This window comes from Vibrio sp. La 4.2.2 (genome assembly GCF_027586995.1).
GTDB classification, from domain to species: domain Bacteria; phylum Pseudomonadota; class Gammaproteobacteria; order Enterobacterales; family Vibrionaceae; genus Vibrio; species Vibrio mediterranei.
On record NZ_JAPPTJ010000001.1, the window covers coordinates 576,714 to 634,384 of the forward strand.

The window sequence follows — 57,671 nt, forward strand, 5'->3', positions numbered from 1 at the left end:
GGCCATATAAACTGACCGTGAACTACATCACCTACCACGATGGTTTCACTATGCAAGACTTGGTGTCATACAAGCATAAGCATAATGAGGCCAATGGTGAACAAAACCGTGATGGACACGGTGATAATCGCTCGGACAATTATGGCGCAGAGGGCGACACAGATAACCCAGTCATCTTGGCAACTCGCGAGAAGCAAAAGCGTAACTTTATGGCAACGCTGCTCTTCTCGTTTGGTATTCCCCATATTTTGACCGCAGATGTCCTCTCACACACCCAAAAAGGTAATAACAACGCCTATTGCCAAGACAATGAGATCAGTTGGTTGGACTGGAGCTCAAGCGAGCCGAAAGAGCACTTCAGACAATGGCTAGCAGACATGCTTGCCGCTCGCCAAGAGTATATGGTGCCTTTCATCCGCGCATTTAGCGGTGAGAAGCGTAACGACAATCGCATTTTCTGGAGCCGTGTGGATGGAAAATTAATGAGCATGGAAGATTGGAATCGACTCAGTAGCGTCGCACTACATATTGGTATTGGGGATGACGGCGATGAGATGGTTTACTTAATTAACCAAACCAAAGCACCTGCTCGTTTTACCTTGCCAAACGATCGAAACCAGACTTGGAAGACCATTTGCGATACTCATATTGCAGAGTCTGAAGTAGGACATGCTGAAGGTGAAATACTTCAAGCTCCAATGTCGATGGCTATTTTGCACTTCTCTCCAACAGATTCATGATCTAACGTTAGTCCATTCATCAATAAGAGGTTGTTTTTCAACCTCTTATTTTTATCAATTGATCTCTACTAACTTTACGTCAAATAATTGTTTTGTATCCCTTATCTAAGACGTAGTACCATTTCCGCATGCTCAAATGGTTTAATACAATATGTCTCTGCCGAAAATCCTACTACGAGCTCTAAAACCGCTCACTTTTGCTCTTATTGCAGCGCTTGTTTTTATCTCCTATCAGCAATATCAACATTCTCTTCAACTCGCGAAATCTCAATCTCAGTCCAATGTGAAAATGGCAACGGCACTAGTTTGGTCACAAATTGAAGCGACCTTTGCAAAAGTGGATTTACTGCAAAAGAATATTGACGACGCACGTTTTGCTTCACTTGTTACGCAAACACTAGACAACACGTACCTGTATAAAAGTATTAGTGTGTTCGACCCGATCGCTCAAACCTATGTCGATAATCATGGAGAAGGTATTAGCGAGCAGACAAAGTCATCGATTCAGTGGCACTCCTTCGATGCTCTTTCGCACCAGTATGCTGTTTCGACCCTATATCAAAAGCAAGATGGGCTCTGGGTATTTGCTATCAAACAGCAACTTAGTCACCCCAGGCTAGAAGTCTGGTTTGAGGTAGACGCTCAGCATATCACCCAATATCTCGCGAATATGAAAACGCTTAAAGAAGGCTATGTATTCGTAATAGATGGCACCAATGGCCGACTTATTTTCCATCCTAATCCTCTGAGAATCGGCACAGAATCCATCAGCTACCTAAAGGGTCTAGAACAGAAGATCACCTATGGACAAACTAGAGGTAGCTACGAATACCACTACAATGGCGAACTCAAAGTCAGTATGTTTGACGCAAGAAACCCAATGAAATGGATATTCGTTTCTGGAACGAGTCGAGCAGATATTCTGTTTACGTCTTATCAGATTTCACTCACCGCTTTGGTGATATTAGCGCTGTTATCGCTGGCTCTATCTATTAACTACATCAGTTACCAGCTCAACCACTCTTTAGCAAGACTCAACCAGGCGCCTGACATTGCTCATTTTAAACACGATCTTCGCGCCATCTTTGACCGCTTTATCTTCCACAAAGGCGTACAATTTTGTCTATACGAACAAGATACTGGGAGCTTTAAAACCGTCGACTTTCATGGCAATACCAAAGTTATTCATCAATGCCAGTCATTGCCGTCCATCTTCACCTCACGTCAATTGAACTATGTATATAACAGTAACAATGATGCGTTAGCGCGAAAGCTTCAAGTGAATGGGCGTCATTACATATTGCCGCTATTTCAGAGGGATACCCTAATTGGCGTGATATACGTTAAGAGTGCGTTTTTTGCCTTTGATGGCGTAATAAGGGCTATTCGAGATTTCTCTGAAGTCGCTCTTTCAAACTTATTGCTGTTCCAATACCTCAACGATAAGGATTCACTTACTGGACTGGACAACAAGCTCACCATGCGTTCAGAGTTGACCCAGCAACTCAGAAATTCTAGCGCTTACTTTGCTTTGATCGATATAAATGGATTAAAAAGAATCAATGCTGACTATGGCGATATGATTGGCGACACGATTATTCTGTATGTAGCAGACATCATCAAACGCAGCTTCCCAAAGCCAAAGTCACATTGCATTGCTCGCTATGAAAGCGGACTATTTGCGGTACTATTCGAGGCAAACGACAACGTCGATGCGAAAAAGCAGCTTGAATGGTTAAGACAGCTGATAGAAAAGCTACCTTTGAACATTCATGATGAATGGATTACAGCAACCGTCTCTATTGGCGTTACAGCAACAGGAGATAGTACAGATGGCATTATTGGTAGAGCTACTCAAAGCCTACAGCAGGCAAAACTAAAAGGTCGTAATCAAGTCCATATTCATCAAGCATAAAAATAGCCCCTCGGTTGAGGGGCTATTTTTACTTAGAAGACACCAAGCATCTCACATAAGTACTTAGCAGCAGGACCTAACCTCGTATTGGATTTCCACAGCACATCCGCAGAGTTCATCATTTCATAGCGCTGGAATTCAGGCCTAAAATCAATCAAGGTACCCATCGCTTGCTTTTCAACAGTGAAATCTTTAGGCACAATCGCCCAACCGATACCCTGCTCCACCAGCTTGATCACATCTTCTTGATCGTCTGCTTGCCAAATATCTTGAGAAAACGCGCCCTGAGCCTGAAGCACCGTATTCTGCATCATGCTGCGACATACAATTTGTCGTTCGCCAATAAGGGTTTCATTGCTCACTTGCTGCATGTCGGCAAAAATCGAATCTGGGCTACAAATACAGACCCACTCAATATTAGCGATAGAAACAAAGTCTAGCCCTTCTGGCACCGCGTCGGCCGCTAGGTTGAAACCAAGTTCCACTTCATCTTTGATAATCGCGTTAGTGAGATGGTGTGCTGCAAGCCTCGAAACATCGACTTGTGTGAAAGGAAAGCGTTGAGACATTTTCTCAATTGCGGATTCCAACAAAGAAAATGGCAATAAAGGATCAATGGCTATCTTAAGTGTATCTTCGACACTATCAACGCTAGCTTGAGAGTAATTACGAATTCGTTCAGCTTGTCTTAATAGCACCTTAGCTTGCGATAACATTCGCTCACCCTGCGGCGTCAGCTTAGGGTACTTGGTACTGCGATCGAAGAGCGTAATCCCGAGATCGACCTCCAGATTATTGACACCAATGCTCACTGAGCTTTGGCTTTTTCCTAAATGCCTCGCAGCAGCAGAAAATGAGCCTTGTTCTGCCGCAGCGACAAAAGCAACAAGCTGTTCAATATTCAGCATACCCAACCCTTTGACTATATTATTAACAAGCGCACCATCGTAAAACAATAGCACAAAAATTGCACCCAAAGATAAACCAAAACAATAATGCCAGTACCGATTATTTGCGCTATAAATCAATAAAATGGCTTAGCTGGCATCTAGAAAGCTTCTCCAAAACGGATATAAAAGCTGGTATTTCCCATCTTTGATACCGCCGCGTCTACGCCAACAGTAAATCGCTCTTTGGCATTCAATAGGTAACGAACACCGACGCCAGCCGACGGCACAACTTCAGACTGAACCGAGTGCGTGTAGTACCGGTCCTGATTACCTATCAACGCCGCACCAGCGAAAGCCACACCGCTCCAGAGTGTGGAGAACTTATGCCTATATTCAATTTCAGCTTGGTACACTGAACTGCCTCGGTATTTATTCCAATCGGCACCACGTAAACTGGGGGTCACAAACTCATATTCTGGCGCATCACCTAACATTTCCTTACCCATAACTCGGTACGCCAGCACATCATCTCCAATTGGGAAATATTGACTAATTTCTGCATCCAGTCTGGTAAAGCGTTTGCCCGTCCGTTTGTCTCTTGAGTAGTGCAAGGTACTCAAATCGACGTTTAATCCCTGCGTCGCCCCCATCATATTATCGCGAGAGTCGTAGGTCATAAGCAGTCCGAGCGCACTATTGCTGCCACTCATTTCTTGCTCAAACGCTTTTTTAATTTCTGGATCGGTATGCTCATTAAGGCTTGCGTTACCACCACTCCACAAACCTTGCACCCCCAGATACAGATCATCAATGATTTGCTTACGTACCTCTGCGTAAACAAAGTTAGAGTAGGATGAATATTGAGCGGCTTTAGGTAACTGCATTCCGACGCGCCCTGTGTATTTCAAATTGAGACCAAAGTGTCCAGCATAGAAACCCGCACGCCACGCATCATGCGCGAAAACATGTTCATGTCCTATGATTGCCATGCCACTGCCTGTATCAGTGTATTGACCGTAAAACATACTGGTAGAGGGGTTTTTAGCGCCTTCGGCTCGGTCGTGAAGGTACATGGCATTAACGCCAAGACCCAGACCAAGTGCATCATCAGTAATTGGAACAGGAAATGCGGCGAACTTGCGGTCAGGAAGCTCATCTGATGTTTCCACCGATTCTTCGGGCTTGTCCTGACTCTCTGTTGAAGTCTTCGATTCGCTCGCATCGCAATAAGGGGCAAAAGCTAGTATTGATATAGCCATCAAAGTCGATGAAAAGTTTGGCGTGTTCAAATGAAATCTCTGTGCGTTATTGAAAATCGTACGTAGCACTTAGATTCCATTCTTTTGAGACCACTTAGGCTCATTGAGTGCAGTTTGGTGGAGGTATCACCAATCGACATCCTACTAAATATTAGTTTGAGGAAAAAGACCAAGTATCCGCATAGTTAATAGGTAATTTTCAAAACTGGCAATTCAGAACAAACAATAGTCGATCATATATATATTAATAACACACAAAATGAGCAACGCATTCATTGAAGTTATTGAAAACGTATATTTAGATCATATTCTTACGAAAATATGGCATTAGAGTCATCACTCCTCCGACCAATTCGAAAATATAATAGATCGATCTTCAAAATGTAATATTTTTTTTATAAAGTTTGCGCAATTCGATGAGATGTGAAGGAGAGCACATTGTGAATTCAAAAAATGTAATGCGAAGCCCTGCGGATAGATTGAGACATACTATTTTGTTCGAGCTATTACTGTTACTTATTGCAGCACCAATTTGTATGTTTGTTTTCGGAGCTAACGTCAAAACCGCAGCGTTAACTGCATTTTCGCTGTCGTTGATCGCTATGGTCTGGAACTACATTTACAATTATGCTTTTGATCGAGCTTTGATTTACTTACGAGGGACATCAAAAAAGACCCCCACTCAACGTGTCTACCACGCATTACTGTTCGAGTTAGGGTTACTAGTCGCGACTATTCCATTGTTGGCATGGAGCTTAAACCTATCATTAATCGATGCCGTGCTAGCTGACTTGGGCTTCGTAATTGTGGCTCTATTTTACGCCTATTTCTTTAATCTGGTTTACGATGCAGTATTTCCGATCGTCGACCACAACAATGACAAGCATGCATTGTAATTTTTTGATTAAATTCCATATTAGTATTGCGGCGAAGATTGCAATCAATCCATAACATAGGCAATCTAGTGTACGCTAAACTATTAGAATAATTCTGCTAGGATAAAATAAAATGAAAGCTTCTAAGATTCTTGCTTGTGCATTACTCGCCGGTTGCAGCACCATGGCTGTTGCTGATGTGACGATCAAAATCCCAGACTCTGTTGATCTACTATCAGTCAATGCTGGAGACCCAGTTACAAAATCCAACGGTTTCTTCTCTTCTGGAAAAACTGCTACGCTTCCAGATGGTGTAAATCAAATTGTATTTCGCTTCGAGCCTTTGTTTGATTTGAATCGAGAAGAACGTGTTACGGTTCCAAGCAAAGCAATCATCGCTCGATTTGATGCTAGCAATACAGAACTCACTCTAGAAGTGCCCACCTACCAGAATGAACGCCAGGCTAAAAAGGACATTGATAGTTTTAAATGGTCTTTGGTCGACGCTGATGGCAATGCTATTCCAGTGACTCAGGATAAACTGATTAAGGACGGTATGCAGATAGGTCGTGATTACGACCGAGAAGCCGAGGATTACAACCGTAAAGGTGGCGTAGCCGCTATCGCTGTAGCAGGCACTGTTTCCGCAGTAACGCTACCCGCAACTTTACCTGCTAATTCAGCAAACGCAGAAATCGCAGTACCAGGTGGCGCAGCAGACAATACGGCTGAAGAGATGCTAATCTTTTGGTACAACAAGGCAGATGCTGACACTAAAGCCCGCTTTAAAGAATACATCAGCAGCAACTAATCTACCTTATTCAAAAGCCGCTCTTAATGGAGCGGCTTTTTCGATCATACGAGAATAATACGTGAAAAAAATCGTCCTATTGGGTGACAGCTTGACGGCTGGATGGGGTTTAGCCACAAATCAAAACTGGTCAGATAAACTCATTGCAACCCATCCAGATATTGAGTTTATCAACTGCGGTGTACCTGGCGACACGACAACAGGAATGCTATCTAGATTCAAACAACAAGTTTTAGACCAAGCTCCTGATGCCGTAGTTCTATTTGGCGGGCTGAACGACCTCAACTGGGGCACAGATATCAGTGTGGTTGCCAGTAACCTCAACGCTATGATTGCTCAGTCTCAACATCATGGTATTCAACCCATTTTAATCGTCACTTCTGCTATCGACCCAGTTGGTTCGCTCCCAATGTTTGGCAATCGTAAAGACACCGTTGAAGCCATACGCAGTGCTATTAAGCAGTTGAGCCAAAAACATGTCGAAAAGTTGAAAGCAATGTACAGCAGCGGAGAGAATGGGCTTGAGGTCGTGGATATCTACCAAACGTTTGAACAATATGCATGCGAAAGAGGCTACGCATCGCTATACCAAGCCGATGGTATTCATTTATCACCGCTTGGCGCTCAGCTTATCTATAATGCGCTGGACGAAATAAACTGGTAAGCAAAAGGGTCATCAGTACACACTGATGACCCTTTTCTATTTACGACCTATTTGATTATTTAGTCAACTCGATGACGTTAGACTATGCCCAAAAGCTCATTGCAATTATGGTCAAAGCGCCGATACAAGCGATATTCAAGATAATACCAATACGCATCATCTCTTGCTGTTTAATATGACCAGAGGCAAAAACAATCGCATTCGGAGGTGTCGCTACCGGAAGCATAAACGCACAAGAGGCTGCCACTGCAATTAACACCGACAAAATCACTGGTGACATTCCAAACGCTTCAGCGACACTCGCAAAAACCGGAATCAGCAACGCCGCGCTCGCCGTGTTACTGGCAAACTCAGTTAAGAAGACCACGAACGCCGCAATCACCAAGATAATCACCAACATGTTGAACTGAGAGATCATGTCACTTAATTCATTGGCAAGAAAAACACTCGTTCCCGTCGCCTTAAGGACATTACTCAAACAGATACCACCACCAAACAGCAGTAAGACACCCCAGTCTGCGGTCTTCTCAATATCCTTCCAATGAACTACTCGAGCAAAGTTCACCGCAACAATAGCGCCAAGAGCAACGATGGTGTCAAATTTCGCATACCCGCCCAACATTGCATTGATCGGTTTGCTGAATATCCACAAGAATACGGTAAGACCAAAGATAAGCAGAGTAACTACTTTTCCTTTATCCCAATTCACTTGCTCATGATTGATTTCGAACTCACCATCAAGCTTAGGTTTTAATACAAAGAACAAGACAGCTAATGCAATAGGGAGCAGAATGATTGATGTTGGTAAGCCAAATGCCATCCAGTCAGTAAAAGAGAGCCCTACCTCCGCTGCGGCGATCGCGTTAGGTGGACTTCCAACCATTGTTGCAATACCACCAATACTCGCACTATAAGCAATGCCAAGTAGTACAAAAACGTACGTGTTGTGGCCGCTTTCTTCATTTACTTTACTTAATACACCAAGCACCAATGGCAACATCATTGCCGCGGTAGCAGTATTACTGATCCACATAGATAAAAGTGCGGTAACGCCAAACAGCATGAACACCGCAACGCTCATCTTACCTTTTGCCATTACTAGCACTTTATCGGCAATAACCTTGTCTAAGCCTTGCCTATGCATAGCAGCTGCTAGTGCAAAACCACCCAAGAACAAAAATATGATGGAATTGGCAAAGTTATTTAAAGCGGTCTGCGTATCAAATACACCGAACAAAACCGCAATCACCGGCACCAATATAGCAGTCACAGTCACGTGAAGCGCTTCGGTCAACCACAGCACAGCAATAAACGCTAAGATACTAATTCCCAGCACGACACTGGGTTCAAATGGTAAGGTGTTATAGAGCACAGCAAACAGCACGACGTCGGCAAGAATAATCATGCTATTACGGTTAAAGAACCACTCTCGGGTATTGGAGGGTAAGGGGACACTATCGTTTCTATTCATTATTATGGCTTCCTTTGATTAGACGGGCGAAAGCGACCTTGAAACACGCTTCAATGTCGCGGCCCTAACGCCATAAACGAGATAATGAAACCGGAAGTTAGATTCGATCAGAAGGCTGACTGTATCCGATGTAGTTATATTAAAGAGGATACGACACTGATACTCAGTTTCTACGCTTATGGGACCAAGCTATGATCCCATATAGAAAACCAAGCGCATAATGAAAAATTATCAATCTGTTAACCACATCAACAATATGGATATAATTACAACATCTTGATTTTATTAAGCACCAATCAGCTTATCAAAGCTCGATTTTGCCTCCTGACATTGCATAACGCGACCATGTCCTTGTCCATGTGTCGTGACCAACTCTACATTGACCATCTCTTGCGCTGCTTTCTTCGACACGGAATATTTAGTGAAACGATCCTTTTCATCATGAACGATAATAGTTGGCGCATTGCGAAGTGCTAATTTGTTATAGGGATCGATGGTTTGCAGAGGGTATTGATATTGGGTTTGAATATCATCGACTACCGCTTCAAACAAACGCATCGAATAGCCAGAACGCGCGACGCTACCAAACAAATTATCAAGATAGTCGAGAACCGGCGCGATAAGCAGCAAAGGTTTATCATGAAGTTTCGCGTGCTTACATTCAATCGCCGAAGCCGTGCCCATGCTGTGCCCAACTAACCCAGCAACATCGTCTTCATTGTCTAGCAGACCTTCTAAACCGCCGACAAAAGCAGGAATATGCCCAAACGCACCTTCACTTTCACCATGAGCAGGATGATCATACGCAAGCGCAGTAAACCCTCGACTTGCGATGTGCTCCATTAGCGGGAAGAATTGGCTTGCCGTACCAGACCAACCATGAGTCAAAATCCACACAGGACCTGTACCAAGACGATATGTCTTTAACATCCCTTCTGGCGTCGCGATCTCACCCTTTACCAATCCCTGAGGCTCAGAATTCTTTGGTTTAGAACGAACAGGCGTCAACAATAGCTTCTTCGCGGTGTTCTTCGCATGATTAGGCGCCAACTTATGATGAGCGCGCGTTGTAAGGTTAATCATGCGCTTTTTAAAACTGAATTTATTAGAAGTGTTGAAGTAAATTTTGTCACTCATGACTGACTCTTCCTTGCAGCACAATTCGAACGGTCGTGCTTTTTTATCTTAAAAAAATGTTTATTAGCTCGACCAAGACTCAAAAGACTTAGTCACACTATTCCAAAACCTTTGGCTACTTTCTTCTTGCCCAACGAGGGAGTAAAAAACATGCGCACTAAGATAGTGCCCATAAAGTTCAAATGCCGCTTGCTTAACATCCAGATCTTTTTTCAACTCACCAGTTTCGACGGCCTTCTCGATTTGTATCGTTAAGTAGCTGATCCAGCGATAAATCGCCTTGCGTAGAGAAACTTGCAGTTCGTCTTGACGATTATCACGCCAAGCATCGATAAACATACAGCTGCCTTGGAAAGATTGATTCCAACACATCCAGTTATCAATCAAATGCTTAAGCTTATCAATAACCAACTCATGCTGATGCTCTCTAACAGGGGCGATCACACGAGTCTGAAACGTAGCGTCGGCATACTCAACCACCGCTACCTGTAAGTTCACTTTGGAATTAAAATGCGCAAATAGACCACTCTTTGACATCTGACACTGCTTAGCCAGTTCACCGATCGTCAGGCTTTCTAAGCCTTCACGACTCGCTATGCCGAACGCTTGATTAAGAATGTGCTCTTTGGTCAGCTTACCTTTGCTCATTTAAATCTCTAATAAAACGAATACACCACCAATTTAGCACGGTCGTACTTTTTTACAATCCTTGATTTATTGGGATGAGAAGATGTGGAATAATTATTCAATGCTACTGCGCTGATAATATGGAATGTTTATGGACTCTTTGGTCGACCAACTGCTGTTTTCTATCACCATCACGGGCCCAATTTGTCTTATGATCATTTTGGGAGTAGTGTTCAAACGAATCGGTCTGATCAACGATAATTTTATCGACGTGGCGTCTAAGTTAGTCTTTAAAGTTACCCTACCTGCCATGCTATTTTTAAGCATCGTCAACTCCGAGCACAATTTCTCCGCAGCGAGCCAATTCATTACTTTTAGTATTATTGCCAATATACTTTTCTTCATTTTCACATACACCTCTGTTGGCGCCATGTTTCGTCACTCCACGGATAAAGGCGTCATTATTCAAGGAAGTTTTCGAGCTAATACCGGGATTATAGGCTTGGCTTACGTCGCCAACGCATACGGAGAAAAAGGGGTCGCTTTAGCGGCTATCTATGTTGCTGTCACTACCTTTATTTATAATGTTCAAGCGGTGATTTGCCTTACCCCAAAAGGCACAGACTCTGGTGTTTCAGCCGGAAAAATCATGCTGACTACATTGACCAAAAACCCATTAATTATCGCAATTGTGTCTGGTCTGGTATTCTACATGTTGTCGATTCCCGTGCCTGATATAGCCATTGATGCTGGTAATTATTTCGCCAGAATGACATTGCCATTAGCCCTCCTTTGTACCGGAGGGTCGCTAGACTTAAGCTCGATGAAAAAAGAACAGAAACCAGCATGGCTCGCCAGTAGTTACAAACTTATTTTGGCTCCATTTGTGGTGACAACAGCAGGCTACTGGTTCGGTTTTAGAGGTTTGGAGTTAGGCATTCTATTTTTTATGAGTGCATCGCCAGTCGCTGCTGCAAGCTACGTCATGGCTCGCTCTATGGGAGGAAACTCAGTGCTTGCAGCGAATATCATCGCACTGACAACAGTGCTTTCGACGCTTACTTGCACTGTCGGTATCATTATTCTGACCTCTTTACACGCTATCTAAAGCAAACAGAGCTAAATACCATTACAATCATTCAAAAAGTCATAACCTGAGCCTGTTTTAATTTATTGTCATTCTATCGGCTCAATCTAGGTTTGGAGATAAACATGAACAAAGACCTTATTATCAACGCGCTACAAAAAGTACGTGAGCAAAAACCACTCGTCGTCAATATCACGAATTTTGTTGTCATGAATAACACCGCCAATGCGCTATTAGCCGTAGGTGCTTCACCAATCATGTCACACTCAAAGCAAGAAATGGCGGAAATGATGTCATTCGCAGGCGCACTAGTCATCAATATTGGAACTTTAGATAGTGTGTGGCGTCCTGGTATGTTCTTCGCCGTAGAACAAGCCAATGAAAATAATAAGCCAGTTGTACTCGATCCTGTTGGATGTGGCGCAACCAAATTAAGAACCTCAACCGCTCGTCAACTTGCAGAACTCGCTGACAACTTAATCATTCGTGGTAACGCATCAGAAATCATTGCCATGGCAGGGGAGAAATCACAAAACAAAGGTGTTGATGCACTGGATTCAAGTGAGGCAGCTTTATCTGCGGCGCGCGCATTAGTAGAGGCCTACAACTGCTGTGTCGTAATCTCAGGTGAAACCGACTACGTCGTCAATAAAGAAGCCACTCACGCACTGAGTAATGGTCATGAGATGATGCCTTTTGTCACCGGTATGGGGTGCTCACTATCAGCGGTAACAGGAGCATTTGCTGCGGTTGGTGAAACCACAGGCCTCGCGGCTGCGGCAATATTTGCCATCGCAGGTGAAATCGCGGCTGAACAATCAAAAGGCCCAGGTTCACTGCAAATGAATTTGCTTGATGCTCTGTATCAGCTTTGTGATGAAGAAGTGCTACGCCGTCTCCACATTAAAGAATGTTAAGGACAAACGATGACTCGCAACCCTTATCGACTCTATCTTGTAACAGACGAAAATCAAGACCTCGATACGTTAATAGAAGTCGTGAAGCAGGCTGTTGAAGGTGGAGTGACAATGGTGCAAATACGTGAAAAGCATCATGATATTAGGACCTTCATCACCAAAGCAGCAGCTGTCAAAAAGGTGCTTGAGGGTACTAACGTTCCATTGATCATCAATGACCGAGTAGACGTCGCCCTTGCCATCGATGCAGATGGCGTGCATTTGGGACAGACCGATATGCCAGCGACCCTAGCTCGAACCCTTATCGGTGAGGATAAGATTCTTGGTCTTTCTATTGAAAGCGAAACGCAACTGCAACAAGCGAAACAGCTTCCAATCGACTATATTGGGCTAAGCGCCATATTCTCAACGACAACCAAAACCAACATAAAAACTGAATGGGGGCTTGAAGGGCTTACGAATGCACTTCAACAGATAGAGCTACCTATTGTTGCTATTGGTGGTATCAACGAATCAAACTTGTTAGATGTGGCAAAAACTGGTGTTCATGGTGTCGCGATCGTTTCAGCAATTAGTCATGCCGGCTCACCCAAACAAGCAGCTCAGCAACTGTTAACTATTATGGAAAAGGTCGAGTAAGGAATCGAATGCACGATAAACTGTCCACATCCGCACTAGCAAAAAGTCGAAACCAAGAGTCTAAAGTACTGTTTACGCTTTTGAAGCGCGCAGGTTATATCAGCTGGCACGAGTCCAGTTGGTTACTGACTGACATTGGGCATCGTTTCGGCGGTGACTATGTGGACAGTGAAAAATATGGACGCTTTATCGTGTGGCCGGCAAACCTTGTAATCGACGATACACTTATTAGTGACTCAACACTGACTGCAACACAACTTGGTGAACACTTTGCGCTTCCGGCTAAAAAGATCAATCTTCTACTTAGTGAGCTAGGTTGGATAAAGCGTGACGATAGCCAATGGAAGGCGACGGCCATTGGCCTTCGCGCTGGTGCTCGTCTTCGTAAAGATAAACAGAACAACAATGAGTTTGTGGTTTGGCACCCCTCTGTATTGCGCCACGCTCGATTAAAACAGTCCGTCATCGAATTTAAAGGTCACGATGCAGAAGCGCACTCTACTGAAAAATCCTTCTCGAGTTTTCGGCAAAAATTCGCGGCAAAGCACCGCACTCTCGATGGTCATTACGTTCAATCGAAAGGCGAGCTAATTATTGATAACTGGTTATATATGGCTGGCGTTGTTCATGCTTATCAACGGCAGTTACCAATAGAACAAGATGTCGTGAGTGATTTTTACTTACCACAAGGGAAAGTCTACCTACAATATTGGGGCTCAGATAGCGATGCAGCAGACGACAGGACCATTGAACACACACGTACGCTTTATCAAGAGCATGACCTGAGTCTTATTGAAATATTCCCAGACGATATTCAGAATTTGGATGAGCTATTACCGAAAAAATTAAAGCCGTTTGGTATCAAAGCATACTGATTAGCTCTAATCGCTGTAATCAAGCCTTCGCTAAAAGTAACAGAGGCACGAGTTGCGCCCATGCTGCCCACCAATCATAAAAGGAGTGGCCGCAACCACTGCACTATAGCTTTCTTTCAACGAGTTCGCAGATGACTCTCCTTCAGCACTGGCCACCAACTGGGTTTCACTGGTAGTAATCAAAGTGCTGGTTGTTCTGATAAACGCATCTTTATAGGCCGGTAGAGCTTTCACCTCGGCTAAATCGAGACTTGCTGCTTCGAAGTTTTCATACGGACCAATCAAGCAACGATCTCCGTCTATTTCAGGTTTTAACCATATCGATTTACTGACATTTTGCTGCAAGTTGCTAGGTACTGCACGCAAACTTCCCGATTGAACGAACCCACATTGTATCCAGAAAGACTTATCACTCTCGCTTGGCACACTGCGTCCCCATAACCCTTCTCCAATAGGACATTCACTTTCTAAGACTGGAAACGGCAGGTTTACTTTGTTGGCACTGTCACAAACGTAAGGTTGCGTTTCGGCTAGAGCTGGATTCGCAAATAGAAACATTAGTGTCGTCAACAAGAATGAAATGACTGTTTTCATGAGTTTGCTCCCTTACACCAAATTAGACAGATTCCTTCATCTAAGCCTAGGAGGTCTGAAAACATTGTCAAAAGTCTATTTTTTAACCACAAGCTCTTCATCAGATTCGAGTTAGCTCACAACGAAAATGTTGAATAACCTTTAAAATATCGTATCGCAATTGTTAGCGCCTGATTTTATTTAGCTTTTGAAGGATCAAAACATGATGAAAAAAAGTCGATGGCAGACCCTTTTTGTACTCCCTTTTATCGCCACGTCTACTTTCGCTTCGGAAACGGTATCTTCGGATACCTTTAACTTCACTCAATCCACAGTAGGTTATGCAGCATTACTTATTTTTGGTATTGCTTATACCCTTGTCATGATGGAGGAATACCTTAAATTACGTAAGTCAAAACCTGTTCTGCTCGCAGCAGGCTTAATTTGGATAATAATCGGATTAGTCTATAAAGACCTTGGTCAAATAGAAGTCGCAAAATCCGCACTAGAACATAATCTACTTGAATACGCCGAGCTCTTACTTTTCTTATTGGTAGCAATGACCTACATATCGGCGATGGAAGAGCGGCGACTATTCGATGCACTTCAATCTTGGATGGTCGGAAAAGGCTTTAACTTTCGAACCTTATTTTGGTTAACAGGTATCCTCTCTTTCTTCATCTCCCCTATTGCCGATAACCTCACCACCGCACTATTAATGTGTGCCGTGGTACTTAAAGTGGGGGGAAGCAATCTACGATTTGTAAATATTGCCTGTATTAACATCGTGGTCGCAGCTAATGCGGGCGGTGCATTCAGCCCATTTGGTGATATTACCACCTTAATGGTTTGGCAAGCGGGGCATGTGTCTTTCTCCGAATTTATGCCTCTGTTCGTCCCCTCAGTGATTAACTACATTGTGCCTGCCGTGATCATGTCGCTGTTTGTTCCTAAGACACAACCTGATGCGGTCCATGCTCACGTAGAACTAAAACGTGGAGCGTTTCGCATTGTTGGACTCTTTATTCTCACCATTGCAACGGCCGTTGCCTTCCACGCAGTGCTTCATTTCCCTCCGGTCATGGGCATGATGATGGGACTAGCTTACCTACAGTTCTTCGGGTTCTTCCTGCGTAAAACGTTGCCTCGCTCCATTGCTAAGAAGAAAGCCATCGCTATAGCAAACAACGACGAAACCGCACTGAAACGACTAGGTTCCATCGTACCGTTTGATGTATTTAGACGAGTCTCTCATGCCGAATGGGATACATTGCTATTCTTCTATGGAGTGGTGATGTGTGTCGGTGGGTTAAGTTTGCTAGGTTATCTAAGTGTGGTCTCAGAAATCATGTATACCCAATGGGATCCCGTTTGGGCCAACGTAATGGTAGGTATTCTTTCGGCCATCGTCGATAACATTCCAGTAATGTTTGCGGTATTGACTATGAACCCAGAGCTCTCTATGGGCAACTGGCTGCTCGTAACGTTAACGGCAGGTGTCGGCGGTAGCTTGCTGTCTATCGGTTCAGCAGCTGGCGTTGCATTAATGGGTGCTGCCCACGGCAAATACACTTTCTTCGGACATTTGAAGTGGATGCCGGTGATTGCCCTCGGCTACGCTGCCAGTATTCTCGCTCACCTTTCGATGAACGGAGGACTGTTCTAAACCGATTGTCGAAGGCATTATTGTTAAATACAAAGACCGCTATCCTAGTTTGACTGGGATAGCGGTCTTTTTTAAGTCAACCATCATTTCTGGCGAAACACCCAAATAGGTCCAATCAGCAAGAACTGTAAATCATCAAAAAACGATGGCTTTTTTCCTTCAATCTTGTGTCCAACAAACTGCATTATCCAAAGTACCACAAACATACCAATACAGACGGTAAGCACCGACATTCCCAGCATTGCAGCGAAGGTAATAATTGCCAAACATGCAAGAGTAAAGATCAGCATCTGAATAAATACAGACCGTGATAAACGAAAATAGAAAACCATCACAGGTAGCATCACAATCCATACCCAGTTAATAGACATGCCACCAAGTGGTAACTGAGGTAGACACCAGATCAACCCCACAATAGAAAGATAGATACCGGGAACTGCGATTTTGTGTATTTTTCGATTAGTACTGTTCTGGTGACTCTCTCCGTAAGCATCTAACCACTGCTGTAACGACTTCATTTGACTTCCTTGTTATTCGGCTGGTGTTAATACTCTAGACCAAAATCAACAACTCTTCCTATTCATCCACCTACTCCACCCTATTAGCCTCACTTACAGGTGCTAATTTAAGCTATTAACGTTAGTTGTCTATTATGGCCTCAACAAAACACAACACAACACAACACCAAACATGTGAGGTCATTATGAAAAAGTCAGTCCTAAGTCTAGCTCTTGTCGCAACACTATCAGCAGGTTACGTCGCAGATGTAACAGCATGCACATCAGCAATCTACAATAACGGTGATGCTAGTCTCTCAGTGAGAACCATGGATTGGTTTGGACACGATGATGCTGTGGTCGTCGGCACAGGTAAAGGCATCTCAAATCAATACAGCACAACTAAAGAGTCAGTTAACACGACCAGTAAATACGCGTCTATCAAAATCAAATCATTCGAACCAGAAATTGTCGCCGAAGCAATGAACCAAGAAGGTTTGGTCGCTCGTATTCTTTATCTTGGATTGGAATACACCGAAATGGCACCTAACCGCGCCGGCGTGCTTGATGTAGATGCATCACAATTCGCAAATTACGCGGTCGATAACTTCGCTTCCGTTGAAGAGGTCGTTGCTACACTGGACAAGATTGATGTTGTCCAAGACAAAGTATGTGATTTGCCAGGCCATGAAAATGAATGCCTTCCAGCGCCTGTGCATTATCACCTCACCGACGCCAATGGTGATAGCGCAGTGATTGAGTTTGTTGGTGGCGAGGTCAAAATCTATCACGGCGATATGACAGATGCACCGAGTGTCCAGTACTTATCCAATGATCCTGAATTCGGTTTCCATATCAACTTGGATAAAGAGAAAGCAGAATCGGGCGCAACGATCCGCGCTTATGATAGACGACTACGCGCCAAAGAAGTGGTTGAAGATATGTATAAGCGTGACGTTACAGACAGTGGCGAAGCCTTGAATAGCCTGAAAGCTGCTGGAGCAACGGTCTTTGCTGGCTATGACCAAATTGACCCATATCTTAATGATGTATTCCCTACACTATGGACAGTCTATACAGACCAGAATGCGAAAGCGATTTACCTAGACCGTTACGACACATGGCAAGTAGAGAGTTACAACTTTACGATGTTCGATAACAATCAAGCCGCAGAAGTCGTTCTCGGTGCTCATCCTAAAGCAGAAGCTGCTAACTAGTCACCTAGATGCGTAGTTAATATCCAAGGCTACATCATGGTTCGTTGATTACAGCGAACCACGATATGCACCAAAAACATATCAATAATTAGATTTAATGATTTCAAAATATATCTTTATCTCTCTATGATTTACCCAGACCTAAGGAAATAAACCAATTGTCGTGCTAGGGAGAGTCATACGGTCAAACGAACGGTCGGGCAGCGTCCTCAATGCTCGAACAGTACAATAGAGACACGAAAGGTTATTGAAATGAAAAAACTGACAATCATCGCTTCCCTGACAGCTACCCTGTTCACTTCTGCGTCAATCGCTCACGATCTTGGTGACCATTTACCTAAGAAAGGGCAACCGACTGAGACTCAAATCTTGAACGGCGGCTCGACAAAAGTTACCAAAGATAACTTTATCCTTGCGGAGTCCGACAAATACTTTTTCGAGCAGCAAGAGAAGTCCGGCATCAACCAGTTTACTCACGATCGTCAACTACTCACCATGGATACTCAGACCGTCGTACGCCAGAATCGAGATACGCTCTATTCAAAATCAATCTGGGATGCCGAGGGTGGCGTAACATTCGAACTACCAATACTCGATTCCTATCAGACTCTTCAGATCATCGATGAACAGCATCGCACTGTCGCTGTCCTATATGCAGAGAAAGGGAAAAATAGGATTACCATTACGCCAGAGATGCTCTCTTCTGGTAAGCATGTTTGGGTCATCGCACGCACCCAAGTTGCTTCCAACTCCCCTGCTGATATTAAGGCCGGAAATGCAAAGCAAGATATGATTAAAGGGACCGCCAACTTTGCAAACCCTTATATACCAAAAGGATTTGACCAGTTTGATAGAGAAAATGTTCGTTTATCTTTAGAAGCCGATGTACTCAAGCTCGACTTTACCAAGGCGATGGGTGGACCTGAAGGCAAGCCTCTAAAACCAGAACAGAATCTAGAACAACGTAAAGTCGAACTTTTTCATGCAAGAGGCTTAACGTCAATGGGATTCGGAGGACTGCCGAGCGAGCACGCTTACTACAAAGTTTTACTTGCTGAGGATCGCTCAGGTCAGTGTCAAACAATGAACTTCGACGCCCCACCACTGGGTAAAAACGGTTTCTTCTCAATCACGACTTACGGCGCAGATGCCTACGTTCACACTGAGAAATTTGCGTTATCAAGTCGTGAAGATGAACTCAGACAAAATAGCGATGGCAGCTATACCGTCAACTTTAATTGTGGTTCTCAAGCCATCAACAACATTGAGGTGGAACAAGGCTGGACGGGAATACTACGAATGTATAAACCTAATTCCGATACCGAAATCGTGACATATGCAAAAGGTGTGGAGCAACCTCACTCAAAATAACGTCGTTCCGTTATCGTTAGCATCAGCAGCGCTAGTTGACATCTAGCTAGCGCTGCAAATTTACAATGTAAAACCTAGGAAATATAAAGAAACAGCCTCGAATAATACCCTTCCAATGAACAAAGTGTCCCTTCATGCTTTACCTCTCTACAAAATTCAAGCACAGTAGAAACACCTTCTTTTCTCGGAGATCAGTATGCTACTTAATACCGAGCGACTTCAATATCTGGTTTGTATTGCCGAGACGGGTTCATTTTCTGCGGCGGCCAGAAAACTCAATGTCAGTGCATCCGCTGTGAATCAAGCGGTACAATCGATGGAAATTGATATTGGCATTCGTCTATTTGAACGTGTTGCCGGAAAGTCTCCCTCACTGACACCTGAAGGAAAAGCGCTGTACTTCCAAGCGCTTGAAATTGTTCCCCGCTTGCAAGCTATAGAACGAAAAGCACGTGCGCTGCAAAGTGGTGAAGAGCCCTCGCTGACGATTGCTACTCACAGTATGACCTTATACCCAAGGTTTACCGAACTAATGTCTTCATTAACCCTGCAGTTTCCAGAACTGGAGTTGATTTTAGTTGATGCAGAAAAGCACCAACTATCAACCAATGATGAGAGCTTAGGCGCTGACATCATGATTGCTCCTGGTGGGTTATGCCCCCAACGAGGCTCAAATGCACAAATCATAGATAATATCGAATGGTGCTTCATAACCTCACCTAATCATCCGTTGGCAAAGCTCAAAGGTGAGATTACACCAGAAGATCTAGAACACTATCCCCAGTTACTATCCTTAGAAGGTAAAGTTGCGACTGGCGAACTACTGGAATCGCTGCGTTTCAGCCCTCGCCTCATTCGTTACGAAGCCCCTGATCAACTGCAAGACATGCTGCTTTATGGTGCTGGTTTTGCCGCTTACCCAATCAAACTGGCTCAACCATTTATCGACCATGGTCTAGTAACCAAGTTAAATGTAGGACATTATGATAGTTCTATGGTGTGGCCAGTGGAGCTGTCGTGGCGCAGTGGACTCGGCACAGTTGGAACGTGGTTTATAGAACAAGTATTAGAACAGGAGCGTTAAATGCTAGAGCAAGACAACACCCAATTAATGATCATTGATGTACAAGGCAAGCTTGCCCAAATCATGCACGATAAAGAGCACTTGTTCGCCAACCTAAATACGTTGACCAAGGCTGCACAACTCATGGAATTACCCATTGTTTGGGTAGAGCAAATCCCAGATAAATTAGGTCATACTATCGATGAAATTCACCATGAACTTCCCCACCTATCCCCCATTGCAAAAGATGTGTTCAGCGCCTGGGGTGAGATAGCTGTTCAAGAGACGCTCCAACGTAACAATAGAAAACAAATACTATTGGTCGGTATTGAAGCACATATTTGTGTCCATCAAACTGCTTGCGATTTGATGGACCAAGGATATGAAGTTCACCTTGTTGTCGACGCTATTTCTTCGCGTGCACCAGAAAACAAAGAGCTCGCAATCCAACGCCTGTCAAAACAAGGGGCCGTGTTAACTTCCACTGAAATGGCACTCTTTGAACTACAAAAAGTCGCCCGAGGCGATCAGTTTAAGCAATTGCTAAAACTAATTAAGTAATCGCTGCTAATTTAAACGATTAACGCTGTTTTTACTAAAACTTTAGTATTTACTGATGAAGATTGTTTACAATAGAACCCAATAGATAGGATTAGTTTTTTCGGTATGATGCCGAAGGGTGTGATTGAATGGCAACATTAAAAGACATCGCTAATGAAGCAGGTGTTTCATTAGCGACAGTATCTCGCGTACTGAATGATGACCCTAGTTTGAGTGTAAAAGAACAAACTAAGCTGCGAATTTTAGAGATCGCAGAAGCCTTAGAATATAAGACCAGCAGTTCGAAGAAATCGATCCAGCCTAAGAAGCATAGCCACCATTTCATGGCCATTTATAATTATAAGCAGGAAGCGGAAGTTAACGACCCTTACTACTTATCCATTCGTCATGGTATAGAAACACAGTGTGAAAAGCTGGGCATAAAACTGGTTAATTGCTACGAAGGAGAGTTAGCTCATTCAGATGCTAAAATCACCGGAATACTGTTTGTTGGACGTTGCCCTGAGACGGTTCGCTCCGAAGCTGAAAGCATCACAGACAATATCTGCTTCATTGATTTCTCTGACCCAAACTCAAAGTACGACTCGGTTGATATCGACCTCACTAAAATTAGCAAAGAAATCATAGACTTTTTTATCAATCAAGGGTTCAATCGGATCGGCTTTATCGGTGGTCAAGATACACCTAATAGTTCTGACATCCGAGAGATGGCATTTGTAGAATATGGCAGCTTAAAAGGCGTGGTATCGCTTGATGATATTTACCGTGGAGAGTTTACGAGTCAATCAGGCTACGAATCTGCGAAAAAGATGTTTTCCAACAATAACTTCCCTCGAGCACTGTTTATCGCTTCAGATTCTATTGCTATTGGTGTATTGCGCGCAATTCATGAACACGGCCTCAAGATACCAGAAGACATATCTCTTATCAGCGTCAACGATATTCCTACAGCAAAGTTCACCTTTCCTTCACTTTCTACCGTCAGGATTCACTCTGAGATGATGGGTATTCAAGGTGTTAACCTGTTGATGGAAAAAGCAAGAGATGGACGTGCACTGCCATTGAAAGTCTATGTACCCAGTAAACTAAAACTACGAGGCACAACAAAAGAATAGGCATTTTCGTATTTTTTAGTAAAACTTATCTATCTATTCTACATTCCATCTTAGTTCGACTCATTGACATCGATTAGCCAACTTTATTTAAAGTTGGCTCACCATTCCCCCTCTTCGTAAAATCATCAAACACCACGAAAAAGCTATAATTAATTGTATTTAAACAATTAAATTCATTATTTCTACCTAAAGACCTACTACTTATATCAAGTTAAGCCCACCCCTATCATTCACTCCGTTTATTTAAACCCGATCACAACTTTAACTCTCTTGAACGCTTAAATCGTGATCAAGTTAAAGTAAAAAACAAAATTCAATATATTTTAGTAAAACTTTTACTAAAATTACCTCATATCCTAAACGGGCATTTTTAACACAGCATCGACACGGTTTACCTGTCGAGGGAGATTTAACGTGAACAACTGGGAAAACTTTCTTCATCTTCATGAGAATCGCATGGCTCCACGCGCGTATTTCTTCTCATATCCCTCAGTTAACGCCGCTCGAACATTTCAGCGAGAGCTTAGTAGTCACTTTATGCTGCTTAGCGGTCAGTGGCAGTTTCAACTTTTTCATAACCCTATTCTTGTTCCCGACGAGTTTTACTCTCAACCAATGACACAATGGGGACAGATCACCGTACCTAACATGTGGCAAATGGAAGGACACGGTGACCTTCAATACACTGACGAAGGCTTCCCGTTTCCAATTGACGTACCTTTTGTACCCACTGATAACCCAACAGGTGCATACCAACGTACTTTCACTCTCGGCGACAACTGGCAAGACAAACAAACCATCCTCAAATTCGATGGCGTAGAGACCTACTTCGAAGTTTACGTTAATGGCAACTATGTTGGTTTTAGTAAAGGCAGTCGACTCACCGCAGAATTCGACATTTCATCCGTTGCTCAAGTTGGTGACAACCTGCTAAGCGTTCGAGTCATGCAATGGGCTGATTCGACTTACATTGAAGACCAAGATATGTGGTGGACCGGTGGGATCTTCCGTGATGTCTACTTAGTAGGGAAAGAACCACTGCATGTGCAGGATGTCTCTATTCGTACTGACTTCAGCGCTGACTATTCGCAAGCGACATTGTCGTGTGAACTGATGCTAGAAAACCTTTCGTCTGCGCGTAGCGATGCTGTTTCAGTTGATTATGAGCTAAAGGATAATCAACTGAGTATTGCCGCTGGAACCATTGACCACATATCAGTACAAGGTGCTACCACAACTAACTTCATTATTAATGTCGATGAACCTACTCATTGGACAGCTGAGAACCCTTACCTTTATCAACTTTTTATCACTTTGAAGAACAACCAAGGTGAGACCATAGAAGTCATTCCACAACGAGTTGGCTTTCGAGATATCAAAGTTAAAAATGGCCTGTTCTACGTTAACAACCAATACGTCATGCTGCATGGCGTTAACCGACACGATAACGATCATTTAAAAGGCCGTGCAGTAGGCATGGATCGTGTTGAAAAAGACATCATCTTAATGAAGCAGCACAACATCAACTCCGTGCGAACTGCTCACTATCCTAATGACCCGCGATTCTACGAACTCTGCGACATCTATGGTTTGTTCGTTATGGCAGAGACTGATGTGGAAACCCATGGATTCGCCAATGTTGGCGATCTTAGCCGCATCACCAACGATCCTGCATGGGAAGCCGTCTTCGTAGACCGTGCTGAACGTCATGTTCACGCACAAAAGAACCACCCTTCCATCATCATGTGGTCTTTAGGCAATGAATCTGGCTATGGATGTAACATCAAAGCGATGTACAACGCTACTAAAGCCATTGATGACACGCGTCTTGTTCACTATGAAGAAGACCGTGACGCCGAAGTCGTTGACGTTATCTCAACCATGTACTCTCGCGCTCAATTGATGAACTACTTTGGCGAACACCCCCACGAAAAGCCGCGCATCATCTGCGAATACGCTCACGCAATGGGCAACGGCCCTGGTGGTCTGACCGAGTATCAAAATGTGTTCTACGCTCACGATCATATTCAAGGACATTTCGTTTGGGAATGGTGTGATCACGGCATTCTCGCCACCGATGAAAAGGGACAAAGTTTCTATAAGTATGGTGGGGACTTTGGTGATTACCCAAACAATTACAATTTCTGTATGGACGGATTGGTTTACTCAGACCAAACACCTGGACCGGGGTTGAAAGAATACAAACAAGTCATCGCTCCAGTGAAAATTACCGAGGTAGATGCACACCTAGGTACCTTCATCGTTAGCAATAAACTTTGGTTTACCAACCTAGACGACTACACCATCACCGCTGATATTCGTGCAGAAGGTGAAACGCTTCGCAGTGTTCAATTTAAGGTTGCGGATCTTAGCGTAAATAGCGAGCGTCAAATCGAAATTAGTCTTCCTCAACTCGATGACCGTGAAACATTTATCAACTTCACCGTGCGTAAAGATAGCCGCACTTTATATAGCCAAGCAAATCATGATATTGCCGTTTACCAATATCAAATCAAAGAAAATACCGCACAAGAAACCGAGTTTGTTTGTACAAATACCACACCTCTTTCGCTAGAGGAGAGCCGATTAGCGTACCTAATTTCTGGTCACAACTTCACAATGACTTTCTCGAAAGTCAACGGCAAGCTCTCTTCGTGGGTAGTAAACGGGAAACAGTTTATCGAATCAGAGCCTAAGCTCAATTTCTTCAAACCGATGATCGATAACCATAAACAAGAACACGAAGGTCTATGGGAGCCTGCTCACTTACCAATCATGCAAGAGCATTTCCGAACCATTGAAGTAGAGCAGATCGACGGGCGCATTGAAGTTCGCACCACCAGCATTATTGCACCGCCTGTGTTCGATTTTGGCATGCGAACCGAATATCGTTATCAGATTTCACCTCAAGGTCAGCTCAACATTGAGCTTCAAGGTAAGCGTTATGGTGACTATCCACATGTGATTCCTGTTATTGGTTTTGAACTAGGTATCAATCAACAGTTCGACCAAGTGAAATACTATGGCCGAGGCCCAGAAGAGAATTACCTCGACAGCCAACAAGCCAATATTATCGACGTGTATCAAAGCACGGTCGCGGATATGTTCGAAAACTATCCATTCCCGCAAAACAACGGCAATCGTCAGCACGTGCGCTGGGCAGCTCTGACCAACCGTAACGGCAATGGCTTGTTTATTAAGCCACAACAAGAGCTCAACCTAAGCGCTTGGTTCTACAGCAATGAAAACCTGCACCAAGCCCAGCACACCAACGAGCTTAAACCAAGCGGTCACATCACACTAAACCTTGATCACAAGCTCATGGGCTTAGGCTCTAACTCGTGGGGAAGTGAAGTTCTCGACTCTTACCGTGTCTACATGGATACCTTCCGCTACGGTTTAACGTTACTTCCAATGCAGTCCGGAGACTGTAACGCCAATACGTTGGCCAACTATGACTTCAGTAACCAGTTTTTTACCCGCACAACCACAAACGAGGCATAACCCATGATCATCTTAGAGAGCTTAGAACAATTTAAGTCGGTCTATCGTGATGGCCGGAAGTGGAATCGTTGCATAGAAGCCATTGAAAATATTGGAAATATCAAAGATGGCGTAATGCACTCTATCGGGGATTCTCTGGTTTATATGATTGAAACCAATGAGAGCAAACGGACTGGACTCTTCGAGGGCAACCGTCGTTACTTTGATGTGCACTACTACTTGGCAGGTCATGAGGTTATTGAGTTTGCAAGCAAAGCCGACCTGACACTTGAGCAGCGATATCAAGACGAAACTGACCGAGAGTTTTTCTCTGGACAAGGTGAGCGACGTGAAGTCCATCAAGGACAGGTAGTGATTTTCGACAATAGCGAAGCGCATCGATTTGTCAGTAACGAGCCTGCTCGCAAGGTCGTGCTTAAAGTCACCATCGAAGATGGCTACTTCTTAAACAAATAACACTATTCGGGCCAGACACAAGTATCTGGCCCCCTCAAATAACTGCTCTTCAAGAATGAGAGTACAATAGACGTGATTCATTGGAGGACACTATGTCTGAATCTATGCGCGGCACAATAGGCAAGTTTGCCCTGTTGTCCATGACATTTGCGGCGGTTTTCAACGTTCGCAACATTGTAAACAACAACATTGAGTTGGGCCTAAGCTCAGCTCCTATTTTCCTATTAGCGACAGTCGTTTACTTCATCCCTTTCGTATTTATCATCGCTGAGTTTGTATCTGCAAACAAAAACTCTGAATCCGGCATGTACGATTGGCTCAAAAAGCCACTAGGCACCAAATCTGCCTATTTAGGTTCTTTCCTTTACTGGTTTGTGAACCTATTTTGGTTTGTATCCCTGCTTCCTAATGTTATTGCTTACGCGTCTTACGCGATGTTGGGTTACGAGTACACTTTCTCGCCACTAGTCACCTCTATTATTTCTATCGCACTGTTTGCGGCCGCTACTCACATCTCAACAAAAGGCGCGAGCTGGCTGGGTAAAATCGCTGAAATCGTTGCTTATGGTGTGTTTGCGTTATTTGCAGTTTACGTTCTCGGTGCATTGATGGCGCTGAGTGGTGACCACACGCCTGCTGAGCCAATTACACTGCAAGCCATGACACCAACCGTAAACTGGGCAACACTGGGCATTATGTGTTGGATTTTCCAAGCAGCAGGCGGGGCAGAAACCGCAGCGGCGTACCTTAACGATGTCAAAGGTGGTCACAAATCCTTTATCAAGGTCATCATCGCCGCAGGTGTTGTGATTGGTGGCATGTACGCTGTAGGCTCATTGTTAGTTAACGTTTTTGTCGCCCGCGAAAACCTGACCTACGCTGGCGGGATGGTAGAAATCTTTAGAGGAATGGCACAGTACTTCAACATCTCAGAAACTTTGGTCGGTCGTTTCGTTGGTATTGTTCTCTTTATCGCTATGTTCGGCTCAATGATGATGTGGACCGCGGCACCAGTAAAAATCCACTTCTCGGAAATTCCAAAAGGAGTCTACGGCGAGAAAACCACAGAACTCAACGAACACGGCGTTCCTGTGCGTGCAGCTTGGTGGCAATTTGCCTTTGTCTTCGTGATGTTGGTTATCAACGGTTTTGGTTCAGAATCAGTACAAGACATGATGAACACCGCGATCAACCTCACCGCAGGTACCGCGATGCTGCCACCAATCTTTATCATGGTCGCTTACTTCGTATTCCGCCTCAAACATGACGACACGCCACGCGACTTCCGCATGGGCTCTCGAAAATTCGGAATGGGCGTGGTTTCAGTACTGATTGCTATCTTCGTGATTAGTATGACAGCGTCGGCCTTCCCAACTGGAGTGGATTTAGTCAGAGCGTTCTTTATCAACGTCTTTATGACTGCTGTTTTCTCTGGTCTTGCTTGGTGGTGGATTTCCCGCTTTGAAAAGAAGCAAGCTGATAAATCTCGCCTCGAGGAGCAGCTGGAAAGTAAGCCGATTACTCAGTCTTAATTTGGCTACCGCACAATAATGAAAAGGCACGAGTTGGTTACTTGTGCCTTTTGAGTATCCGTGAACTATAGATTTATTCCGCGGAGTCGACAGCATTGTCGTTCTTTAGCTCAAAATAAAGCACTGACAATTTTTCAATACTCTCTGGTATCGACTCTAACGGCGCATTTCCATAACCTAACACAACCGAACCGCAGAGACGCTTGTGGTTGATAGGTTCATAATAATTCATCGGTCGCACCACGATATTATGAGATAGGGCGAGATCGGAAAATTGATGCTCATCGACGTCACTTTGCCACTGAACAGTAATGTGCAGCCCAGCTCCTTGGGAGACAACTTGCCACTCACTTCCAAAACGCTCAGTAATGCATTGCTTCATCAGGTGGTATTTTTGCTCATATCGACGGCGCATTTTGCGTATATGGCGAACCAACATACCTTCATCAATGAACTCAGCTAACGCGGCTTGTGTGTGCGATGGTGTGTCACCGGAAAGCGCGTCTTTTATTTCTAGACAGACTTTAACTAAACCTTCCGGAACCACCATATAGCCTATTCGTAATGCATTAAACATTACCTTACTCATTGAGCCGATATACACCATATGGTTAGCATTACCACTCTCTGCAGCCAACCCTTGCATACTTCGTAGCGGACGACTATCAAATTGGAACTCACTGTCATAGTCATCCTCAATAATCCAACTTTGGTTTTCTTGAGCCCAGCTGATTAACTGCAAACGTTGCTCCGTCTGAATAGAGCTACCCATTGGATATTGATTGCTTGGCGTTAAGTAAACACCTAGTGCTTTTTGGTTGATGATATGTTCGGTATTCAATCCATGCTCAGCTGTCACGTCGACAAATCCATATTCCATATTGAAGGTATCGAGCACCTTGACGACCTGACGATAACCGGGGAATTCAACCAACAACTTGTCGTTGTTTCCCAAGCTATTGATTGCCAGCAAAGCGATAGCTATAGATTGCTGAGCTCCAGAGGTAATAATGATTTGGTTTGGATTACACACAACAGAGCGACTGCTGATTAAATAACGATGCAACGCTTCACGAAGTGGTAGATACCCTTGTAGATCTTGGTTTCCCAATAGAGAGGTTCGGGTGCTATGACGTTGTAATAAGCGGTTCCATTGGGCTGTAGGAAACAGCGCTAATTCAGCGACACCAGGTGAAAATAAACCACTTTTAGGCGTGTTATCAACGCCCAACGCAATTTCAGTCTTGCCTTCGGGCGCGTTGAGATATTGGTCGGGCAGGCTTAAAGAAACAAAAAAGCCACTGTGCGGCTTCGATACTAGATAACCTTCCGCTACTAACTGCTCATAGGTTTGAATAATGGTATTGCGACTGACCTTAAGTTGGTTCGCCATCGTACGAGTGGACGGTAATTTGGCGCCCGATACCCAACGTCCATTGAGGATCCTTGAGCGTATTTGGCTAAAGAGATTGTGCTGAAGCGTGACACCGGATTTTGCCAATGAGATGTCGCTGATATCAATAACATTCAAACTGGATCCACCATTTTTATCTATTTGGACCTAACTAGAGTACCAAATATTATTTACTTTGGCGTTAACTGCAATCGAATGGAGAACGCCAGTGCTTTCAAACACGACAAGAACACAGATTAAGAAAAGCAGCCATAAAGCTGTCTTCGACCCACAAGCACTCTATGACATTATTGATGAGTCATTAATTGCCCACGTCGCCATCAATGATGACAACGGTCCTATCGTGATTCCTATGCTGGCATGGCGATTGGACAATAAAGTCTATATACACGGCGCCAAGAACAGTCGTTTGCTTCGTACGCTCAAAGCGGGACAAAAAACCTGCTTAACGTTTACCCTGTTTGATGGCTGGGTATTGGCCCGCTCCGCTTTCCATCATAGTGCACACTATCGAAGTGCAATCGTCTTTGGCCAATTTGAAAACATTGAAGAAAATAAAGAGAAAGACCGAGTGTTAAACCACTTTGTTGAGCATATTGCACCAGGTAGAACTGAAGAAGTTCGCCTCAGCAACGATAAAGAGCTCACCGCAACGGACGTGCTTGCTATTGAGCTCAACGAAGCTTCGGTGAAAATTGGCCGTCATGGAGTCAATGACGACAAAGAGGATCTCGATCTAAAAGCGTGGGCAGGCATTCTACCCTACCGCACCGTTATAGGACCGCTTGAGCCTTGCGATGATCTCCATCCTAGTATCGAAACACCTGATTATTCGAGTGCATACAAGAATCGTTGGCACGATCAGTAGGCTATTAACAGTTGTTGTTAAGCCGTCAATAAATGGTCGCTTCCAATACTAATAAGTGGCCATCACTCCGATTAGCACTCCCATCGCAACCGCTAATAAACCGATGAAATAGAAACTCCAGCAGAGGGGCCGTCTGCGTATTGCTTTCGCCTCTTGAAGATCTTTAACCATCGAAACACACTCGATAGGTAACAATCGCAACGGCACCGACTAAAATCAGTAAAAACACCAATAACTCTATTAACCATTCTTTGTCATTCCAACCAAGAAACTCAACCTCACTCTCATTTAATTCAAAATTGAGGTCATCATAGCCTTCGTCTAACTCACACATAGCCACTCCTGCTCATCACATTACACAGGTGCATACTACTCAGAGATAAGCGTTCAATATATCAAGTAATATCTAAATATCGTTCAGATAAACTTAACTTTACGTGCGAAAAAATGAGAGAAAAAAACGGTTCCTAATTGGGAACCGTTGAGATTGGAAAAGTGCGTCTACACCATGTGTCAATCAAGACTTAAATCAGTGATTCAAGTTAATTACAAGCTTAAGGTACCAAAGCATTGAAGTGCTTCAGTAAGGTTACTTTAGTGAATCGGACAGCACAGGACAAAATAGGTCCTATCAAGTATTCTGATATGTAGCACGAGAAACGTGTAAGAATAGTCAACATCTGATTAGTCAAAACTGCGATATACAACAAATTGTTGCAATTCACATCAGGTCAGAGACGCAATTATTGACTTTGAACACTGCTAAAAATGGGCTAGATGGTACTGTTTGCTTCGAAGTATTACTAAGAGATTGTTACCTCCATTTATGTCATCAAAGCAGAAAATTGCCAGCTTCGAATTCGCTAGAGTCATCGCTCTGATCGCCGTCATTTTCATCCATTGTCAGCTCTTTATGGATTACGGGTTTATTAACGGTGAGCCTTGGCTTAACTACATCACCAATCAACTTGCTCGATTTGCCGTTCCGTTGTTTTTCCTTATTGCTGGATATCTTATCTATCCCAAGCTAAACGAAAAGCCATATCAAACCACCAAGGCTTACACTTTGCCTTTGATGCTCATTTGGGTGATTTGGAGCGCGATTTATTTAGTATTGCCTTTCAATTTAGCCGTAGTGGCCGAACATGGTTATTTAGCTGAGCGTCAAGGTTATTGGAACTACTTGCTACAAAGTCCGCTCAACTCACTGTTTGAAGGCGGATTAGTACACTTGTGGTTTATTCCATCGCTTGCGTTAGCGGTTTTAATGATTGCATGGTTTGTAGACAATAAGTGCCGATCACTTCTACTGCCATTCGCCGCCATCTTCTACGTTCATGGCTTAATGGCGGGCAGTTACTTGAACATTACCGAAATCGAAACACCGATCTTTAGTCGAAATGGGCCATTTTTTAGCTTTTTGATGGTCGCAATAGGATTTGAAGTAAGACGTAGAGAGTGGTCAATAACCTCGACACAAGCGGTGGTGCTTGCGTTGTTTGGCATGTTGCTGCACTTCTTTGAAGCGTTTTATCTCAACTCTCTTGGGCAAGTGTTCAACATGAATGACTTCCTACTTGGCACTGTTTTTTGGTCGACTGGCATTTTCTTCTGGCTTCTGAATCATCCAAACTTGGGGAACCATAAAGTCTGGCATGACCTAGCGAAGTGGGTACTTCCTATTTATGTTGTACACCTGCTCGTCACTATCTACATGAATAATATTGCGGGAATGTTGGGCGCAACCCAGTGGACACGTGATCTCATTGTGTTCTTTGGAACGCTATTTGGCTCGTACCTGTTAGTTATCTTGTTAGAAAAAACACCACTTGCATTTAAAAAGCTAAGAGGTTTGCCTAAACCAATTACGCCAAGCTCTTGTGAACCTCGATAAGACCTGTTAGAAAGTGTCCAATTTCAATGATTGGACACTGCAATGAGCCACCCATCTCATCTAGAACTTCTTCTTAATACTCGTCGCTCTGTTCGTAAATACGACCAGAGCGCGACCTTTGACCACGATGCCGTTAAAAAGGCCCTTGAACACGCCACGCTAAGCCCGAACAGTAGCAACATGCAGATGTGGGCCTTCCACCGTGTGATCAGCGAAGACAAACGTGCTGCATTGAGTGAAATCTGCATGGGGCAAAATGCCGCTAAAACCGCAAACGAATTGGTTGTGGTGACGGTGACACCAAACAAATGGAAGCAGCGCGCCAAGATGAATGCTGACATTGTTCGCAGCAACTTTAACGGCCGCGAAGATGAGACCTCAAAGCGAGCATTTAAGTATTACGACAAACTGATCCCAATGGTTTATAACAATGATTCACTTGGCATCCGTGGGGTAGTGCGCAAAATATACAGCTTCTGGCTTGGCAGAAACAAACCGATGGTGCGTGAAGTCAGTAAGGAAGACGTTAGAGTCTGTTTACATAAAAGTGCAGCTCTTGCCTCTATGACCTTTATGTTGTCAATGCGCGAGCAGGGCTATGACACTTGCCCGATGGAAGGCTTTGACTCGGTGAGAGCAAAACAACTTCTCGGCTTAGGTGACAATGATGAAATTACCATGATCATCAGTTGTGGTGTTCGTACCGACGAAGGTATTTACGGCGACCGTCACCGCGTTCCCAACGAAGAGGTGATTTTTAGTCACTAAATGGGGTAAAGGTTCATACTTAAAATTGATAGTATTTAACTATTAATATAATATTTATAATCGATTTAACCTAAGTTTTTATTGCTCATATACTGGTCTCAACGAAACAAGATTCCACTCTGATTCAAAGAGGACAGTATTATGACAAACACTAATTATATCGGTCTAGACCAAGCAGCTTCTGACTCAATTGCGATTGAACTTAATCAGCTACTCGCTAACTATCAGGTGTTGTACATGAACACTCGTGGTTATCATTGGAATATCAAAGGTGAACAGTTCTTCGAATTGCACGCTAAGTTCGAGGAAATCTATACGGACTTACAAACGAAGATCGATGAGCTTGCTGAGCGTATTTTGACTATTGGACATACTCCAGACCATAGCTTTAGTCGCTATCTAGAGCTAAGTGCAATTGAAGAGCACCAAAATGCCTTTCGCGGTAAAGAGTGTGTCTCTGGCCTAGTAAATGGTTTCTCTGTGCTTATCAATAAACAGCGCGAAATCCTAGAGCAAGCTGGCGAGGCAAGTGACGAGGGTACTGCAGCATTGATGGGTGACTATATTCGCGAGCAAGAGAAATTACTCTGGATGTTGAATGCCTATCTTCAATAATTCAACCGCAACAAAAAAGGCGCTTAAGCGCCTTTTTTGTCATCAGTCTATCTGCGATGTTAGCGTGATATTCCCTGAATATCTATATCGACCATCTGGCCAAAGATGGGTCGGATAATGATAGTCCCTAGACTCCATTAAAGAGACTAAATCTGGCAATAAATGCCTCAACTCTTTGTGACTTTTTACTCGCATTTCATCACTTTGCAAATCAGCACTAGACCCTAAATGCGCCGCAGTTGCCAAGTAAAAGAACTCGACGGTTTTGCACGCATCATCACACGTTGGGTCATCATAACTGTACAGTCCCTTTTGCTCGGCTAGCTGCCATTGCTTATACAGCACACTTTGTTTTGTCTTTTGGTCGCTAAATACCGCTGGTAAATACGGCTGCCAACCCGCATTGACTATCAGATGATGTATCTCTTCTTGCGACGCATCTCGCCCAAACGTCGGTGCAGTTTCATCTGCCGATAAATCTTGCCCTAACATATGGTCAAAGTAGGGTTCGAGCTTTTCAAATGCATCATCACTAAAGCCTGATTTGCTCATCAACAAAGTAGCGTGATTACTTCTAAGCGGCTCTATGATATTCGGTTCATCAATCTGACCGTTTTGATCGTTGTCTAGCCATTGTGCGGTCACATTGGCGGCATGTTTGAGCTTATCTTGGGGTACCGATGAGGTGGCACAAATCGTAACCACGTCAAAGACTCGGGCTTTCTGGGTAAAGAAATCACCTGGGCATCCAGCAACAGGCGATTCGACAGAAGAAAACTCTCCCGCACTAGATAATGCACTGATAAAGAATAGTAAGCCTATACAACGTTTCATCCCTGCTCCTCAACCGTTGCTTATTTTTGGTCCTCATTCTAATAACAGTGATGAAGACTTACTGTATTAACAGGTCATTAATTGTCAGTGTTAGCCATTATTCTATTGCCTTAACAAATTAAATAGGTAACAATTATATTGTACACAATATATTTTTAAGGATATCGATATGATCAAGCTTCACCATCTCAATCACTCTCGTTCCAAAAGAATTATTTGGCTGCTAGAAGAGCTTGGTCTCGATTATGAAGTCGTCCCATATCAGCGTGACTCAGTGACATTTCTTGCACCACCCGAGCTGAAGTCGGTACACCCACTTGGCAAATCTCCAGTGATCGAATTAGACGGCCAAATCATCACAGAATCCGGTGCTATTACTGAATATCTTATCGAGCGATTTGGCGCAGACCAATTGGCACCAGATCGTCAAAGCCTTATCTACGCCGATTATCTGACTTGGCTACACTTTGCAGAAAGTTCTGCGATGCTTCCGCTACTTCTGAAAGTGTTTCTTGCAAAAGAGCCTGCAGAAACCGCCTTCCTATCAAGCTATGCAGATATAGAACAAAGCAAAGTACTGGATTATGTGAATCAGCAACTTGAAGGTAAACGCTATCTGATTGAAGATCGTTTGACTGGTGCAGACATCATGATGTCGTTCGTGGTGGATGTTGTCACGAATTTAGGCGTCATTAGCCAATACGCCAACATTCAGCGCTACTCAGAGCAGCTGGAGAAAAATCCAAACTACCAAAAAGCGATCGAAATTGAACTTCAACATAACCATTAAGCGGCGCTTGGTCATTCCTATTATGAGATAATCGCCGAACCACGCCGCTCCATATCAATCAGCATTACTGATATGAGCGGCATAATGCGTATCTCGCCCTATTTACCTGACGACCAAAACATCAGATCCGATTTATAATCATTAACTATGCTTCGCTTTGGCAGTGTCGAACCATGCTCACTAAGCCAACGATTCAGCACTTTGTATGCATACCATGCTCCGATTACATTGGCGATGGACAATCCTACCCAAGTCCCTTCTAACGACCAATATGACCCAAGCAAAGCAAGCGGTATTGTCAAACCGAGCGACTTCACTATGGTAAGTTTTAGCGACGTTCGAGGCGATTGCACCCCATTGAGAAAAGAGGTTGTAATGAGTAGTAGCCCAAACATAGGGAAACTTAAGCCGACAGTCCAAAAATAATAAACTCCTTGCGCCACAACCGCATCAGATTGGGTAAACAGCGTCATGATCGTCTGTGGAAATAGCGCCACAATAGTGAAGGCCGCTATCCCCCAATAAACGGTCAGTCGTCCTGCGTGAGCAACGATTTTATCCAGTCTATGCCAATGTTTAGCGCCAAAATTCTGAGCCACGAAAGGCGTCATCACAACACTCAATGACAAAATGCCCACCAGAATTAGCGATTCTATGCGCGTGACAATACCAAAAGCCGCGACCGCATCCTCGCCGTAACCAGACACGATGCGGGTTATCACTGCGATCGCGACTGGGTTCAAAAGCTGAGCCGCAATTGCGGGCATGGCAACGTATAACATGCCTCTAAGATCCTTTATCGCCTGTCGAATATCCATAAAGAAGCTGAGTGAGAGCAACGACTCGCGCACTAACATCGTCATCATCAAGAGGAAGATGACAGCCCAAGAAAGAACCGTAGCGTAGGCAGCTCCCGCTAACCCCATGGCAGGAAAAGGTCCAAAACCAAAAATCAGCACATAGTCGAAGACCACATTAACAATCCCACCAATCCCCATCACCAATGTCGAACGAATCATGATCCCTTTTGCCATCAGCGCCGCATTACCAATTAATCCTGCTACCAGCGCAAACATGCCGATAAACAGAGGCTCCATGTACTGCTTGACCAAAGGTAACATCACCTCAGTCACACCTAGCGCAAAGAATAGGGCATCCATAACCGACAAACCGATAATAGAGAGCAGCACGGTTAGAAAGACGAAAGCAACGATAGCGAGAGTAGTCAGCTGCTTAGCTTTTACCCATTGCTTTTCTCCCAGCACCTTCGCTACCGACGAAGACACGCCAGCAGCGGCGCCCATAAAGAAGGACACTACTAAGATGTATACTGGGTAAGAGAAGCTCATCGCAGCCAGTTCTTGCGTACCGAGCTTCCCGACAAAATAGGTGTCGATAAGCTGGAACATGAAGGTCATCAGCATGCCAAATGCGGCGGGAGCGGTCATGGAAATCAGTGCCGGACGTACCGGCGAGGTAATTATTTTCGCATCCATTGCGTTATCCCTATTCCCTATCGGTCGGATTAGCTCACGGTCAGTTGAGCCACCGCAGAAGCTACTTGATCCGCTAGCTCACCATTGGTGATTTTCTGCTGCTCAACATCAAAATTGTCGTAGAAACTAGGAATCGACACTGATGCTTTCACATCCGCGGCAAAATAAGGTGCAGATCCAGAGGCTGCAGCTAGCACGCTTTGCGCTCCACCTGGGCCAGGTGAGGTAGCTAAATACACCACAGGTTTGTTTTGAAACACTTGCATGTTGATGCGAGAGCTCCAATCAAACAGGTTTTTGTAGGCTGCGGTATACGAACCATTGTGCTCGGCAAGGGAGATAATCACTGCGTCAGCATCTCCAATCAACTGATAAAAGCGCTGCGCTTGTTCAGGAATTCCAGACTGTTTTTCACGATCTTCACTATAAATTGCGGCTTCAAAATCGTTGAGGTCGATAAGATTCACCTCTGCGTTCTCAAGTAGGTTTGCCGCGTAACCGGCTAGAGTTTGGTTAATGGATGATCGGCTATTGCTGGCACCAAATGCGAGTACTTTAATTACTTTTGTCATGATTGTTCTCCTAATTCTTGTATGCGTCTAAACCCACGTATTCAATAAACTCAATCACATTGTCGTCAGGGTCTCTGATAAAAAACGATAAACCCGTTGGATGGGTCATTGGACCACCACTAAGGGGGATGTTGAGCTCTGCCAAGTTGGCCATCACTTGATCAGCACTCGACACTTCAATTGCCACATGGGTGTAACCTGTGTGTTTAACGGGTACATCCATAAGTTGGTTTTTCTTTTCACCTGAATTCGCATTCAGAATAAAATTAATATTGATACCACTTGGATGCTCAACAATGGCTACAGGCTCGGGTCCTGCTGGTCCTGCGATGTATTCAAAACCTAGCTTGGCGTAAAAGTCTCTCGATTGTTCAAACTCACTCACTCGAATTCCTATGTGATTCACTCGGCTAATCTGCTTCATGTTGGCACTCCATTGTTCTACTTGTTCATGGTTAAATTCAGTGTAATTGCTAGTCATATGGAAATTAATGACTAAAATGTAAAATCATTATTTCCATATGACTAGGAATAAGCACGATGTACAACGGGAAGCTATTGGATGGTTACGTGGTCTTTGTCGAGGTTGTGGATAGTGGCAGTTTCACTGTCGCAGCGGAGCGGACACAGCACTCCACCTCATACATCAGCAAAGAAGTGACCAAGTTAGAAGAACGCTTAGGCGTGCGTCTACTTCAACGCACTACACGTACGCTGAAACTCACTCCTGAAGGGGAAAATTTTTACCAACATGCTCGTGATGTTGTCGATGCGGCACAAGCTGCGGAAGAGTCGTTGTCCGGTAGTCAAATTGAGCCGTCCGGCCTACTAAAAATCACCTGTCCTGTTGCCCTTGGGCTGTCCACTATGAGCGCGATCTTTACCCAGTATGCGCAACGTTATCCCAAGGTCACTTTAGATATCGATCTGAGCGATAAGAAAGTCGACGTCATTGAACAAGGAATCGATATTGCGATTCGTGCGTCTGATAGGCTTGAAGACTCCTCACTCATCAGTCGTAAACTCTTTACTGATAGAGGAATTACGGTGGCCTCTCCTGCTTACCTTCAGCAATATGGAACACCAAGAGCGCCTAGCGAATTGGCTCATCACAACATCATTAGTTATAGCTACGCGAAAAACAACAAACGCTGGGTTTATGAGAATCTTGATGGGAATGAAGCTTCGGTGGACATCACCAGTAGAATCACGGTCAACAGCGCTAAAATGGAACTAGAAATGTGCAAAGCCGGATTGGGCATCACCCGTTTGCCGCGATTTTATTTAGGTAACGAACTAGAAGCCGGAGAACTGATCGAACTGTTTGACGACTATCCAAAGCATCAACTTGGTGTCTACATGGTGTATCCGAGTAGAAAACACATGTCAGCAAAAGTAAGAGCGTTCAAAGACATTGTCGAAACAGAGCTGGTTCATTCCTTGTCTTTGCGTCAGAAGGAACTAAACAAAGGAATGGCGTAATAAGAAAAGAAAAAGCCGTCACTCCCAACTATGAAAAGAGTGACGGCTAAGTGCTGAAACCAATCTGGATAAGTGGCGATGGAGTCACTTATATAGATTGACCTCACCTCAGTGTCCGGTTTGTTGAGTGCTGAGTTCAACTCAACGGAGCTGAGAGGACGGTATAGCCAGTTCTTGTTTTAGAAACATCAAAGCCTTCATTGGTGAATATGAGCCTTTAAAGTTTCGTTGCCGGGTTCGTCCTGTTAGCTAATGAGATTCGAGCCTCATCGTTGCTTGTGTTATTTCTTGTCTTCTGGTTTGAACTCTTCGTTATCATCCACGGTCAGTGGTTTTCCATCTGGTCCAAAAATCGCAATCGCACTGCCCAAACTCACTAGACGCATAGCCAGTGATGGAGAAACTGCTTTCTGGACCCCTTTTTCTGCTAAGATCTCACCTTCCCAAGCTCGGTCCATGTAGCGACCACTTTGTGTAAACTCAATAACTGTTCTCATGATCTTTCCTCCGGTTTTAATATCTAGCTCGCGCAACGGTAAGTTCTACCGCTCGTAGTTGAGCCAGTGCTTTTGCAAGTTCGAGCTGTGCCTGAGCAAAATTAACGTCGTCGGTATACTTGTTAATGTTCTCTTCGGCTGCGCGGCGCGCCGCTTCCGCTCGAGCTTTATCAATATCTTTGCCGTGTAATGCCGTATCTGCGAGTACGGTAACCACGTCAGGCTGTACTTCTACCAAGCCACCCGATACATACAAGATCTGCTCTGGTTGCTTGAGATCACCAAGAATTCTTGCAACACCTGGCTTGATCTTGCTGATTAATGGGGAGTGGCCGGGACGAATCCCGAGCTCACCATCCGCTCCGGCAACGGCGATTGCATGAGCTGGCCCTGAATACAGCGTCCCTTCCGCACTCACCACATTGAGTTGAAAGGTTGTTTGTGAAACACCTATTGCCATCACGTCACCCCTTACAGTGTTTTCGCTTTCTCAAGTACTTCGTCGATAGAGCCGCAGTACATAAATGCTTGTTCTGGGATATCGTCATATTGACCGTTAAGCAGACCTTGGAAGCCCGCAATAGTGTCTTTCAAAGGCACAAACACCCCTGGCTGTCCAGTAAAGACCTCAGCTACGTGATACGGCTGCGTTAAGAAACGCTCTACCTTACGAGCTCGAGATACCAGTTGCTTGTCTTCTTCGGAAAGTTCATCCATACCCAAGATGGCAATGATATCTTTGAGCTCTTTATAACGTTGCAGTGTTTTTTGTACCGCTTGCGCTGTGTCGTAGTGCTCTTGACCAATTATTTGCGGATCAAGCTGGCGAGACGTTGAGTCAAGCGGGTCGATTGCAGGGTAAAGACCCAAAGCTGCAATGTTACGTGACAGTACAACCGTTGCGTCCAAGTGAGCAAACGTCGTTGCTGGCGATGGATCCGTTAAGTCATCCGCAGGTACGTACACCGCTTGAATCGAAGTAATCGAACCATTTTTGGTCGATGTGATACGCTCTTGCAGTACACCCATCTCTTCCGCCAGCGTTGGCTGATAACCTACTGCTGATGGCATACGACCGAGTAACGCTGATACCTCTGTACCCGCCAAGGTGTAACGATAGATGTTATCGACAAACAGCAACACATCACGACCTTCGTCACGGAAGCGTTCTGCCATGGTTAAGCCTGTCAAAGCAACACGAAGACGGTTACCCGGTGGCTCGTTCATCTGACCATAAACCATGGCCACTTTGTCTAAAACGCCCGCTTCTTTCATCTCGTAATAGAAGTCGTTACCTTCACGAGTACGCTCACCAACACCAGTGAACACCGAAAGCCCTGAGTGCGCTTTCGCGATGTTGTTGATAAGTTCCATCATGTTGACGGTCTTACCTACACCAGCGCCTCCGAACAGACCGATTTTACCGCCCTTAGCAAATGGACAAATCAAGTCGATAACTTTCACGCCAGTCTCAAGTAGTTCAGTACTGTTTGACTGATCTTCGTAGCTAGGCGCTGGACGGTGAATCTCATACGACGCTTGTTCGCCAATTGGACCACACTCATCGATAGGTTGGCCTAGAACGTTCATAATACGCCCTAGTGTTTCCTCACCTACGGGTACGGTAATTGGGCTACCTGTAGTTTCTACTTGCAGACCACGTCTTAGGCCATCGGATGAGCCCATCGCGATACAGCGAACCACACCGCCACCAAGTTGTTGTTGTACTTCTAAAACAAGTGAGCTGTTTTCATCACCTACGACTTTTAGAGCGTCGTATACTCGCGGACCGCTGTTTTGTTCGAACTCTACGTCGACAACGGCACCGATGACTTTGACAATTTTGCCAATACTCATAATCTTACCTCTGAATCCTGTTACACCGCTTGAGCGCCGGCGGTAATCTCACTCAACTCTTGAGTGATCGCTGCCTGACGTGCTTTGTTGAACACGAGTTGCAAGTCATCAATTAACTGACCTGCATTGTCCGTTGCGGCTCTCATTGCAACCATTCGCGCTGCTTGCTCACAAGCAATGCTCTCTACCACACCTTGATACACAAGAGACTCAACGTAGCGCAGCATCAAATGGTCCAAGATATCTCTTGGTGCTTGCTCGTAGATGTAGTCCCAACGTGTCTCTTTTTCCGCTTCTTCTTGCTTAGGAAACGGTAACAACTGCATCACGGTAGGTTGTTGCGTCATGGTGTTTACAAATTGGCTATAAACCAGAAATAGTCGGTCTATCTGCCCTTCTGCGTAATGCTCCATCATGGCGTGGACAGTACCCAGTAGCTCTTCGAGCTTTGGGTGGTCTCCCAAACCTGAGGTTTGAGCAATGACACGCCCTGATGATTGAAAAAAGCTGATTGCTTTTGAACCAATCAATGTGGTGTCAACTTCGACACCTTGCTCCTGCCAGCTTTGCATTTCAGACAAAACTTTTCGGAACAAGTTGGTATTTAAACCGCCACATAAGCCTCGGTCTGAAGAGATAATGATGTAAGCAACACGCTTAACTTCTCTCTCTTGCAGATACGGATGGCTATATTCCAACGTACCGCCAGACACGTGACTGATTACTTTTTTCATGTTGTCTGCATAAGGTCGAGACGCTTCCATATTGTCTTGAACCTTACGCATTTTGCTTGCCGCCACCATCTCCATCGCACTGGTGATTTTCTGAGTACTTTGAATACTCGCAATCTTGGTGCGTATCTCTTTGGTATTTGCCATTACTGACTCCTACTTGGTTGATGGTTAATATTGCAGCGCAGAAAACTCTTCTAGCAGCGTATAAAGCTTGCCTTCGATTTCCTTGTTGTAATCACCAGTTTTGTTGATCTCTTCGAGTAGATCAGCTTGAGTCTGTTTGGCAAAAGCCACCAAACCATCTTCAAACTCCGCGAGCTTGTTCAGTGCCACATCTTCCAAGAAACCCTTTTCGGCTGCGAAGATGACTAATGCTTGATTCGCAACAGACATTGGTGCGTACTGCTTTTGCTTCATGAGTTCAGTCACTTTTTCACCGTGGTCAAGCTGCTTACGAGTCGCTTCATCTAAGTCAGATGAGAACTGCGCGAAGGCAGCTAGCTCGCGGTACTGAGCCAATGCGGTACGAATACCTCCAGAGAGCTTCTTGATGATCTTGGTTTGTGCTGCACCACCTACACGCGATACTGAGATACCAGGGTCAACAGCCGGGCGTAAGCCAGAGTTAAACAACTGAGTCTGCAAGAAGATTTGACCATCGGTAATTGAGATAACGTTAGTCGGTACAAACGCAGATACGTCACCCGCTTGCGTTTCGATGATCGGTAATGCGGTTAACGAGCCAGTACGACCTTTAACTTCACCATTAGTAAAACGCTCTACATAACCCTCATTAACTCGAGCTGCGCGCTCTAGAAGACGTGAGTGAAGATAGAAAACATCACCTGGGAACGCTTCACGACCCGGTGGGCGTTTTAGTAGTAGTGAGATTTGACGGTAAGCAACAGCTTGTTTAGACAGGTCATCGTAGATGATCAATGCATCTTCGCCGCGGTCACGGAAATATTCACCCATGGTGCAGCCTGAATATGGTGCCAGGTATTGTAATGCAGCAGATTCTGATGCTGACGCCACCACAATAATGGTGTTTGCTAGTGCGCCATGTTCCTCTAGCTTACGAACCACGTTAGCAATCGTTGAGGCTTTTTGGCCAATCGCGACATAAATACATTTAACGCCAGTGTCACGTTGGTTGATGATGGCATCGATAGCCATCGCCGTCTTACCTGTTTGACGGTCACCGATAATCAGCTCACGCTGACCTCGACCGATTGGCACCATAGCATCAACCGCTTTGTAACCAGTTTGAATTGGCTCATCCACTGATTTACGGTCGATTACACCCGGTGCAATCACTTCTACAGGGTCAAAGCGTTCAGCTTTCACTTCGCCTTTGCCATCGATAGGCTGACCCAAAGTGTTCACCACACGGCCAAGCAGCGCAGGGCCAACTGGCACTTCTAAGATACGACCCGTACCACGGACCTTCATCCCTTCACAAAGGTCAGCATAAGGGCCCATCACTACCGCACCAACAGAGTGGCGTTCTAAGTTAAGCGCTAGGGCAAAACGGTTATCTGGTAACTCAATCATCTCACCTTGCATAGCATCCGCAAGACCGTGAATGGTGATAATACCGTCACTGACCGAAATGATGGTTCCTTCATTTCTCGCCTCACTCGCCATGTCAAAATTGGCGATGCGCTCTCTGATCAGTTCACTAATTTCATTTGAATTCAATTGCATCTCTTTCCCCTACTATGCGTGTAGGTTGACAGCAAGACGGTGTAACGATGAGTAAATACTTCCATCTAACACCTGCTCGCCCGCTTTAATCATCACTCCACCAACAAGGGATGGATCAATTTGCTGTTCTATCGTTACCGTTTTGCCAAACTTAGCTTCAAGCGCGTTCTTTATGTCCACCAATTGGTCTTGTTCCAATGGCTCTGCGGTGTAAACCAAAACTTCCATGGTTTTTTCATATTCCGCTTTCATTTCAAAGAACAGCTCAACAGTGGTTGCCAGTAGCTTGAGTCTCTTGTTTTCAGCCATAACACGTAAGAAGTTCTTAACGTATTGGCTAAGCCACTCATCACACGAGGTCAGTATCATATCGAGCAAGACTTGCTCTGAACTTTCCTCTTCAAGGTCTTCAATCACCTCGACGACCGCTGGCTGTGATACCACCATTTTTAAAAGCCCTAACGCTTGTCCCCACTCATCGAGCAGTGCCTCATCAAGGGCAAAGTCAAACGCAGCTTTGGCATAGGGTTGAGCAATTGAGGTAAAGTCATTCATCTGATTTACCCCTACATTTCGCTAATCATGTGCTCAACAAGCTCACGGTTACTCTTAGAATCAAGGTTTTTGCGAATCAGTTTGCTGGCACTTTCAATCACTAAATCTGCCATTTCAGATTTCAGCTCCTGACGAACCTTGCTCTTTTCGCTCTCTACCTCAGCTTTACCTTCAGCGATGATTTTCGCTTTCTCTTTTTGCGCTAGCTCTGCTGCTTCTTCCACTAATTGGTTTTGACGTTGCTGTCCTAACTCAATAATGGATTGTGCTTTTTCGCGCGCTTCCGCAACGATGCTCTCACCGTTTGCTTTTGCTAGTTCAAGTTCTTTTGCCGCGGCTGCAGTATTCTTAATACCAGTCGCGATTTCGTCTCGACGCTCGTCAAGCAGTGTTACCAATGGTGGCCACACATATTTCATGCAAAGCCAAACGAAGATAACGAAGGAGATTGCTTGACCCAGCATGGTTGCATTTAGGTTCATAACATCCTCACCAATGTTTACTTATTAAAAATCAATTAAGCCACTGCGAAGATGATGTAGAGACCAATACCAACACCAATCATAGGAACCGCATCCACTAGACCCATCATGATGAAGAACTGAGTACGAAGCATCGGGGTTAAATCTGGTTGACGTGCCACACCCTCTAGGTATTTACCGGCAAGGTTACCGATACCTGCTGCCGCACCCGCCGCACCAAGACCAATTAGAAGTGCACCTGCTACATATAAAACAGCACTTACAATATCCATAACAACTCCTGAGAAATATATTTAGTAAATTAAGTTTGAATTAGTGATGTTCTTCTACTGCCATGCCCATATAGACGACAGTGAGAACCATAAATATAAACGCTTGTAATCCGACAATTAATATATGGAACAATGCCCACGGAACACTTAACGCCCATTGCATCCACCATGGCATTAGTGCGATAAGAATAAATATCATCTCACCCGCATACATATTGCCAAATAGTCGCAGACCTAATGAAATAGGTTTTGAAATTAGTGTGACTAATTCAAGAACCAGGTTCACCGGATATAACAAAGGATGTGAAAATGGCTGAGTAGTCAGTTCTTTAATAAATCCTTTTATGCCTTTATGTTTAAAGGTATAACCAAGGACTAGAATAAATACTCCTAACGCCATTGACATAGTGACATTAACATCCGCTGATGGTAGGTCTCTAAAGTGACCAAGTCCTATTGCTCGGGTAAAGGCTGGAATAAAATCGATAGGTAATAAATCGATAGCATTCATCAAGAATACCCAAACAAAGATAGTCAGAGCCAATGGACCTATTAGTTTATCTTGTGCTTGGAAAATTTCTTTTACCAGTCCGTCGACAAACTCAAACACCAATTCAACGAGACATTGCAATCGGCTAGGAACCCCACTTGTCGCCTTGGAAACCGCATAGCGAAAGCCTACGATAAAGACGATACCCAGTAACCAAACCATCAACATTGAGTCTAGGTTTATGCCCCAAAAACCATCACCCGAAGTCCAGAACGTCAAATGGTGTTCAATATAGTCATGTGCTGATTGAACGTTTTCCATTACGCTTTCCTCTGTAGTTCAATGGTTTGCTGATCTTTAAGCATTGGACTGATAAAGAAACCTAATACCGTAATGCAATATCCGGCTAATACAGTAACGTTACTCAGTTCCATAAATCGAAATGTCAAAATGAACATCACTATGGTGTAGATCATCTTGATATTGCGACTCAAACGCATCAGATCTTTTAAATTTTGTTGCGGCTTATATTTAGCTTTTAGCGACGCGAATATCATGCCTATGAACGGAGGTACAACTGCAATAATCACTCCGATTAACGCCGATTCTATATCTAGTTTGTCTTTAAAAAAGAGCTCGTAGAGTATAAATACCGACCCAAGCATCAACTGGCTGTATAATATCCGCTTCCCAGCTAGCATTATATCTTCGCTGGGGATACTAGCTTGCATCAGCAATCCTTAATTGTATTTAAAACATATTGATAAATTTAATTACCGACTAAATTAATTAATGGATAACTAAATTTATCATCGACGCAAAATGTAGTTATTTATCTACACAGCTTGCGAGAAGAAAGATACACCCAACAAAGTGATAATATAAATAATAATTAGCGAAACTTATCATTTCATTTTTGGAGGATTTATTTATTTGTATTCCATTAATGATCAAGCTACGTTTATATAGTAAGCCAATACTTACAGACTAACTTATTCACAAGGATGTGAACTCTTTAGTTATTTACATTTAACCTTTACTATTTTTTGATAAATACACTTATCAACTTAGATTATATTTGCTTAATTATATTTCACTCCTTGATCGTTTATTCTTCCCCACCCAACAGAATAGACTTTCAAGGAGTGATTTTTTTATTTCTAGTCCTTATAAATTTTCCTTCTACCACCACGCTTCGTTAATGTAACGCTTTGTCACTCAAGTTAACTACATTAGTAACAACCTAGCGACAAATCACTCAACAATCCCACCCACAACCCTTATATATCAATGACTTAATATGTTTTTATACATTCTTACATTTGTTCATTTTCAAAAATAGAAAGTAAGATATCAGTGATAGAGATCACATAGAGAAGTGCTATAACACTAATACTGATTATCTTGTAAACAATATTACTCATGGATACTCTCTTTGTATTTAAGATTTATCTCATTTACGGACTAGCATTTATAACGCTATTTTTCGCGATATTACTGCGCGATATGTCCAGCAGTGAAATAAAAATTGCTAAAGTTCTTCCTTACTTAGGCATTTCTGGATTGGTGCTTGGCTTCCATGAGTGGAGCGAATTGTATCTTGCTATTTACCAACAAGAGTTCGTCATTACGAAACCGATGGAAGTACTACTTCTATTAAAGTTTGTTATTGCCTATCTTCCTTTAAACCTATTCGCATGGAAGATGACCGAACTTCTAGATGCCACTATTGCTAAAACCGTTCGCCGTGTCTGGTTAGGCCTAGCGACTCTCTTACTCGCGGTTTCCTTCTATCAGTTTTCTACTCAAGATTTTTACGCCTTTACCATTAGCGCCACTCGCAACGCACGACTCCTTTTTAGCTTGATCGCTAGCTGTGTTGCAGGGGTTGGTCTTGCGTTGTATTCAAAACAGTTAGAAGAACAAGATGTTCCCAACCATCTGTACTTCTTGCTATCTGGCATTGCCTTTTTCATATACGGCCTCGGCAGCGCCCTTGTTTTTGCTCAGTATGGAGCTTGGGTCTTGGTCTTCCGCTGTGTTGGTGCTGTCATGCTATTGGCAACACTGTGGCAAGCATTGAAGATGTTTGATCTCGAAAGAAAACAACAAATAGAAGAGGCACTATCACTGTCTCTACAAAATCAGAAGTTAAAAGAGCTTGGAGAACTATCTTCAGCCATCGCCCATGAGATAAAAACACCTATTAGCAGTGCTCTTATGAGTTGTGATTTGTTAGAGCAGAATCGCGAGAACCAAGAAATCGCAGACCGTCAAATCGTCCGTATACGTCGAGGACTTGAGCGAGCGGCTTGCATAAGCCAAGAAGTACTACGTTACTCACATCAGCACAGTATTGAGCGGGAGCGAGTGCATGTTGAGAGCATAGTGAATGCCGCTCTCGATATGCTTCGCTACCGTCTTGCTCAATATGACCTGACGTTAGATATCGACCCTAAACTCTATGTCAGAGGCGATAAAGCCTTGCTTGAAGAAGTCGTTATCAACCTTGTATCCAATGCTCTTGATGCCAGCGCCAATCAACGCAAGCTAGCCATCAGAGTTCAAAAAGATCATGACAAAGTGTCATTGAAAGTACGCGACTGGGGTACAGGAATGTCCCCTAAAACCTTAGAGAAGGCGACACAACCTTTCTTTACCACTAAACCAAAAGGCAAAGGTACCGGTATGGGCCTTGCCCTCGTTAAACAAATTGCCACACAACATAACGGCTCTATTACATTCTCGAATGTTTGCCCGGGGCTACTTGTTGAGTTCAAACTACCAGGAGTTAAATAATGAAACTGCAACTACTTTTAGCTGAAGATGATACGGACTTAAGAGAAGTATTGGAGGAAGCATTATCACTTGAAGGCTTTGAAGTCACCGCCGTCGATAATGCCGAAGATGCTCTTGATCTCGCGAAAGAAAAGACGTTTGACCTAGCCCTATTCGATGTGGTGATGGGTGGAATCACTGGCATTGATGCGCTGACAACACTACGCCGATTCCAACCCAATATTGGTGTAATTGTCACTACCGCATTTGCTACGGTAGACCTTGCGGTTGACGCCATGAAAAAAGGCGCTGATGAGTTTCTGACTAAACCATTTAACCTATCCGCACTCTCCGTCACACTCAAACGTGTTCATGCAGAGCGCTCTCCTAAGGACGTGCAAAATGCCGAGTCTCGTGACCAAGTATTCAGCGCACTATCGAACCCAATTCGCCGCACCGTAGTGAGACAACTAAAAGTACACCACAAAATTAAGTTCATGGATCTATGCCGAATTGTCGGTATCGAGGATCATACGAAATTCAACTTCCACTTAAGACAACTTGTAAACTGTGGGCTGGTAACTAAGGACAACGGCAAGGTATACACTTTAACTACTTTGGGCCAGCAGGTTTATACCAGCATGCTTCAATAAGTTCGACAAACAGTAATCAGTTCTTGGTAGGCACTTCTATCGCGAGAGTGCCTACTCGATCATACAGGAGCTATTTGTGTGCTTTCGAATAGAGAATAATCACTCAGATAACTCTGAAATTGCCTCCTGTAACTCTTCTTCAGCATCCGCTAGTTTGCGCTCCTTTTTGTTGATTTTTTTCTGATCACCCTTAGCTTTTGCTTGCTCCAGCTCTTGAGCTCTTTCCGCTACCTTTTTCTTCTTGCTCTCCACTTTCTGCATTCGTTCCTTATAGAGCTTTTCATCAGTGCAGTAATTTTGAACATTCTCTATGGCTAATTCGAGGCTTTGGATCTCATGAGTGTTGTTATACTTTTTAGCATATTCCAGCTTGGTTTTGAGTCGCTGCTCTTTGGCCGCACACCCCGTCAACGCTTCTTGGGCAGACACACTGCCACTAACGGATACGGTAAGTGCTAGCAAGGTTAATGTCATTTTTCTCATAGTGTACCTAAATAGATTACGTCTCTTAGACTTCGGCTAAAGAAACTAGTGGCATAAAAAAGCAAACACCTCTTAGCTTAACATTAAGATACTATACGTAAAGATTAATTATCTAGATTGGCTTAAATTGGAGCCATGTGCCCAAAGTGACGCATGAGTGCATACACATGATGTATTTTCCTATCAATCGTATACTGCTTATAAACACACTCTAGGTATTCATCGGTTCACGTTCACAGACAAAACACAAACTATACAAAACTGGAACAACCAATAAGACAATCGGTAGCGAAAACAATAGACCATAGCCGAGTGTTAACGACATCGGCCCCATATAAACGTCAGTGCCACCTATACCGTAAGCGAGTGGTAATAAGCCCACTACTGTTGTCAAGGAGGTTAATAATATTGGGCGCAGTCGACTTACGGATGCCTCTATAACCGCATCAACACCACAATTTCCATCAGCTCTTAGTTCGTTGATTCGATTAATGAGAACCAAAGCGTTATTCACAACGACTCCAGCCATTCCGAGCACTCCTATCAACGCGAATAAAGACAACGCTTGAAAGTGCACAACCAATGCCATCAACGATGCAACAACAGCAAATGGAATCACTGCCATTACTAAGAGTGGTTGAAGTAGCGAATTAAACATGATCGCGAGAACAAAATAGATCGCCACCATAGCGGAAGGAAAAGCAACAATAAATCCACTCATGGTTTCATTAGTTTTTTCCGCTTCACCGCCAATATCAATAGTTACTGTAGCAGCGTATTTACCCTGTAGTTCAGTAAGTAACTCGTTCGACAGTGCTACTGAGCTTAGGGCATCATCCGTTATCTGTGCTGTTACAGTCACTTCTCGCTGTCCATTGTAATGTTTGATCAGTCTAGGGGAGTCAATTTGCTCTACTCTTGCCAAACGACTCAACGGGACTTGTTTTCCATCTGAGGTATAGATCTTTGTTGTCGCTAACTTTTCTAGAGAGCGGTAGTCTTCATTTAAAATCATACGGATATCGACTTCTCGGGTGCTTAACCACGTGGAAGAGACTTTCTCGCCATCAAAGGCAATACGTAGTGTATTGGCAAGGTCCGCTATCGTGAGTCCATATTTCGCTAGCCATGTGTGCTGTGGCACTATTTTTAATTGAGGATCTTTTAAGGCTTCACTGTTAGTAACATTCGCAAGACCAGAGTGCTCGGCTAACCATTTAGATACCAGCTCGACCGCTTGTTGACGATCATGCTCCAATCCTCCCAAGACACGCACTTCGATAGGCTCTCCTGGAGGCGGTCCTCCTGCATCAATGGAAAACTTAACAAACACCTGGTCACTGTAACTGGCAACCTTACGATTCAGTTCAGCGACGATCTCATCTGCTGTGCGCTTTCGCTGGCTATAATCACTCAAGTTGATTCGACCTGTACTCACCGGCGATTGATAAGTCATTTCAAAACTGTCGAGTTCGTCTACGGGTAGTGACTTTATTGCCTGCTCGATTCTCGCATGCATTACGCGAACATTTTCTAACGAGGTTCCCGGCTTTACCTCGGTATGTACCTCTACATATTTTGCAGCTTGTGAAGGAAAGATATCTAATTTAAGAGTCATCACTAGACTCGTCCCTGCTAATGCAACGACGATCGCCGCGGTAATAACAGACTTTTTGTAGCGAAGACATTTGGTCAACATCCGCTGATACCAGCCAGCTACCTTAGTGAATTTGCCTGAAGTAGCACGCTTTGATTCTAACGATCCAGAAAGGTGTGCAGGTAAGGTAAAGGTACATTCACCAAGAGAAAACAACAGTGCGGTAATAACCGTAATTGGGATAACGACAATCACTTTCCCCATAATGCCAGGAATAAACATCATCGGAATGAATACCAAGGCCGTGGTCGTCAAGCTGGCCAAAATAGGCTTAATGACCGCTTTAGTTCCCTCAATTGCAGCTTCAACTCCCCGTTTCCCCGCCTCTTTTTGTTGATAAATGCTTTCGGCAACAATCACTGAATCATCAACAATGATTCCTATAACTAACAACAATGCCGCCAAGGTAATACTATCGAGATTCAGCCCAAGCATCGGCAATACGATCATGACACCCAATATGCAAAATGGAATTGAAATAGAAACCCAAAAAGCAACTTGTCTTTTGAGTACCATGCTCAAAACTAGTAATACTAAGAGCAGACCAATAGCACCGTTGGTCGACACGATAGTAAAGCGATTGCTCATGTCATCAGCGAGGTTCATTCCATATTGGAAAGCGAACTGCCCCTGGTACGTAGTTTGTTCTTGCTCTAGCAACGCTTTGATACTGGCGACCGTTTTAGTGATATCCGCATTGCCGCTGTTAGAGATATCGAATAACACCGCATCTTGACCATTGATCACTCCTTGTTGCGTCGCTTTCGCAAAGGTATCAATCACTTGCGCAACATCGGAAACTTTCACTATAGTGCCGCTAGGGAGCGCCTTAATAACGATATTTCCAATTTCCTGCGCCGATTGCACTTGAGTCATCGTGATCAGCTTTTGCTCGCTGTTTTTAGCGCGTACCATTCCGCCCGATTGTGACAAGTTCGACTGAACAATTGCATTACTTATCTCGGCAAACGTTAATTGATAACGACTCGCCTTTGTAGGATCAATCTCTACCCAAAACTCTCGCTCGCTATACCCAGAGAGTGTGACGGTTTGAACACCTGATAGTGCGCTTATCGCACGTTCTAAGTGGTACGCATACTCTTGTAACTCTCCATTCCCTTGCGTCTCGCCAACAGCACTGATGCCGAACGATAGAACAGAAAATGAAGATGTTTGCTTTTGAGTCACTAGTGGCGGGTTAGTGATATCTTTCGGTAAACCACTCACCCTATCGACGGCTTGTTGAATATCGCGCATAACTTGTGTGGAATCGACATCTGGAAGAAACTCCAGTTCTATTGCAGAAAAGCCATCCACAGATTGAGAGGAAAAAAAGTTAATACCTTTTACCGTGCGTAACTCTTTCTCCAATGGATTAGTAACATTGACTTCAACATCGGAAGCCGTTGCTCCTGGGTAATGGGTCGTCACCTCAGCGGATTCGAAGGCAACATCGGGGTATTCTTGCAGTTTAAGAGTGTATAATGAAATCACTCCCATCATTAATACCATAATCGTAATAATTCGGGCGAGAAACGGGCGCCGAGCAAAATAGGAGATTAAAGAAAACATGGTCAAAATCGCCTCTTATTTCACGGAAGTTTTGATTTGCGAAACATCGGTCGTGGCATACATCGACATACCTGGTATCAGCTTAAAATCGGCGTTTTTTATATCAACTTCAATCGGATAAGCCATGTGCTGAACATCCATTTCCACTCCTATACGAGCAATGGATGCCACCACTTTTTGCTCTGGACTTGTCTCTGCCCAAAGTTCTATCGACTGTCCCACCGATAGCAAAGACATATCATGCTCACTAGCTAACAGACGTACCGTCAACGTATCAATACTCACAAGTCGATAAAGCAAATCACCTTGGTTTACCCAAGCACCAACTTGTGTATCACGGCTCACCACAAAGCCTTCAATATCGGCTCGGATACTTGTCTCTTCGAAGTTTTTCTGAGCAATATCAAGTTCAATTTGTGCCAGCTTAAGTAATGCTTTGGCATTGAGGTAATCAGCTTTGGCGATATCAAGTTCATTAACAGATAAGTTGTTGTTTTTAATAAGCTCTTGATAACGTTCGTATACGGAACGTTTGAGTTTGATCTCTGCTTGTGCCAGTTCCAGATTGGCCGTGGTACGAGCTAGTTCAAACTGAAAGTCTTGCTTTTTGATTTCAGCTATAACCGTGTACTGCTGAACCTTATCCCCGACCTCTACGTTCATGGTTTCAATCACGCCATTGACTTCGGCAACCACATTTACCGATGACAAACTGACCGTTTGCCCAATTAGTTCTATGGCTTGACCCCAAGGCGCCACCAGACTTAAAGCCAAACAAACTAATGATTTTGGTGTTTTCATATCACACACTCCCTTAGTAAATAAGAGCAGTGTGCAGGAGTCGATGTCGAGTTTTTGTCAAAGCTGTTTTACCACTTAGCAATCGCGTTTCGACAAAAAATCGACACAAGTTTGCTATCATCAATTCACGCTATTGAATTGGAAACATGTATGAGTGTGTTATCTGGAAGCCAGATCTTAGTCGTAGAAGACAATGAAGAACTACAAGGCATATTGGCGGACTTTCTTGAAGTCAAACAAGCGGAAGCGGACTTTGCAAGCAATGGTGAGTTAGGCCTATCGCTTGCTCTATCTCATGCTTTCGATGCCATTATTCTAGATGTAATGATGCCCAAAAAAGATGGAATGCAGGTAGCACGAGAACTGCGCCTTAAAGGCTGCACGACACCTATTCTTATGCTGACAGCACTAAATGGACAATCTGACTTATTGACCGGTTTCGATTCTGGAGTTGACGACTTTCTCACTAAGCCGTTCCAGTTTCCTGAACTCGAAGCCAGACTTACCGCGCTAATTAAGCGCTATCGTGGTCAAGTTGCCAAAAGCATGCTTAGATTTGGCGATATTGTTATTGATGAAAAAAGCCATCAAGTGACACGACAAGGCGAAAACATAGAGTTAAGCCCAGCGACCTATCAAATACTAGTAGCCCTAGTAAAAGCTCAAGGTGAAGTGGTATCGAGAGAGTCATTAATTCAGACTCTTTGGGGGGAAAATGTGCCCGATAAAGACGTATTACGAAGTCATATCTATTTACTGAGGAATGTCTTAGATAAGCCGTTCGACTTTCCATGCCTGATGACGGTACCTAAATTTGGCTTCAAACTGGTAATTCAATGATGAAAAGGTCAAAGTCACAACCTAGTTATTACTCCATAAAACAAGTCAAAGCTCGCTTGTTGCGAACCTTCTCTCTTATCGCTTTGGTCACTTCTTTTTTGGTTTTCTTTGCCTTTTCGCTTCACTTGGCCTTAGAGGAAGACGACCAGATCGAACATCACTTAGTGTCATTTGAAGAAATAGCCCAATCATACTATCAACTTCGCCAAGTAAATCAGGCTCAGCTCAGTAAAAGCGTTACCGCGTATTTTGATGCTAATATGCTACCGAAAAGAATCGCACAACAAGGACCTTTCCCATCAGGAAAAGTAACGAAATACAATACCTTCCTCGAAGATGGCTTTTTGGTCTATCACACCAAGTTTCAGTTTAACGAGCAAACTATCCCGCTTTACCTCACCATTGATTCGAGAGCAATGGACTTTGGAGATGACTCTTGGGACACATTGATGATCATTTCAATGCTACTGATGGTCTTTCTGATTTTTGTCTTGCGGTTATCGCTGAAAAGGGTCTTCGACACATTAATGTCGCCAATCTCATCCCTCAGCCACCAACTCGCAAGTAACCAAGTCGGAGCATTCTCTATCACAGAGCATTCAATTTTAGAGCTGCAAACACTCACCGAGCATCTTAATAGTTACACGCAAATGAAAGAGCGTGTCGCCAAACAAGAGCTTATGTTTGCCAAGTATGCGAGCCACGAGTTGAAAACGCCCATTGCCGTTGTATTGGGTGCCGCCAACTTACAGGCAATGAAACAAGATGAGGCTTTTCAAACCAAGCAACGTGAACGCATACTCAAAGCGGCAAACGGTATGCAACAGACCGTGGAACTGCTACTAAACATCGTTAAGCAAGAAAATGCGAGTCCCGATAGCTTATCGACCAAAGTCAATGAACAAGATTTGGAGCTAGCAAAATACTATTCAAGTGCTTCAAAAGATACAAAAGTAACGGTGCAGATCGAAGAAGGGACAGCGGTTAACCTACCATTGATAGCCGTGAGAATGATAGTCGGAAATTTACTAGACAATGCCATACGTTTTACAGCCAATGGGGAGATTTCCGTCCGTATCTCATCTCAGGAAATTTGCATTACTGATAACGGCTGTGGACTGAACAATAATAACGATATTGAGCATGGGCTGGGGCTGCTGATTGTTCATCGGATCGCAGAAAGCTATAGCTGGCAATTTACACTTTCGAACAATACTAACGGTAATGGATGCTGCGCGAGACTCATACGGATTGATAGCTAGACGCAAACGATAGGAACCAAGTCGTTCCTATCGTTACACGATCATCACCCGTAATCCTCAGTTATCGCTAGATTGCTTGACTAGATCTGGGAACTGTTCGAACAAAAAGTCTAAGAACAATCGAATGCGTTTGGGTTGGTATTTTTTACTCAAATAGACCACATTCAAATCCGCACTTGATACCGTTGTCGAAGCATTGAAGTTTTTCATATAGCCGTTAAGCACTGTTACCAAACGACGATGGTTAATGTCTGCCTGAACATCCAATAGTGACTTGAGAGCAATACCCGCTCCCTCTAACGCCCATCGACGAATCACTTCACCATCATCTGAAAAACGTTTGGGCGTTACCGTAATGGATTTTCGTTGGTCATTTTCTCGAAAGTGCCACGTCTTTAACTCTTCGTTATGACGCAACATCACTAAACAATCATGCCCAACCAAATCTTGAGGGGTAATAGGAGTCCCCCGCTTTGCTAGGTACTCTGGCGAGGCACACAACACACGGCGACTGGACGCTAATCTGCGAGAGATGAGGTTACTATCCGCCATTTCCCCATAGCGAATGACAATATCCATACCCGATTCGTTAACGTTCGACAGGTGGTCATTGAGGTAGAGATAAGGAATGACGTCAGGATAGCGTTCTGAAAACTCATTCAGAATGGGCACAATGTATTGTTTGCCAATGTCTTTTGGCGCAGACACTCTCAGCGCGCCTTTTACCTCTTTAACGCCACTTTGGATAATATTTTCCACTTCATTGACGTTATCCAATATATCCAAGCAAGCTTTGTAGTAGAGTTCTCCTGAGTCAGTTAACGATACGTGGCGAGTACTTCGATTAAGCAGTTTAACGCCATAACGCTCCTCCAAAGCCTGAAGCCTAGCCGTCATTGAGGCTGGCGACAATCCAAGGTCTCTGCCCGCAGCCGCTAACCCTTGGTGCTTAACAATGCTCGCGAACATCTCCATATCTGAAAACTTATCCATAGGCGCTCCATTATTTAACCAATCCGAATAATGATTTCGTATTTTACCCAATTATAAAACTAAGTCGAATAAATATAATGGGCGTTATCAAATGAAGTCATCGAATTGGGAGAAACAATAATGAACCGCGAAAAAACAACTTACGTCATTCTAGGTGGCACCTCAGGTATTGGAGAAGCTATCGCTCAGCTCGTTAATCACGAAGAGAATATCGTCCATGTTGCTAGTCGCTCAACTGGTCTAGATATCAGCAACGAGAAAGAGATGCACTGCTACTTCGAATCCATCGGTGCTTTCGACCACCTTATTGTCACTGCAGGATCAGCGGCGCCTGCAGGCAAAGTAACCGATGTAGCCATTGACGATGCTAAAGGAGCATTTGACGTCAAATTCTGGGGCTCCATCAACGCTGCAAAACAAGCTGCTCGCTTTATCAAGCCAAACGGCACCATTACGTTTACGACGGGCATGTTATCTCGAAAAGTCGTTCCTAACACTTATGCAAAAACCGCAATGAATGCCGCACTAGAAGCGGTGACAAAGATCTTGGCTAGAGAACTAGCGCCAATTCGCGTCAATGCCGTCAGCCCTGGCTTAACAAAAACCACCGCATACAAAGGAATGGATCAAACAACCCGCGATACCATGTACGAAAATGCCAAGAACAATCTACCTGTTGGCAAAGTTGGTGAAGCGCAAGATGTCGCAAAAGCGTATTTGTTTGCTATCGAAAACACCTATATGACTGGCGCCATTATTGATGTCGATGGCGGCGCGTTAATCAACTAAGTCAAAACCAAGCCTACTCTTATTACAGGTATTCATCATGAAGCTTTATATCTATGACCATTGCCCGTTCAGTGCACGTGTTCGCTACGTGGCAGGAATGCTCAACTTATCACTGGATATTGTCACACTAGATTATGACGACGACACAACTACAAAAAACATCATCGGCAGTAAGCAAGTTCCTGTGTTTGTCACAGGTAGCGGAAAAGCCATGGCGGAGAGTCTCGATATCATCGGTTATCTGCTCGACTTAGCAGATTCGGCAGAAAACAGTACGCCATCTCAAGACGTGATGAGATGGCAGAAGGATGCCTTCTTACCACTGCAGAAAATTGGATATCCACGTTGGAGCGCCTTGCCACTCAAAGAGTTCTCCACCGCCAGTGCAAAAAAAGCATGGCGTACTAAAAAAGAAACCTATGAGCTTAATTTCAACAGCTTGTTAGAAGACACATCGCAGATCGCCTCACAAGCAGAGGTGCTGATCACTCAGGCGAATGAACTTCTCCAACTAGGTACCGGAAGTCGCAGGAAATTGGTGGACGAGGCTATTGTATTTTCCATTTTAAGAGGCTTTTTCAGTGCACCTGAAGTGCGCTGGGAGCCAAGTGTTGCCGATTGGATGGTCACTCAAAGTCAAAGTACTCAGGTGAAGTTACTCAACAACGAACAATACCAATAACTCCGAAATTCAATATTTGTGGCCTTTGCCAGTCACGACGAAGGCTACGTAAGGTGTACGATTATGGAAAGCAAAAACTACGCAAATATTATCGTTTTCACAGGATTACTCGCCGCAGCAAGTGCCATCATTAACGCCGATCTTTACGATGGTACCTGGTCTGAAGTCGCTACCATTGCCGCCGCAATAATGATTCCCGTAACTGCCTACTTCAATAGGAAGAATGTCGCACTGTCTTTTCTTTTACCACTATTTTTTACCACCATTGTCGTTAGAAATGCTGATCAACATGATTGGTCAATGATTGGTTGGATAGCGGCAATATCTTATCTGCCGTTGCTCGCACAGTGTGTTGTAGTCCTGCGACGTACC

At 44.0% G+C, this 57,671-nt stretch carries 58 protein-coding genes (2 of these 58 cut by a window edge); 31 read left to right on the top strand and 27 right to left on the bottom strand.

The genetic code is table 11. The annotated features are described in order from the left end of the window. Positions 1 to 740, top strand: partial view of a glycogen debranching protein GlgX gene (glgX, locus tag OH456_RS02590; protein ID WP_270032730.1) — the 3' portion only. It extends 1,225 nt beyond the left edge of the window; the window shows 740 of its 1,965 coding nt (coding positions 1,226-1,965); its start codon lies beyond the left edge, outside the window; the stop codon is at positions 738 to 740. 151 nt (positions 741 to 891) lie between these two features. Continuing rightward, positions 892 to 2,655, top strand: a complete 1,764-nt coding sequence (locus OH456_RS02595; RefSeq protein WP_270032731.1) for a sensor domain-containing diguanylate cyclase — start codon at positions 892 to 894, stop codon at positions 2,653 to 2,655. 32 nt (positions 2,656 to 2,687) lie between these two features. On the opposite strand, the gene OH456_RS02600 is transcribed toward OH456_RS02595, so the two are convergent. Next, entirely contained in the window at positions 2,688 to 3,563 is an 876-nt protein-coding gene (locus OH456_RS02600; protein ID WP_038221951.1) for a LysR family transcriptional regulator, read from the bottom strand. Positions 3,564 to 3,703: 140 nt separating this feature from the next. Further along, positions 3,704 to 4,873, bottom strand: coding sequence for a hypothetical protein (locus OH456_RS02605; RefSeq protein ID WP_270032732.1), 1,170 nt, complete (start codon positions 4,871 to 4,873; stop codon positions 3,704 to 3,706). Between the two features lie 371 nt (positions 4,874 to 5,244). Here OH456_RS02605 and OH456_RS02610 point away from each other — a divergent pair, with 371 nt between their 5' ends. The 3 genes from OH456_RS02610 (at position 5,245) to OH456_RS02620 (ending at position 7,154) form a co-directional block, all read left to right on the top strand. Then, positions 5,245 to 5,700 (top strand): PACE efflux transporter, encoded by a 456-nt coding sequence (locus OH456_RS02610; RefSeq protein WP_038168217.1) that lies wholly within the window; start codon positions 5,245 to 5,247, stop codon positions 5,698 to 5,700. A gap of 112 nt (positions 5,701 to 5,812) precedes the next feature. Then, positions 5,813 to 6,490, top strand: a complete 678-nt coding sequence (locus OH456_RS02615) for a DUF2057 family protein (protein WP_198558590.1) — start codon at positions 5,813 to 5,815, stop codon at positions 6,488 to 6,490. Between the two features lie 61 nt (positions 6,491 to 6,551). Then, positions 6,552 to 7,154: an SGNH/GDSL hydrolase family protein gene (locus OH456_RS02620; RefSeq protein ID WP_270032733.1), complete on the top strand. Its 603-nt coding sequence runs from the start codon at positions 6,552 to 6,554 to the stop codon at positions 7,152 to 7,154. 82 nt (positions 7,155 to 7,236) lie between these two features. On the opposite strand, the gene OH456_RS02625 is transcribed toward OH456_RS02620, so the two are convergent. The 3 genes from OH456_RS02625 to OH456_RS02635 form a co-directional block, all read right to left on the bottom strand. Beyond that, the gene (locus OH456_RS02625) at positions 7,237 to 8,625 is read right to left on the bottom strand and encodes an SLC13 family permease (RefSeq protein WP_006070113.1); all 1,389 of its coding nucleotides are present in this window, start codon (positions 8,623 to 8,625) and stop codon (positions 7,237 to 7,239) included. A gap of 285 nt (positions 8,626 to 8,910) precedes the next feature. Then, positions 8,911 to 9,762, bottom strand: a complete 852-nt coding sequence (locus OH456_RS02630; RefSeq protein ID WP_031494422.1) for an alpha/beta fold hydrolase — start codon at positions 9,760 to 9,762, stop codon at positions 8,911 to 8,913. A 63-nt stretch (positions 9,763 to 9,825) separates the two neighbouring features. After that, positions 9,826 to 10,410 (bottom strand): TetR/AcrR family transcriptional regulator, encoded by a 585-nt coding sequence (locus OH456_RS02635; RefSeq protein WP_006070115.1) that lies wholly within the window; start codon positions 10,408 to 10,410, stop codon positions 9,826 to 9,828. Between the two features lie 130 nt (positions 10,411 to 10,540). On the opposite strand from OH456_RS02635, the gene OH456_RS02640 reads away from it, so the two are divergent. The 4 genes from OH456_RS02640 to OH456_RS02655 all read left to right on the top strand — a co-directional run bounded on the left by OH456_RS02640 (position 10,541) and on the right by OH456_RS02655 (position 13,907). Continuing rightward, on the top strand, positions 10,541 to 11,497 hold the full coding sequence (locus OH456_RS02640) for an AEC family transporter (protein WP_006070116.1): 957 nt from the start codon (positions 10,541 to 10,543) through the stop codon (positions 11,495 to 11,497). 104 nt (positions 11,498 to 11,601) lie between these two features. Continuing rightward, the gene (gene thiM, locus OH456_RS02645) at positions 11,602 to 12,393 is read left to right on the top strand and encodes a hydroxyethylthiazole kinase (RefSeq protein ID WP_236109981.1); all 792 of its coding nucleotides are present in this window, start codon (positions 11,602 to 11,604) and stop codon (positions 12,391 to 12,393) included. A 9-nt stretch (positions 12,394 to 12,402) separates the two neighbouring features. Continuing rightward, positions 12,403 to 13,032, top strand: a complete 630-nt coding sequence (gene thiE / locus OH456_RS02650; RefSeq protein WP_236109982.1) for a thiamine phosphate synthase — start codon at positions 12,403 to 12,405, stop codon at positions 13,030 to 13,032. Between the two features lie 8 nt (positions 13,033 to 13,040). Then, on the top strand, positions 13,041 to 13,907 hold the full coding sequence (locus OH456_RS02655; protein ID WP_236109983.1) for a glycerol kinase: 867 nt from the start codon (positions 13,041 to 13,043) through the stop codon (positions 13,905 to 13,907). A gap of 30 nt (positions 13,908 to 13,937) precedes the next feature. Here OH456_RS02655 and OH456_RS02660 read toward each other — a convergent pair whose 3' ends face one another. Next, entirely contained in the window at positions 13,938 to 14,501 is a 564-nt protein-coding gene (locus OH456_RS02660) for an SPOR domain-containing protein (protein WP_006070120.1), read from the bottom strand. Between the two features lie 202 nt (positions 14,502 to 14,703). Here OH456_RS02660 and nhaD point away from each other — a divergent pair, with 202 nt between their 5' ends. Continuing rightward, positions 14,704 to 16,146, top strand: coding sequence for a sodium:proton antiporter NhaD (gene nhaD / locus OH456_RS02665; protein ID WP_006070121.1), 1,443 nt, complete (start codon positions 14,704 to 14,706; stop codon positions 16,144 to 16,146). Positions 16,147 to 16,229: 83 nt separating this feature from the next. On the opposite strand, the gene OH456_RS02670 is transcribed toward nhaD, so the two are convergent. Next, positions 16,230 to 16,664: an Mpo1 family 2-hydroxy fatty acid dioxygenase gene (locus tag OH456_RS02670; RefSeq protein ID WP_270032734.1), complete on the bottom strand. Its 435-nt coding sequence runs from the start codon at positions 16,662 to 16,664 to the stop codon at positions 16,230 to 16,232. 185 nt (positions 16,665 to 16,849) lie between these two features. Here OH456_RS02670 and OH456_RS02675 point away from each other — a divergent pair, with 185 nt between their 5' ends. From OH456_RS02675 to OH456_RS02710, 8 genes are all read left to right on the top strand, one after another. Then, a complete protein-coding gene (locus OH456_RS02675) occupies positions 16,850 to 17,860 on the top strand; it encodes a linear amide C-N hydrolase (RefSeq protein WP_270032735.1) in 1,011 nt (336 codons plus the stop codon). Between the two features lie 252 nt (positions 17,861 to 18,112). After that, the gene (locus OH456_RS02680) at positions 18,113 to 19,231 is read left to right on the top strand and encodes a DUF1254 domain-containing protein (protein ID WP_062461998.1); all 1,119 of its coding nucleotides are present in this window, start codon (positions 18,113 to 18,115) and stop codon (positions 19,229 to 19,231) included. Between the two features lie 196 nt (positions 19,232 to 19,427). Beyond that, complete coding sequence (locus tag OH456_RS02685; RefSeq protein WP_252039469.1) at positions 19,428 to 20,315, top strand: LysR family transcriptional regulator; 888 nt, start codon at positions 19,428 to 19,430, stop codon at positions 20,313 to 20,315. Then, complete coding sequence (locus OH456_RS02690) at positions 20,316 to 20,855, top strand: hydrolase (RefSeq protein ID WP_252039468.1); 540 nt, start codon at positions 20,316 to 20,318, stop codon at positions 20,853 to 20,855. A gap of 128 nt (positions 20,856 to 20,983) precedes the next feature. Continuing rightward, on the top strand, positions 20,984 to 21,970 hold the full coding sequence (gene ebgR, locus OH456_RS02695) for a transcriptional regulator EbgR (RefSeq protein ID WP_062461989.1): 987 nt from the start codon (positions 20,984 to 20,986) through the stop codon (positions 21,968 to 21,970). 414 nt (positions 21,971 to 22,384) lie between these two features. Continuing rightward, positions 22,385 to 25,474 carry a beta-galactosidase subunit alpha gene (gene ebgA, locus OH456_RS02700; RefSeq protein WP_270032737.1) on the top strand — a complete coding sequence of 1,030 codons (3,090 nt, stop codon included), beginning with the start codon at positions 22,385 to 22,387 and terminating at the stop codon, positions 25,472 to 25,474. A 3-nt stretch (positions 25,475 to 25,477) separates the two neighbouring features. Further along, the gene (locus OH456_RS02705; protein WP_270032738.1) at positions 25,478 to 25,930 is read left to right on the top strand and encodes a beta-galactosidase subunit beta; all 453 of its coding nucleotides are present in this window, start codon (positions 25,478 to 25,480) and stop codon (positions 25,928 to 25,930) included. Between the two features lie 92 nt (positions 25,931 to 26,022). Next, a complete protein-coding gene (locus tag OH456_RS02710; RefSeq protein ID WP_088877686.1) occupies positions 26,023 to 27,462 on the top strand; it encodes an amino acid permease in 1,440 nt (479 codons plus the stop codon). A gap of 73 nt (positions 27,463 to 27,535) precedes the next feature. Here OH456_RS02710 and pdxR read toward each other — a convergent pair whose 3' ends face one another. Beyond that, a complete protein-coding gene (gene pdxR, locus OH456_RS02715) occupies positions 27,536 to 28,993 on the bottom strand; it encodes a MocR-like pyridoxine biosynthesis transcription factor PdxR (protein WP_124941673.1) in 1,458 nt (485 codons plus the stop codon). 91 nt (positions 28,994 to 29,084) lie between these two features. On the opposite strand from pdxR, the gene OH456_RS02720 reads away from it, so the two are divergent. After that, complete coding sequence (locus tag OH456_RS02720; protein WP_270032741.1) at positions 29,085 to 29,744, top strand: pyridoxamine 5'-phosphate oxidase family protein; 660 nt, start codon at positions 29,085 to 29,087, stop codon at positions 29,742 to 29,744. A gap of 163 nt (positions 29,745 to 29,907) precedes the next feature. On the opposite strand, the gene OH456_RS02725 is transcribed toward OH456_RS02720, so the two are convergent. After that, positions 29,908 to 30,078 (bottom strand): hypothetical protein, encoded by a 171-nt coding sequence (locus OH456_RS02725; protein WP_164491492.1) that lies wholly within the window; start codon positions 30,076 to 30,078, stop codon positions 29,908 to 29,910. 492 nt (positions 30,079 to 30,570) lie between these two features. Between OH456_RS02725 and OH456_RS02730 the strand changes: the two genes are divergently transcribed. The 3 genes from OH456_RS02730 to OH456_RS02740 all read left to right on the top strand — a co-directional run bounded on the left by OH456_RS02730 (position 30,571) and on the right by OH456_RS02740 (position 33,021). Beyond that, a complete protein-coding gene (locus OH456_RS02730) occupies positions 30,571 to 31,638 on the top strand; it encodes an acyltransferase (protein WP_270032742.1) in 1,068 nt (355 codons plus the stop codon). Positions 31,639 to 31,680: 42 nt separating this feature from the next. Next, positions 31,681 to 32,406 (top strand): nitroreductase family protein, encoded by a 726-nt coding sequence (locus tag OH456_RS02735; protein ID WP_124941671.1) that lies wholly within the window; start codon positions 31,681 to 31,683, stop codon positions 32,404 to 32,406. Between the two features lie 141 nt (positions 32,407 to 32,547). Next, on the top strand, positions 32,548 to 33,021 hold the full coding sequence (locus OH456_RS02740) for a Dps family protein (RefSeq protein WP_270032743.1): 474 nt from the start codon (positions 32,548 to 32,550) through the stop codon (positions 33,019 to 33,021). A 42-nt stretch (positions 33,022 to 33,063) separates the two neighbouring features. Here the strand turns inward: OH456_RS02740 and OH456_RS02745 are convergent, their stop codons facing one another. Next, positions 33,064 to 33,855 carry a hypothetical protein gene (locus tag OH456_RS02745; protein WP_270032744.1) on the bottom strand — a complete coding sequence of 264 codons (792 nt, stop codon included), beginning with the start codon at positions 33,853 to 33,855 and terminating at the stop codon, positions 33,064 to 33,066. 169 nt (positions 33,856 to 34,024) lie between these two features. Here OH456_RS02745 and OH456_RS02750 point away from each other — a divergent pair, with 169 nt between their 5' ends. Then, positions 34,025 to 34,645 carry a glutathione S-transferase family protein gene (locus OH456_RS02750; RefSeq protein ID WP_270032745.1) on the top strand — a complete coding sequence of 207 codons (621 nt, stop codon included), beginning with the start codon at positions 34,025 to 34,027 and terminating at the stop codon, positions 34,643 to 34,645. Positions 34,646 to 34,743: 98 nt separating this feature from the next. On the opposite strand, the gene OH456_RS02755 is transcribed toward OH456_RS02750, so the two are convergent. From OH456_RS02755 to OH456_RS02765, 3 genes are read right to left on the bottom strand one after another with little or no spacing between them, the layout of a single operon-like run. Further along, positions 34,744 to 36,141 (bottom strand): MATE family efflux transporter, encoded by a 1,398-nt coding sequence (locus OH456_RS02755; protein ID WP_270032746.1) that lies wholly within the window; start codon positions 36,139 to 36,141, stop codon positions 34,744 to 34,746. A gap of 29 nt (positions 36,142 to 36,170) precedes the next feature. Continuing rightward, entirely contained in the window at positions 36,171 to 36,701 is a 531-nt protein-coding gene (locus OH456_RS02760) for an NADPH-dependent FMN reductase (protein ID WP_270032783.1), read from the bottom strand. 22 nt (positions 36,702 to 36,723) lie between these two features. Next, positions 36,724 to 37,137: a VOC family protein gene (locus tag OH456_RS02765; RefSeq protein ID WP_270032747.1), complete on the bottom strand. Its 414-nt coding sequence runs from the start codon at positions 37,135 to 37,137 to the stop codon at positions 36,724 to 36,726. A gap of 116 nt (positions 37,138 to 37,253) precedes the next feature. Here OH456_RS02765 and OH456_RS02770 point away from each other — a divergent pair, with 116 nt between their 5' ends. Next, positions 37,254 to 38,195, top strand: a complete 942-nt coding sequence (locus OH456_RS02770; RefSeq protein ID WP_270032748.1) for a LysR family transcriptional regulator — start codon at positions 37,254 to 37,256, stop codon at positions 38,193 to 38,195. 281 nt (positions 38,196 to 38,476) lie between these two features. On the opposite strand, the gene OH456_RS02775 is transcribed toward OH456_RS02770, so the two are convergent. From OH456_RS02775 to OH456_RS02820, 10 genes are read right to left on the bottom strand one after another with little or no spacing between them, the layout of a single operon-like run. Continuing rightward, positions 38,477 to 38,692: a hypothetical protein gene (locus OH456_RS02775; protein ID WP_006070144.1), complete on the bottom strand. Its 216-nt coding sequence runs from the start codon at positions 38,690 to 38,692 to the stop codon at positions 38,477 to 38,479. Positions 38,693 to 38,708: 16 nt separating this feature from the next. Beyond that, positions 38,709 to 39,152, bottom strand: a complete 444-nt coding sequence (locus OH456_RS02780) for a F0F1 ATP synthase subunit epsilon (protein WP_006070145.1) — start codon at positions 39,150 to 39,152, stop codon at positions 38,709 to 38,711. Between the two features lie 11 nt (positions 39,153 to 39,163). Continuing rightward, complete coding sequence (gene atpD, locus OH456_RS02785) at positions 39,164 to 40,549, bottom strand: F0F1 ATP synthase subunit beta (RefSeq protein ID WP_006070146.1); 1,386 nt, start codon at positions 40,547 to 40,549, stop codon at positions 39,164 to 39,166. A 20-nt stretch (positions 40,550 to 40,569) separates the two neighbouring features. Beyond that, entirely contained in the window at positions 40,570 to 41,427 is an 858-nt protein-coding gene (gene atpG / locus OH456_RS02790) for a F0F1 ATP synthase subunit gamma (protein ID WP_031493101.1), read from the bottom strand. Between the two features lie 24 nt (positions 41,428 to 41,451). Continuing rightward, positions 41,452 to 42,990, bottom strand: a complete 1,539-nt coding sequence (gene atpA, locus OH456_RS02795; RefSeq protein ID WP_038230813.1) for a F0F1 ATP synthase subunit alpha — start codon at positions 42,988 to 42,990, stop codon at positions 41,452 to 41,454. Positions 42,991 to 43,002: 12 nt separating this feature from the next. Then, positions 43,003 to 43,545, bottom strand: coding sequence for a F0F1 ATP synthase subunit delta (locus tag OH456_RS02800; RefSeq protein WP_038230814.1), 543 nt, complete (start codon positions 43,543 to 43,545; stop codon positions 43,003 to 43,005). An 11-nt stretch (positions 43,546 to 43,556) separates the two neighbouring features. After that, the gene (locus tag OH456_RS02805) at positions 43,557 to 44,027 is read right to left on the bottom strand and encodes a F0F1 ATP synthase subunit B (protein WP_006070150.1); all 471 of its coding nucleotides are present in this window, start codon (positions 44,025 to 44,027) and stop codon (positions 43,557 to 43,559) included. A gap of 35 nt (positions 44,028 to 44,062) precedes the next feature. Further along, on the bottom strand, positions 44,063 to 44,299 hold the full coding sequence (gene atpE, locus OH456_RS02810; protein WP_004727739.1) for a F0F1 ATP synthase subunit C: 237 nt from the start codon (positions 44,297 to 44,299) through the stop codon (positions 44,063 to 44,065). Positions 44,300 to 44,339: 40 nt separating this feature from the next. After that, positions 44,340 to 45,110 carry a F0F1 ATP synthase subunit A gene (atpB, locus tag OH456_RS02815; protein WP_006070151.1) on the bottom strand — a complete coding sequence of 257 codons (771 nt, stop codon included), beginning with the start codon at positions 45,108 to 45,110 and terminating at the stop codon, positions 44,340 to 44,342. Then, positions 45,110 to 45,520, bottom strand: a complete 411-nt coding sequence (locus tag OH456_RS02820) for an ATP synthase subunit I (RefSeq protein ID WP_006070152.1) — start codon at positions 45,518 to 45,520, stop codon at positions 45,110 to 45,112. Before OH456_RS02820 ends, atpB begins: the two co-directional genes overlap by 1 nt. Before the next feature lie 691 nt (positions 45,521 to 46,211). Here OH456_RS02820 and OH456_RS02825 point away from each other — a divergent pair. Both OH456_RS02825 and OH456_RS02830 read left to right on the top strand, forming a co-directional pair. Further along, positions 46,212 to 47,588, top strand: a complete 1,377-nt coding sequence (locus OH456_RS02825; RefSeq protein WP_006070154.1) for a sensor histidine kinase — start codon at positions 46,212 to 46,214, stop codon at positions 47,586 to 47,588. Continuing rightward, the gene (locus OH456_RS02830) at positions 47,588 to 48,220 is read left to right on the top strand and encodes a response regulator (protein WP_006070155.1); all 633 of its coding nucleotides are present in this window, start codon (positions 47,588 to 47,590) and stop codon (positions 48,218 to 48,220) included. The genes OH456_RS02825 and OH456_RS02830 overlap by 1 nt, the downstream gene beginning before the upstream one ends. A gap of 99 nt (positions 48,221 to 48,319) precedes the next feature. On the opposite strand, the gene OH456_RS02835 is transcribed toward OH456_RS02830, so the two are convergent. The 3 genes from OH456_RS02835 to OH456_RS02845 all read right to left on the bottom strand — a co-directional run bounded on the left by OH456_RS02835 (position 48,320) and on the right by OH456_RS02845 (position 52,733). Further along, complete coding sequence (locus OH456_RS02835) at positions 48,320 to 48,703, bottom strand: DUF1090 domain-containing protein (RefSeq protein ID WP_198558603.1); 384 nt, start codon at positions 48,701 to 48,703, stop codon at positions 48,320 to 48,322. Positions 48,704 to 48,914: 211 nt separating this feature from the next. Further along, positions 48,915 to 51,932 (bottom strand): efflux RND transporter permease subunit, encoded by a 3,018-nt coding sequence (locus OH456_RS02840; RefSeq protein ID WP_270032751.1) that lies wholly within the window; start codon positions 51,930 to 51,932, stop codon positions 48,915 to 48,917. Positions 51,933 to 51,947: 15 nt separating this feature from the next. Next, positions 51,948 to 52,733: an efflux RND transporter periplasmic adaptor subunit gene (locus tag OH456_RS02845; RefSeq protein WP_270032752.1), complete on the bottom strand. Its 786-nt coding sequence runs from the start codon at positions 52,731 to 52,733 to the stop codon at positions 51,948 to 51,950. A gap of 150 nt (positions 52,734 to 52,883) precedes the next feature. Between OH456_RS02845 and OH456_RS02850 the strand changes: the two genes are divergently transcribed. Both OH456_RS02850 and OH456_RS02855 read left to right on the top strand, forming a co-directional pair. Beyond that, positions 52,884 to 53,573 (top strand): response regulator transcription factor, encoded by a 690-nt coding sequence (locus OH456_RS02850; RefSeq protein WP_062461940.1) that lies wholly within the window; start codon positions 52,884 to 52,886, stop codon positions 53,571 to 53,573. After that, a complete protein-coding gene (locus tag OH456_RS02855) occupies positions 53,570 to 54,835 on the top strand; it encodes a sensor histidine kinase (RefSeq protein ID WP_333482759.1) in 1,266 nt (421 codons plus the stop codon). Before OH456_RS02850 ends, OH456_RS02855 begins: the two co-directional genes overlap by 4 nt. Positions 54,836 to 54,892: 57 nt before the next feature. On the opposite strand, the gene OH456_RS02860 is transcribed toward OH456_RS02855, so the two are convergent. Continuing rightward, a complete protein-coding gene (locus tag OH456_RS02860; protein ID WP_038230823.1) occupies positions 54,893 to 55,828 on the bottom strand; it encodes a LysR family transcriptional regulator in 936 nt (311 codons plus the stop codon). Between the two features lie 120 nt (positions 55,829 to 55,948). Between OH456_RS02860 and OH456_RS02865 the strand changes: the two genes are divergently transcribed. The 3 genes from OH456_RS02865 to OH456_RS02875 form a co-directional block, all read left to right on the top strand. Beyond that, entirely contained in the window at positions 55,949 to 56,617 is a 669-nt protein-coding gene (locus OH456_RS02865; RefSeq protein WP_031494637.1) for an SDR family oxidoreductase, read from the top strand. Between the two features lie 37 nt (positions 56,618 to 56,654). Then, positions 56,655 to 57,299 carry a glutaredoxin 2 gene (grxB, locus tag OH456_RS02870; protein ID WP_006070163.1) on the top strand — a complete coding sequence of 215 codons (645 nt, stop codon included), beginning with the start codon at positions 56,655 to 56,657 and terminating at the stop codon, positions 57,297 to 57,299. A gap of 63 nt (positions 57,300 to 57,362) precedes the next feature. Then, positions 57,363 to 57,671: the beginning of a DoxX family protein gene (locus OH456_RS02875; RefSeq protein ID WP_270032753.1), read on the top strand. The gene runs 456 nt beyond the window's last position; only the first 309 of its 765 coding nucleotides appear in the window; it begins with the start codon at positions 57,363 to 57,365; its stop codon lies off the right edge, out of view.

Bases quoted from the DNA above. Each gene is read 5' to 3' on its own strand.
- OH456_RS02595 (WP_270032731.1), top strand. From the start codon at position 892: ATGTCTCTGCCGAAAATCCTACTACGAGCTCTAAAACCGCTCACTTTT.
- OH456_RS02600 (WP_038221951.1), bottom strand. From the start codon at position 3,563: ATGCTGAATATTGAACAGCTTGTTGCTTTTGTCGCTGCGGCAGAACAA.
- OH456_RS02615 (WP_198558590.1), top strand. From the start codon at position 5,813: ATGAAAGCTTCTAAGATTCTTGCTTGTGCATTACTCGCCGGTTGCAGC.
- OH456_RS02625 (WP_006070113.1), bottom strand. From the start codon at position 8,625: ATGAATAGAAACGATAGTGTCCCCTTACCCTCCAATACCCGAGAGTGG.
- OH456_RS02630 (WP_031494422.1), bottom strand. From the start codon at position 9,762: ATGAGTGACAAAATTTACTTCAACACTTCTAATAAATTCAGTTTTAAA.
- OH456_RS02635 (WP_006070115.1), bottom strand. From the start codon at position 10,410: ATGAGCAAAGGTAAGCTGACCAAAGAGCACATTCTTAATCAAGCGTTC.
- OH456_RS02640 (WP_006070116.1), top strand. From the start codon at position 10,541: ATGGACTCTTTGGTCGACCAACTGCTGTTTTCTATCACCATCACGGGC.
- thiM (WP_236109981.1), top strand. From the start codon at position 11,602: ATGAACAAAGACCTTATTATCAACGCGCTACAAAAAGTACGTGAGCAA.
- thiE (WP_236109982.1), top strand. From the start codon at position 12,403: ATGACTCGCAACCCTTATCGACTCTATCTTGTAACAGACGAAAATCAA.
- OH456_RS02655 (WP_236109983.1), top strand. From the start codon at position 13,041: ATGCACGATAAACTGTCCACATCCGCACTAGCAAAAAGTCGAAACCAA.
- OH456_RS02660 (WP_006070120.1), bottom strand. From the start codon at position 14,501: ATGAAAACAGTCATTTCATTCTTGTTGACGACACTAATGTTTCTATTT.
- nhaD (WP_006070121.1), top strand. From the start codon at position 14,704: ATGATGAAAAAAAGTCGATGGCAGACCCTTTTTGTACTCCCTTTTATC.
- OH456_RS02670 (WP_270032734.1), bottom strand. From the start codon at position 16,664: ATGAAGTCGTTACAGCAGTGGTTAGATGCTTACGGAGAGAGTCACCAG.
- OH456_RS02675 (WP_270032735.1), top strand. From the start codon at position 16,850: ATGAAAAAGTCAGTCCTAAGTCTAGCTCTTGTCGCAACACTATCAGCA.
- OH456_RS02680 (WP_062461998.1), top strand. From the start codon at position 18,113: ATGAAAAAACTGACAATCATCGCTTCCCTGACAGCTACCCTGTTCACT.
- OH456_RS02685 (WP_252039469.1), top strand. From the start codon at position 19,428: ATGCTACTTAATACCGAGCGACTTCAATATCTGGTTTGTATTGCCGAG.
- OH456_RS02690 (WP_252039468.1), top strand. From the start codon at position 20,316: ATGCTAGAGCAAGACAACACCCAATTAATGATCATTGATGTACAAGGC.
- ebgR (WP_062461989.1), top strand. From the start codon at position 20,984: ATGGCAACATTAAAAGACATCGCTAATGAAGCAGGTGTTTCATTAGCG.
- OH456_RS02705 (WP_270032738.1), top strand. From the start codon at position 25,478: ATGATCATCTTAGAGAGCTTAGAACAATTTAAGTCGGTCTATCGTGAT.
- OH456_RS02710 (WP_088877686.1), top strand. From the start codon at position 26,023: ATGTCTGAATCTATGCGCGGCACAATAGGCAAGTTTGCCCTGTTGTCC.
- OH456_RS02725 (WP_164491492.1), bottom strand. From the start codon at position 30,078: ATGTGTGAGTTAGACGAAGGCTATGATGACCTCAATTTTGAATTAAAT.
- OH456_RS02730 (WP_270032742.1), top strand. From the start codon at position 30,571: ATGTCATCAAAGCAGAAAATTGCCAGCTTCGAATTCGCTAGAGTCATC.
- OH456_RS02735 (WP_124941671.1), top strand. From the start codon at position 31,681: ATGAGCCACCCATCTCATCTAGAACTTCTTCTTAATACTCGTCGCTCT.
- OH456_RS02740 (WP_270032743.1), top strand. From the start codon at position 32,548: ATGACAAACACTAATTATATCGGTCTAGACCAAGCAGCTTCTGACTCA.
- OH456_RS02745 (WP_270032744.1), bottom strand. From the start codon at position 33,855: ATGAAACGTTGTATAGGCTTACTATTCTTTATCAGTGCATTATCTAGT.
- OH456_RS02750 (WP_270032745.1), top strand. From the start codon at position 34,025: ATGATCAAGCTTCACCATCTCAATCACTCTCGTTCCAAAAGAATTATT.
- OH456_RS02755 (WP_270032746.1), bottom strand. From the start codon at position 36,141: ATGGATGCGAAAATAATTACCTCGCCGGTACGTCCGGCACTGATTTCC.
- OH456_RS02765 (WP_270032747.1), bottom strand. From the start codon at position 37,137: ATGAAGCAGATTAGCCGAGTGAATCACATAGGAATTCGAGTGAGTGAG.
- OH456_RS02770 (WP_270032748.1), top strand. From the start codon at position 37,254: ATGTACAACGGGAAGCTATTGGATGGTTACGTGGTCTTTGTCGAGGTT.
- OH456_RS02775 (WP_006070144.1), bottom strand. From the start codon at position 38,692: ATGAGAACAGTTATTGAGTTTACACAAAGTGGTCGCTACATGGACCGA.
- OH456_RS02780 (WP_006070145.1), bottom strand. From the start codon at position 39,152: ATGGCAATAGGTGTTTCACAAACAACCTTTCAACTCAATGTGGTGAGT.
- atpD (WP_006070146.1), bottom strand. From the start codon at position 40,549: ATGAGTATTGGCAAAATTGTCAAAGTCATCGGTGCCGTTGTCGACGTA.
- atpG (WP_031493101.1), bottom strand. From the start codon at position 41,427: ATGGCAAATACCAAAGAGATACGCACCAAGATTGCGAGTATTCAAAGT.
- atpA (WP_038230813.1), bottom strand. From the start codon at position 42,990: ATGCAATTGAATTCAAATGAAATTAGTGAACTGATCAGAGAGCGCATC.
- OH456_RS02800 (WP_038230814.1), bottom strand. From the start codon at position 43,545: ATGAATGACTTTACCTCAATTGCTCAACCCTATGCCAAAGCTGCGTTT.
- OH456_RS02805 (WP_006070150.1), bottom strand. From the start codon at position 44,027: ATGAACCTAAATGCAACCATGCTGGGTCAAGCAATCTCCTTCGTTATC.
- atpE (WP_004727739.1), bottom strand. From the start codon at position 44,299: ATGGATATTGTAAGTGCTGTTTTATATGTAGCAGGTGCACTTCTAATT.
- atpB (WP_006070151.1), bottom strand. From the start codon at position 45,110: ATGGAAAACGTTCAATCAGCACATGACTATATTGAACACCATTTGACG.
- OH456_RS02820 (WP_006070152.1), bottom strand. From the start codon at position 45,520: ATGCAAGCTAGTATCCCCAGCGAAGATATAATGCTAGCTGGGAAGCGG.
- OH456_RS02825 (WP_006070154.1), top strand. From the start codon at position 46,212: ATGGATACTCTCTTTGTATTTAAGATTTATCTCATTTACGGACTAGCA.
- OH456_RS02830 (WP_006070155.1), top strand. From the start codon at position 47,588: ATGAAACTGCAACTACTTTTAGCTGAAGATGATACGGACTTAAGAGAA.
- OH456_RS02835 (WP_198558603.1), bottom strand. From the start codon at position 48,703: ATGAGAAAAATGACATTAACCTTGCTAGCACTTACCGTATCCGTTAGT.
- OH456_RS02840 (WP_270032751.1), bottom strand. From the start codon at position 51,932: ATGTTTTCTTTAATCTCCTATTTTGCTCGGCGCCCGTTTCTCGCCCGA.
- OH456_RS02845 (WP_270032752.1), bottom strand. From the start codon at position 52,733: ATGAAAACACCAAAATCATTAGTTTGTTTGGCTTTAAGTCTGGTGGCG.
- OH456_RS02850 (WP_062461940.1), top strand. From the start codon at position 52,884: ATGAGTGTGTTATCTGGAAGCCAGATCTTAGTCGTAGAAGACAATGAA.
- OH456_RS02855 (WP_333482759.1), top strand. From the start codon at position 53,570: ATGATGAAAAGGTCAAAGTCACAACCTAGTTATTACTCCATAAAACAA.
- OH456_RS02860 (WP_038230823.1), bottom strand. From the start codon at position 55,828: ATGGATAAGTTTTCAGATATGGAGATGTTCGCGAGCATTGTTAAGCAC.
- OH456_RS02865 (WP_031494637.1), top strand. From the start codon at position 55,949: ATGAACCGCGAAAAAACAACTTACGTCATTCTAGGTGGCACCTCAGGT.
- grxB (WP_006070163.1), top strand. From the start codon at position 56,655: ATGAAGCTTTATATCTATGACCATTGCCCGTTCAGTGCACGTGTTCGC.